General features: G+C 62.9%; 46 protein-coding genes (1 of these 46 running past the window's edge). 15 read left to right on the top strand and 31 right to left on the bottom strand.

The annotated features are described in order from the left end of the window. The 9 genes from VSR34_RS21390 to VSR34_RS21350 form a co-directional block, all read right to left on the bottom strand. On the bottom strand, positions 1 to 446 hold the 5' portion of the coding sequence (locus VSR34_RS21390; RefSeq protein ID WP_028213530.1) for a GntR family transcriptional regulator. Its footprint begins 262 nt before the window's first position; the window shows 446 of its 708 coding nt (coding positions 1–446); the start codon lies at positions 444 to 446; its stop codon lies off the left edge, out of view. A gap of 11 nt (positions 447 to 457) precedes the next feature. Then, entirely contained in the window at positions 458 to 1,555 is a 1,098-nt protein-coding gene (locus VSR34_RS21385; protein ID WP_342963410.1) for an ABC transporter ATP-binding protein, read from the bottom strand. A 12-nt stretch (positions 1,556 to 1,567) separates the two neighbouring features. Further along, a complete protein-coding gene (locus VSR34_RS21380) occupies positions 1,568 to 2,368 on the bottom strand; it encodes an ABC transporter permease (RefSeq protein WP_342963409.1) in 801 nt (266 codons plus the stop codon). A 1-nt stretch (position 2,369) separates the two neighbouring features. Further along, positions 2,370 to 3,254, bottom strand: coding sequence for an ABC transporter permease (locus VSR34_RS21375; protein ID WP_028232132.1), 885 nt, complete (start codon positions 3,252 to 3,254; stop codon positions 2,370 to 2,372). Positions 3,255 to 3,295: 41 nt separating this feature from the next. Further along, positions 3,296 to 4,327, bottom strand: coding sequence for an ABC transporter substrate-binding protein (locus VSR34_RS21370; RefSeq protein WP_028232133.1), 1,032 nt, complete (start codon positions 4,325 to 4,327; stop codon positions 3,296 to 3,298). A gap of 103 nt (positions 4,328 to 4,430) precedes the next feature. After that, entirely contained in the window at positions 4,431 to 5,387 is a 957-nt protein-coding gene (locus VSR34_RS21365) for a flavin reductase family protein (protein ID WP_028232134.1), read from the bottom strand. A gap of 4 nt (positions 5,388 to 5,391) precedes the next feature. Then, positions 5,392 to 6,285: an alpha/beta fold hydrolase gene (locus tag VSR34_RS21360; RefSeq protein ID WP_342963408.1), complete on the bottom strand. Its 894-nt coding sequence runs from the start codon at positions 6,283 to 6,285 to the stop codon at positions 5,392 to 5,394. 209 nt (positions 6,286 to 6,494) lie between these two features. Further along, the gene (locus VSR34_RS21355; protein WP_342963407.1) at positions 6,495 to 7,181 is read right to left on the bottom strand and encodes a GntR family transcriptional regulator; all 687 of its coding nucleotides are present in this window, start codon (positions 7,179 to 7,181) and stop codon (positions 6,495 to 6,497) included. A gap of 126 nt (positions 7,182 to 7,307) precedes the next feature. Further along, complete coding sequence (locus tag VSR34_RS21350; RefSeq protein WP_028232136.1) at positions 7,308 to 7,598, bottom strand: DUF1330 domain-containing protein; 291 nt, start codon at positions 7,596 to 7,598, stop codon at positions 7,308 to 7,310. Between the two features lie 146 nt (positions 7,599 to 7,744). Between VSR34_RS21350 and VSR34_RS21345 the strand changes: the two genes are divergently transcribed. The 6 genes from VSR34_RS21345 (at position 7,745) to VSR34_RS21320 (ending at position 13,198) form a co-directional block, all read left to right on the top strand. Continuing rightward, complete coding sequence (locus tag VSR34_RS21345) at positions 7,745 to 8,347, top strand: amino acid synthesis family protein (RefSeq protein WP_342963406.1); 603 nt, start codon at positions 7,745 to 7,747, stop codon at positions 8,345 to 8,347. Continuing rightward, positions 8,316 to 9,137, top strand: a complete 822-nt coding sequence (locus tag VSR34_RS21340) for an alpha/beta hydrolase (RefSeq protein WP_342963405.1) — start codon at positions 8,316 to 8,318, stop codon at positions 9,135 to 9,137. The genes VSR34_RS21345 and VSR34_RS21340 overlap by 32 nt, the downstream gene beginning before the upstream one ends. Continuing rightward, on the top strand, positions 9,134 to 10,117 hold the full coding sequence (locus VSR34_RS21335; protein ID WP_342963404.1) for a flavin reductase: 984 nt from the start codon (positions 9,134 to 9,136) through the stop codon (positions 10,115 to 10,117). Before VSR34_RS21340 ends, VSR34_RS21335 begins: the two co-directional genes overlap by 4 nt. An 11-nt stretch (positions 10,118 to 10,128) precedes the next feature. Beyond that, positions 10,129 to 11,166: an LLM class flavin-dependent oxidoreductase gene (locus VSR34_RS21330; protein ID WP_028213519.1), complete on the top strand. Its 1,038-nt coding sequence runs from the start codon at positions 10,129 to 10,131 to the stop codon at positions 11,164 to 11,166. A gap of 14 nt (positions 11,167 to 11,180) precedes the next feature. Continuing rightward, positions 11,181 to 12,650: an aldehyde dehydrogenase gene (locus VSR34_RS21325; protein ID WP_342963403.1), complete on the top strand. Its 1,470-nt coding sequence runs from the start codon at positions 11,181 to 11,183 to the stop codon at positions 12,648 to 12,650. A gap of 158 nt (positions 12,651 to 12,808) precedes the next feature. Further along, positions 12,809 to 13,198, top strand: coding sequence for a carboxymuconolactone decarboxylase family protein (locus VSR34_RS21320; RefSeq protein WP_342963402.1), 390 nt, complete (start codon positions 12,809 to 12,811; stop codon positions 13,196 to 13,198). Between the two features lie 327 nt (positions 13,199 to 13,525). Here VSR34_RS21320 and VSR34_RS21315 read toward each other — a convergent pair whose 3' ends face one another. Next, complete coding sequence (locus VSR34_RS21315; protein ID WP_028213516.1) at positions 13,526 to 13,801, bottom strand: hypothetical protein; 276 nt, start codon at positions 13,799 to 13,801, stop codon at positions 13,526 to 13,528. 645 nt (positions 13,802 to 14,446) lie between these two features. Between VSR34_RS21315 and VSR34_RS21310 the strand changes: the two genes are divergently transcribed. From VSR34_RS21310 to VSR34_RS21300, 3 genes are all read left to right on the top strand, one after another. Next, positions 14,447 to 14,998 carry a phasin family protein gene (locus VSR34_RS21310; RefSeq protein WP_342963401.1) on the top strand — a complete coding sequence of 184 codons (552 nt, stop codon included), beginning with the start codon at positions 14,447 to 14,449 and terminating at the stop codon, positions 14,996 to 14,998. An 810-nt stretch (positions 14,999 to 15,808) separates the two neighbouring features. Further along, positions 15,809 to 16,126 carry a hypothetical protein gene (locus VSR34_RS21305; protein WP_042291351.1) on the top strand — a complete coding sequence of 106 codons (318 nt, stop codon included), beginning with the start codon at positions 15,809 to 15,811 and terminating at the stop codon, positions 16,124 to 16,126. A 122-nt stretch (positions 16,127 to 16,248) separates the two neighbouring features. Then, complete coding sequence (locus tag VSR34_RS21300) at positions 16,249 to 18,942, top strand: LuxR C-terminal-related transcriptional regulator (RefSeq protein WP_342963400.1); 2,694 nt, start codon at positions 16,249 to 16,251, stop codon at positions 18,940 to 18,942. A 16-nt stretch (positions 18,943 to 18,958) separates the two neighbouring features. Here the strand turns inward: VSR34_RS21300 and VSR34_RS21295 are convergent, their stop codons facing one another. The 8 genes from VSR34_RS21295 to VSR34_RS21260 form a co-directional block, all read right to left on the bottom strand. Then, the gene (locus VSR34_RS21295) at positions 18,959 to 20,161 is read right to left on the bottom strand and encodes a DUF445 domain-containing protein (protein ID WP_342963399.1); all 1,203 of its coding nucleotides are present in this window, start codon (positions 20,159 to 20,161) and stop codon (positions 18,959 to 18,961) included. A 90-nt stretch (positions 20,162 to 20,251) separates the two neighbouring features. Continuing rightward, positions 20,252 to 21,097 (bottom strand): poly(3-hydroxyalkanoate) depolymerase, encoded by an 846-nt coding sequence (phaZ, locus tag VSR34_RS21290; RefSeq protein ID WP_342963480.1) that lies wholly within the window; start codon positions 21,095 to 21,097, stop codon positions 20,252 to 20,254. Between the two features lie 88 nt (positions 21,098 to 21,185). Continuing rightward, entirely contained in the window at positions 21,186 to 21,608 is a 423-nt protein-coding gene (locus VSR34_RS21285; protein ID WP_342963398.1) for a phasin family protein, read from the bottom strand. 64 nt (positions 21,609 to 21,672) lie between these two features. After that, positions 21,673 to 23,307, bottom strand: a complete 1,635-nt coding sequence (locus VSR34_RS21280) for an alpha/beta fold hydrolase (RefSeq protein WP_342963479.1) — start codon at positions 23,305 to 23,307, stop codon at positions 21,673 to 21,675. 141 nt (positions 23,308 to 23,448) lie between these two features. Beyond that, a complete protein-coding gene (locus VSR34_RS21275) occupies positions 23,449 to 23,913 on the bottom strand; it encodes a MaoC family dehydratase (RefSeq protein ID WP_028232285.1) in 465 nt (154 codons plus the stop codon). A 26-nt stretch (positions 23,914 to 23,939) separates the two neighbouring features. Further along, positions 23,940 to 25,583 (bottom strand): fatty acid--CoA ligase, encoded by a 1,644-nt coding sequence (locus tag VSR34_RS21270; protein WP_342963397.1) that lies wholly within the window; start codon positions 25,581 to 25,583, stop codon positions 23,940 to 23,942. Positions 25,584 to 26,054: 471 nt separating this feature from the next. Further along, entirely contained in the window at positions 26,055 to 26,222 is a 168-nt protein-coding gene (locus VSR34_RS21265; RefSeq protein WP_154671381.1) for a hypothetical protein, read from the bottom strand. Between the two features lie 23 nt (positions 26,223 to 26,245). Continuing rightward, on the bottom strand, positions 26,246 to 27,046 hold the full coding sequence (locus VSR34_RS21260; protein WP_028213507.1) for a cyclase family protein: 801 nt from the start codon (positions 27,044 to 27,046) through the stop codon (positions 26,246 to 26,248). 241 nt (positions 27,047 to 27,287) lie between these two features. On the opposite strand from VSR34_RS21260, the gene VSR34_RS21255 reads away from it, so the two are divergent. Next, the gene (locus VSR34_RS21255) at positions 27,288 to 27,737 is read left to right on the top strand and encodes a MarR family transcriptional regulator (RefSeq protein ID WP_028232287.1); all 450 of its coding nucleotides are present in this window, start codon (positions 27,288 to 27,290) and stop codon (positions 27,735 to 27,737) included. A 16-nt stretch (positions 27,738 to 27,753) separates the two neighbouring features. On the opposite strand, the gene VSR34_RS21250 is transcribed toward VSR34_RS21255, so the two are convergent. From VSR34_RS21250 to VSR34_RS21230, 5 genes are all read right to left on the bottom strand, one after another. Then, positions 27,754 to 28,185 carry a thioesterase family protein gene (locus VSR34_RS21250; protein ID WP_028232288.1) on the bottom strand — a complete coding sequence of 144 codons (432 nt, stop codon included), beginning with the start codon at positions 28,183 to 28,185 and terminating at the stop codon, positions 27,754 to 27,756. Between the two features lie 31 nt (positions 28,186 to 28,216). Then, positions 28,217 to 29,707: an indolepyruvate oxidoreductase subunit beta family protein gene (locus tag VSR34_RS21245; protein WP_342963396.1), complete on the bottom strand. Its 1,491-nt coding sequence runs from the start codon at positions 29,705 to 29,707 to the stop codon at positions 28,217 to 28,219. Between the two features lie 15 nt (positions 29,708 to 29,722). Continuing rightward, positions 29,723 to 31,912: an indolepyruvate ferredoxin oxidoreductase subunit alpha gene (locus VSR34_RS21240; RefSeq protein WP_342963395.1), complete on the bottom strand. Its 2,190-nt coding sequence runs from the start codon at positions 31,910 to 31,912 to the stop codon at positions 29,723 to 29,725. A 183-nt stretch (positions 31,913 to 32,095) separates the two neighbouring features. Continuing rightward, positions 32,096 to 32,632, bottom strand: a complete 537-nt coding sequence (locus tag VSR34_RS21235; protein ID WP_342963394.1) for a flavin reductase family protein — start codon at positions 32,630 to 32,632, stop codon at positions 32,096 to 32,098. Further along, positions 32,622 to 33,737, bottom strand: a complete 1,116-nt coding sequence (locus tag VSR34_RS21230) for an LLM class flavin-dependent oxidoreductase (RefSeq protein WP_028213501.1) — start codon at positions 33,735 to 33,737, stop codon at positions 32,622 to 32,624. Before VSR34_RS21230 ends, VSR34_RS21235 begins: the two co-directional genes overlap by 11 nt. A 44-nt stretch (positions 33,738 to 33,781) precedes the next feature. On the opposite strand from VSR34_RS21230, the gene VSR34_RS21225 reads away from it, so the two are divergent. Then, positions 33,782 to 34,393 carry a winged helix DNA-binding protein gene (locus tag VSR34_RS21225; RefSeq protein ID WP_238327984.1) on the top strand — a complete coding sequence of 204 codons (612 nt, stop codon included), beginning with the start codon at positions 33,782 to 33,784 and terminating at the stop codon, positions 34,391 to 34,393. 232 nt (positions 34,394 to 34,625) lie between these two features. On the opposite strand, the gene VSR34_RS21220 is transcribed toward VSR34_RS21225, so the two are convergent. The 7 genes from VSR34_RS21220 to VSR34_RS21190 form a co-directional block, all read right to left on the bottom strand. Then, complete coding sequence (locus VSR34_RS21220; protein WP_342963393.1) at positions 34,626 to 36,785, bottom strand: response regulator; 2,160 nt, start codon at positions 36,783 to 36,785, stop codon at positions 34,626 to 34,628. A gap of 8 nt (positions 36,786 to 36,793) precedes the next feature. Then, positions 36,794 to 42,844, bottom strand: coding sequence for a HAMP domain-containing protein (locus VSR34_RS21215; RefSeq protein WP_342963392.1), 6,051 nt, complete (start codon positions 42,842 to 42,844; stop codon positions 36,794 to 36,796). Positions 42,845 to 43,340: 496 nt separating this feature from the next. After that, entirely contained in the window at positions 43,341 to 44,798 is a 1,458-nt protein-coding gene (gene hydA / locus VSR34_RS21210) for a dihydropyrimidinase (protein WP_342963391.1), read from the bottom strand. 43 nt (positions 44,799 to 44,841) lie between these two features. Then, positions 44,842 to 46,344, bottom strand: coding sequence for an NCS1 family nucleobase:cation symporter-1 (locus VSR34_RS21205; RefSeq protein ID WP_342963390.1), 1,503 nt, complete (start codon positions 46,342 to 46,344; stop codon positions 44,842 to 44,844). 54 nt (positions 46,345 to 46,398) lie between these two features. Then, positions 46,399 to 47,676, bottom strand: coding sequence for an NAD-dependent dihydropyrimidine dehydrogenase subunit PreA (gene preA / locus VSR34_RS21200; RefSeq protein WP_028232294.1), 1,278 nt, complete (start codon positions 47,674 to 47,676; stop codon positions 46,399 to 46,401). Between the two features lie 61 nt (positions 47,677 to 47,737). Further along, positions 47,738 to 49,132, bottom strand: coding sequence for an NAD(P)-dependent oxidoreductase (locus VSR34_RS21195; RefSeq protein ID WP_342963389.1), 1,395 nt, complete (start codon positions 49,130 to 49,132; stop codon positions 47,738 to 47,740). A gap of 135 nt (positions 49,133 to 49,267) precedes the next feature. Next, positions 49,268 to 50,533, bottom strand: coding sequence for a Zn-dependent hydrolase (locus VSR34_RS21190; RefSeq protein ID WP_342963388.1), 1,266 nt, complete (start codon positions 50,531 to 50,533; stop codon positions 49,268 to 49,270). A gap of 399 nt (positions 50,534 to 50,932) precedes the next feature. On the opposite strand from VSR34_RS21190, the gene VSR34_RS21185 reads away from it, so the two are divergent. After that, the gene (locus tag VSR34_RS21185) at positions 50,933 to 51,610 is read left to right on the top strand and encodes a TetR/AcrR family transcriptional regulator (protein WP_342963478.1); all 678 of its coding nucleotides are present in this window, start codon (positions 50,933 to 50,935) and stop codon (positions 51,608 to 51,610) included. A gap of 96 nt (positions 51,611 to 51,706) precedes the next feature. Here the strand turns inward: VSR34_RS21185 and VSR34_RS21180 are convergent, their stop codons facing one another. Next, positions 51,707 to 53,302: an APC family permease gene (locus tag VSR34_RS21180; RefSeq protein WP_342963387.1), complete on the bottom strand. Its 1,596-nt coding sequence runs from the start codon at positions 53,300 to 53,302 to the stop codon at positions 51,707 to 51,709. Between the two features lie 679 nt (positions 53,303 to 53,981). Here VSR34_RS21180 and VSR34_RS21175 point away from each other — a divergent pair. The 3 genes from VSR34_RS21175 to VSR34_RS21165 all read left to right on the top strand — a co-directional run bounded on the left by VSR34_RS21175 (position 53,982) and on the right by VSR34_RS21165 (position 57,389). After that, complete coding sequence (locus VSR34_RS21175; RefSeq protein WP_342963386.1) at positions 53,982 to 56,327, top strand: EAL domain-containing protein; 2,346 nt, start codon at positions 53,982 to 53,984, stop codon at positions 56,325 to 56,327. Positions 56,328 to 56,427: 100 nt separating this feature from the next. After that, complete coding sequence (locus tag VSR34_RS21170; protein ID WP_028214539.1) at positions 56,428 to 56,736, top strand: hypothetical protein; 309 nt, start codon at positions 56,428 to 56,430, stop codon at positions 56,734 to 56,736. A gap of 185 nt (positions 56,737 to 56,921) precedes the next feature. After that, the gene (locus VSR34_RS21165; protein WP_342963385.1) at positions 56,922 to 57,389 is read left to right on the top strand and encodes an AraC family transcriptional regulator ligand-binding domain-containing protein; all 468 of its coding nucleotides are present in this window, start codon (positions 56,922 to 56,924) and stop codon (positions 57,387 to 57,389) included. Positions 57,390 to 57,671: the final 282 nt, after the last annotated feature.

The raw sequence follows: 57,671 nt of genomic DNA, 5'->3' as shown, positions 1-57,671 counted from the left end.
ATGAACATGCGCTCGTAGAAAGCGGACGTGAGCGCTCTCACGGCCTGATGGTCCTGTGTCGCAAAGGCCTGCTGGATCTGATCGATCACGCCTGCGAGATCGGCAATGACAGACTCGTCGGCATGCTGCGCGCAGGCCATGGCCGCCTCCCCTTCGAACAGCGCGCGTATTTCGTAGATCTCTGCCGCCGTTTCGGAGTCGAGCACGGCGACAATCGGCCCCTGGTTCGGTATCGAATCGACGAGGCCTTCCGTTTCCAGGTGCCGCAGAACCTCGCGCACGACAGTGCGGCTCACGCCGAGAATTTCGCACAGCGAGCGCTCGACCAGTCGCTCGCCAGGATGAAAATGCGCTTCGAGAATCGCCGTGCGCATTTTCTCGAGGGCGAGTTCCCGCAGGGTGGCGGTCGGGCGCTGGACCTTCAGCGATGGGAGTGCGTCGCTCATGGCAGTCATGCTCACGCTTGCGCAAAGAGGCGCACGTCCCGCGCATCCCAGTCGACGAACGCCTGCGCGCCGATCGTGATCCCGCTGTCGTGGCGATGCGCCGCCGGCATGCGAATCGAAATCTCCTGCTGCCAGGGTGTGGCCACGGCGTAGTGCATCGCGTCGCCGAGATACGTGATATCGCGCACCGTCACGGGCAAACCGCTCGCCGCCCTCGCACCGCTCGCGCCTTGCAGCGCGCTGATGCGCATCTGTTCGGGGCGGATCATGAGCGTGCCCTCGTCGCCGGCGGCGAGTGTCGGCGTGAAGGCGTCCGAGGCGATCTCGTGGCCGTTGGGAAACACGCCGTTCATTTGGCCGCCGCCGTTCTTCGTCACCTTCACCGGCAGGAAATTCGAATTGCCGATGAAGCTCGCGACGAAACGCGACGCCGGATTCCCATAGAGTTCCTCGCCGGTGCCGACCTGCTCGATGCGGCCTTTGTTGAACACGGCGATGCGGTCCGAGAGGCGCAGCGCTTCTTCCTGGTCGTGCGTCACGTACAGGATCGTCACGCCGGTCTCCTGGTGAATGCGGCGCAGTTCGAGCTGGATTTCCTCGCGCAGCTTCTTGTCGAGCGCGGAAAGCGGCTCGTCCATCAGCAGCACGGGCGGATCGTAGGCGAGCGCGCGTGCAATGGCGACACGCTGCTGCTGGCCGCCCGAGAGCTGCGCGGGCATGCGGTCGCGGCACTCTGAAAGATGCACGAGCTTCAGCATTTTCTCCACTTTCGCCTTGATCTCCGCGTCGTGGCGGCGGCGCACGCGCAACGGGAACGCCACGTTCTCGCCCACCGTGAGATGCGGGAACAGCGTATAGCGCTGAAACACCATGCCGATGTTCCGCTTGTTGGGTGCCACCGAAAGCAGCGGCTTGCCGTCGAGCAGCACGCGCCCCTCGGTCGGCTCCTGGAAGCCCGCGACGATATACAGCGTCGTGCTCTTGCCCGAGCCGGACGGCCCGAGGAACGTCATGAATTCGCCTTTGCGCACGTCGAGCGAAACATGGTCGATCGCGACGACATCGTCATAGGTCTTGCGCAGACGCTGGATTTGCAGAAATGCAGTCATGGCTTGTTTACCTCAATTAGCACGCGCGCGGCGCAGCAGAGCGCCGGCAAGCATCAATACGGTCGTGAGTCCGACGAGCAGCGAAGACGCCGCCGCGACGACGGGCGTCAGGTCCTGGCGCAGCGTCGACCAGATCCGCACGGGCAGCGTCTGCAGGGTCGGGCTGGACATGAAGATGGACACGACCACCTCGTCCCACGAAGCGAGAAACGCAAAGATCGCGGCGGCGAACAGGCCCAGCCGGATCGCCGGCAGCGTGACGCGCAGCTTCACCGTGAGCGGCGACGCGCCGCAAATGAGGGCCGCGTCCTCCAGCGCCGTGTCGAAGCTCACGAGCGAATTGCTGATCGAGATGATCGAGAACGGCAAGGCGATGATCAGATGCCCGATCACGAAGCCGGTCATCGTGCCGTTCAGGCCAACGCGCAGGAAGAACGCATAGAGCGCGACGGCCAGCACGACCACGGGCAGCACCATCGGCGTGAGGAAAAAGCCCTGCACCGCTTTGCGTCCGCGAAATTTGCCGCGTACGAGCGCAAGCGATGCGAGAAACCCGATCGCCACCGAGAGCACCGTGACGATCACCGCCAGCTTCGCGCTCGTGAAGAGCGAGTCGATCCAGCCCGGATCGGTGAAAAGCTGCCGGTACCACTCGAGCGTCCAGCCCGGCGGCGGGAAAATGAGCCACTGCGAATCGCCGAACGACAGCGCGACGATGAAGACGACAGGCAGCAGGAGAAAAAGCGCGACGGCCGCGCCCACGGCCACCAGGATCCAGCGCAGCCCGCCGAGACGATCGAAATCGAGCAGCATGTCAGCGCCCTCCCATACTTGCGTTCGCACGGCCCGTGAAGCGCAGTTGCAACGCATAGAGCGCAAGCGTCACGGCGAGCAGCACGAAGGCTGCGGCGCCCGCGAGGCCCCAGTTGAGCAGTTCCTGCACGAGCTGCGCGATCAGTTCCGCCAGCATCATGTACGAGGGACCGCCGAGCAGCGCGGGCGTGACGAAGTATCCCAGCGCCATCACGAACACCATGAGCGCGCCGGAGGCGACGCCGGGCATGGCGAGCGGCACGAGAATGCGCCAGAACGCCTGCCAGCGGCTCGCACCGCAAACCGCCGCGGCGCGCAGCGTCGACGGGTCGATGCTGCGCAGCGTGGCGTGCAGCGGCATCACGAGAAACGGCAGCATGATGTAAGTCATGCCGATGGTCACGCCGGTGAGGTTGTTCACGAGTGACAGCGGCTCGTGGATCACGCCGATCGCCATCAGCATGCGGTTGATCGGCCCGGTCTGCTGCAGCAGCACCATCCACGCGAAGGTCCGCGCGAGCAGGTTGGTCCACATCGAGAGCAGCAGGATTGCGAACAGCACGGAACTGAGCTTGCGCGGCGCGATGGCGAGCAGCCACGCCATCGGAAAGCCCACGAGCAGCGTGACCAGCGTCACGACCGTCGCCACGAGGAACGTATTGCCGAACACGCGCAGATACGTGGTCGAGCCGAGCAACTGCTCGTAGTTGTGCAGGCCCGGCGTCGGTTCCAGCACACTGCGCAACAGCAGCGAGAGCACCGGCAGCAGGAAGAAGATCACGAGCAGCAGCATGGCCGGCGCCAGCAGCCGCATGCTACGCCAGTCGCGCCGCTTGCGCGCGGCCGTCGCGGGCGGGTGCGCGACGGTACTCAATACGTTGGGCATGATGTTTCCTTTCGAACCGGTTCGCGACGTCGGACTGGCTTTTACTTCGATTGCCACGCGTACCAGCGCCTGGCGATCGCGTCGCGGTTCTCGGCCCAGTACTTCATGTCGAGATTGATCTGCGAGTCCTTGTATTGATCGGGCAGCGTCTTCGCGATACCCGCTGGCATCAGCGCGGCCGATTTGACGTTGACCGGGGCGTAGCCCGTGTCGGCTGCGAATTTCGCCTGCGCCTGCGGACTCGTTGCGGCCGCGAGATACTTCATCGCTGCGTCGCGATGCTTCGCGCCCTTCGGGATCACGAGCATGTCGGCGGCGGTGAGGTTCTGGTTCCACGAGATCCCGACGGGCACGCCGGTTTGCGCGAGCGCGTGCAGACGACCGTTCCAGAACATGCCGATCGGCGCCTCGCCCGAAGCGAGCAGCTGCTGCGACTGCGCACCGCCGCTCCACCAGACGATGTCGCTCTTGATCGTGTCGAGCTTCTTGAACGCGCGGTCGAGGTCGAGCGGATAGAGCTTGCTGGGCGGCACGCCGTCGGCGAGCAGCGCGATTTCGAGCACGCCGGGCGCCGACCACTTGTAGAACGTGCGCTTGCCGGGGAAGCGCTTGGTATCGAAGAGATCCGCCCAGGTTTGTGGCTGCGCGCCAGTGAATTTCGCCTTGTTGTAGCCGAGTACGAACGAGTAATAAAAGCTCCCCACAGCGGCCGGCGTCGCGAAGCGCGGGTCGAGTTCGTCCTTCTTCACCACCGAATAGTCGATCGGCTCGATCAGCCCGGCCTTTTGCGCGGCATAGGCAAAGTCGCCCTCCACGTCCACGACGTCCCAGCTCACGTTGCCGCTGTCGACCATCGCCTTGAGCTTGCCGTAGTCGGTCGGGCCGTCCATGAGCACACTGATGCCGCTTGACTGCGTGAACGGCTGCGCCCAGTCCTTCTGCTGCGACGATTGCGTCGTGCCGCCCCAGCTCGTGAAGACGATCGGGTCGGCGGCCAGTGCGGACGCTGCCGCGAGCGTCGTTGCGCACGCAACGAACATCGGCGCGATAAACGAGGTGCTTCTGCTGCTCATGGCTCTCTCCGGTGATACGGTTGGTTGTCGCTTCGTCAGGCCGGCTGCGAGAAAACGCGCCGGAATCGGGGTTGGGGTAGCTGGGTCTTGCATCGCCGCGGCTTCAATGCGTCAGCGCGAGCGGCTGCACGGTGCCGGCTTCGTTGTCGCCGACATAAATGCCGAACGCGTCCTGCCTGCGTTCGCGCACATAGCGTTCGAGCATCGAGCGCACGGCGTCGTCGCGCAGTTCGTCCCAGGGAATCTGCGAAAGCGGCACGATGCGGATGCTGCTGTCGAGCCAGGGCGAGCCGTTTTGCATCACGCGGCCGCGATAATAAATTTGCACGCCGGGCGCTTTGCCGCCGGCGTCCTCGAACACGGCGAACAGAAAGTCGAGATGCGCACGCAAGCCGAGCTTCGCGAGCACGCCCCGCAGGCTGGCGGGGTCGCTCGCCGGTTCGAGCCTGATGCCTGTGGGCAGCGTCACGCCTTTGGCCGTGTCGACGAGCACGAGCCCGTCGCGATGTTCGAGAATCGCGCCCACCGTCGCACGCGCACCGGCCGCGGCCAGCGCGTCCTGCGAGAGGCTGAAGTTCACGTACGCGCCACGGCAGTAGCCAAGCGGCGAGGCACTCGTTTGAACGAAATCGACCACGCGGCCGATCAGGATGATGTGATCGCCCGCGTCCACGACGTCGTGCGTCGTGCAGTCGAAGCTCGCCGCAGCGCCGTCCATGACCGGCGCGCCCGTTTTGCGTGTGCTCCAGGGCACTTGTGCGAACTTGTCGGCGGCCTTCGAGGCGAACACGCCCGAAACCTGCTGCTGGTCTTCGGCAAGCACGCTGACGGCGAAGCGGCGCGTTTGCGAGAACACGGCATGGCTCGACGCCGTCTTCGCGATGCACACCAGAATGAGCGGCGGGTCGAGCGACACCGAGGTGAACGAGTTGGCCGTGAAGCCGCGCGGCGAACCATCGGGCTGGATCGTCGTGACGACGGTCACGCCCGTCACGAACGCGCCGAGCGCGCGGCGAAATTCGGCGGCATCGAAAGTCGGTTGCGCGAGGTGGTCAGTCATCGGCTCAGCCATGGCGTTCTCCTGTGTTTGCAACGCTATTCGCGGCATGCGTCGACGCCGAAGCTTCGGACAGGAACGCGAGCAGGCTTGCGTTGACGCGCTCCGGGTCGGTGACGTTCATCATGTGGCGCGCGTTCGCGATGACTTCCGCGCGGCCGCGCGGCGCGACCGCCGCCATCGCATGCGACATCTGCGCGCTCGAATTCGGATCGCACTCGCCGGTGAGGAAGAGCGCGGGCACAGCGAGCGCCGCGAGACGCCCTACGTGGGCATCGTCAGCGGACGCAAAAAGACGGTAGGCACGCGCGTAGCCCACGGGATCGACGGCAAGCAGCAGCGCTCGCACTGCCTGCGCCGCCTGGGTCAAATGACCGGGAACCGGATCGCCGAACCAGCGCGAGAGCGTCGCGTCCACACCGCTCGCGGCGGGCGCGTCGCCGAGACTAGCCGCGCGCGTCATCACCGCTTCGCGCTGTGCCGGCGTACGGTCGTACACCGCGTTCATCGCGACCACGCTCAACGTGCGCGGCGCATTGAGCAGCGCGAATTCGAGCGCGACGAGCGCGCCCATCGAATGCCCCACCACGTGCGCGCGCTCCACGTGGATGGTGTCGAGCAGCGCTTCGAGCTGCGCAGCGTATTCGTCGAGCGTGGGCTCGGCGCTGGGAAGCGCGCTCTCGCCGTGACCGAGCATGTCGTAGGCGACGACACGAAACGATTCGGACAACGCCGCGATCTGCGGCGCCCACACGCTCTGGTTCATGCCCACGCCGTGGATCAGCACTACGGTTTCGCAGTCGGCATCCGGCTGCGGCGCGTACACGCTGTAGCAAGTGCCAGCGATGCTTGCGCGCTGGCCACGCGAGACAGCATGTTCGGAGACGAAATCAGGCTTCATGGTTCAAGCTCGTGTTCGATGAGATTATGGTATTCCATCTTATGGCCCACAACAATGCGCGATGTATTATGGAATACCATGAGATTGTCCGCGCCTCGCTATGGCGTGCGCAGGCATCCAAAACCGACGCGCGAATTGAGCAGACAAAAGAAAAAGGCCGCCGGCGTCTGCCGGCGGCCGTTGTCAGACGGCCAGGTAGCCGGGGCGCGTCAGGCCTCCCCGGGCTCTTCGTTTTGCGCGGCGAGCGCCGAAAGCGCAAGCTCGGAAACCCGCTTGATGTGCGCGAACGACGCCGCGGCCGCCGCCTCGCCGTCGCGCCGCTCTATCGCATCGAGCAGCAGGTTCATCTCCCGGTTGGAGTCGCTGCCTCGCCCCGGCGTGGCGATGGTCAACGCGCGCAGGCGGTTGATGCGCGCATTAAGCGTCTTGACGAGCGTGAGCGATACCTGCTTGTTGGCGGCCTGGAACAGCGTTTCATAGAAACGCTCGGTGTACTCCACCACGCGCGGCAAGTCGTTTTTTTCGAACGCGTCTTCGATCTCCGTGCGAATCTCGCGCAACTGCTTCACGACTTCCGGCGTGGCGCTCTCTGCGCAGGCCCGGGCGGCGTTGGCTTCGAGCAGCCCGCGCAGTTCGTAGATCTCGCCCACGTGGGCGGGGTCGAGCCGCGCCACGATCGGCCCTTGCCGCGCGACGCTCTCGACCAACCCTTCGGTCTCGAGATGGCGGAGCACCTCGCGCACCACCGTGCGGCTCACGCCAAGCTCGTCGCATAGCGTGCGTTCGACGAGGCGCGTGCCCGGCCGAAAATATCCCTGGACTATCGCGCCGCGCAGTTTGTCGAGCGTTAGCTCACGCAGGGTCTTGGCGTTGCGGTCGATTTTGAGGTCTTGCATAGGCGGCGATGAGGCGTTGGTCAGGAGATGAACGAAAAGCCGCGCACCAGGGCGTGGATATGGAATGCCATATTATGACGCAACCGACGTTCAGCTTTCCCTCCGCCAGCCGCAGCAGGTGAGTGATCACCCCACCAGTCCCTCGACGATCGTGATCTGCGCCACGCAGTGTCCATCGCGTTTCGCCTTGGCAGCCTGATACTCCGGCGACCGATAACAGTCGAGCGCCGCTTGCATGTCGGGGAACTGAATCACGACGTGCCGCGCGAACGACTCCCCTTCCAGCACCTGCGCCGCGCCGCCGCGTGCGAGAAACACGGCACCGAACTTCTTGAACGCCAGCGGCGCAGCGTCCGTGTAGTCCTTGTACTTCTCGGGATCCAGCACGGTGACATGGGCAATCCAGTAAGCAGTCATCTCTCCTCCTGTCCATCTTCAAGCATCAAAAGTCCGCAAACCCTTGCCAGACGGGCGTCACGGCATCTATCGGGTTAACACTCATGGCATGCCGTAACATGGTATACCAAAATGCCTCATACGATCAATGTACCGAGGAAGTCGCCATGAGCCTGATCCGCAAGTCCGTCCTGCACGTCGAAAACATCTTCGTAGATGGCGAAAAGCCCGCTGCAAAACCGCTGAAGCTGATCGGCGCGGTCGCTGTCATCAAGAACCCGTGGGCGGGCCGCGGTTATGTGGAAGACCTCTCGCCCGAGATTCGCGCCCTGGCGCCTCAATTGAGCGAACACCTGACGAAGCTCATCATCGACGAAGCCGGTTCGGGCGAAGCCGTCGAAGCCTTCGGAAAGAGCGCCATCGTCGGTCTTTCCGGCGAGCTGGAGCATGCGTCCGCGCTCATTCACACGCTGCACTTCGGCAACACCTACCGCTCGGCCGTGGGGGCGAAGTCGTATCTCGCGTTCAACAACACGCGCGGCCCGGCCAATGCGCCGCTGCTGATTCCGATGATGGACAAGAACGACGAAGGCCGCCGCTCGCATTACCTCACGCTGCAGTTCTCGATTGCGGATGCGCCGGCCGCCGACGAACTCGTCATCGCCATTGGCGCCGCAACGGGCGGCCGTCCGCATCACCGCATTGGCGATCGCTACAAAGACCTCGCGGAACTCGGAAATGACGTCAAGAACCCTGCCGCTGTCAAATAAGCGCGTCGCGCACTATCTGGAGCAGGGCGCGGGCGAACCGCTCGTCCTGATTCACGGCGTGGGCATGCAGGCAACCGCGTGGCATCCGCAGATCGAAGACTTGTCATCTGAATTCCGGGTGATCTCGGTCGATATGCCGGGCCACGGACAAAGCGATGGGCTCGAAGCGGGCGCCGCCTTGCCGCAGTTCGTTGAGTGGGCAACGGATTTCATCGAGGCGCTCAACGCAGGCCCCGTCAACCTGGCCGGACACTCGATGGGTTCGTTGATCGCGGCTGGCGTCGCCGTCACGCGGCCGGATCTGGTGAAACGCGTAGCCGTGCTGAACGGCGTGTACCGCCACACGGAGCAGGCGCGCGAAGCGGTGCTGCGGCGCGCCGCCGAATTGCGTTCGGGCATGACCGACGTGGAGACCCCGTTGCGGCGCTGGTTCAACGCGGACGAAGCGCAACAGGTCGCCGCGCAAAAAGTCGAGTCGTGGCTAAAAACGGTGAACCTCGCGGGCTACGCCACGGCGTATACGGCCTTTGCGAGCGGCGACGAAGTCTACGCCGACGGCTGGAACACGATTGCCTGCCTGGCTCTAGTGCTCACGGGCGCCGACGATCCGAATTCGACGCCGGAGATGGCAAGGCAGATGGCGCGAGCCGCTCGAAACGGCCGGGCCGTCGTGATCGAAAACGAGCGTCACGTGGTGAATCTGACCGCGCCCAACGAAGTCAATCGCGCGCTGCGTGCCTTTGCAAACGGCGCCGCAAGCCGAAAACCACGAAGTGGAAGTGTGAAATGAGCCAGGAGACGAGTCAGGCAATGGGACGGAATGCGGGTCAAGCGATATCGAAGATCAACACACGCGAACTGCGCGACGCGTTCGGCGCCTTCATGACTGGCGTGACGATCGTGACCACCGCCAGTGACGGCGGCAAGCCGCTCGGCTTCACCGCCAATTCGTTTTCGTCCGTTTCGCTCGATCCCGCCTTGCTGCTCGTGAGCATTGCGAAGACGTCGAGCAATTACCAGGCGTTTTCCACGGCGGGCCACTTCGCCATCAACATTCTCGCGGAAGGGCAGAAGGATTTGTCCAACACGTTCGCGCGGCCGAGCGACGATCGCTTCGCCAACGTGAGCTGGCAGTTGAGCGCCAACCGCAACCCGCTCATCGACGACGTCAGCGCCTGGTTCGACTGCACGACGCACGCCGTGATCGACGCGGGCGACCACGCGCTCATCATCGGCCGGGTCGGGGCGTTTCATTCCGCGGGATTTGCGGGCCTTGGCTACTATCGTGGTGGCTACTTCACGCCGGCCAGGGTGTCGGCGGAAGTCATCGCGGGACCGAAGGTCATCGTGAATGCGATCATCGCGCGCGAAGATAAAGTGCTGCTCGTGAAGACAGCCGGCAACAAATGGGGACTGCCTTCGAAAGCGATCGGCAAGGAAGGCGCGGACAAGGCGCTTGCCGAGATCTTCGCGAAGTACCAGCCCGATGCTTCGGCAAGTTTCATTTATTCGGTCTACAACAATACCGAAACCCATTACCAGTACATCTCGTTCCTGTGCAGCGCGCCCGATGAACTCGCCTCTGTGGGCCACGTTTCGGGCGACGCTTCGGGGCAATTCGTCAGCCTCGACGACATCGAGACCGAAGCGTTCCAGGACAATGCATTGGCCAGCATGCTTCAACGCTACCGTAAGGAAAACGAATTGAAGAGCTACGGCTTGTACTTCGGCGACCATAGCAACGGCACAGTCCGTCCGCTTCATTCCTGAAAGGTTACATCATGCGATTCTCGCTATTCGTTCATATGGAGCGCGTCTCCGACCAGACGAGTCAAAAGCAGTTGTACGACGAAATGATCGAGCTGTGCCAGATCGCCGATCGCGGCGGCATGCACGCCGTCTGGACCGGCGAGCACCACGGCATGGACTTCACGATCGCGCCGAACCCGTTCCTCAATATCGCTGACCTCGCCAACAAGACGAAGCACGTGCGCCTCGGTACGGGCACGGTCATTGCCCCCTTCTGGCATCCGATCAAGCTCGCCGGCGAAGCCGCGATGACCGACATCATCACGAACGGCCGCCTCGATCTGGGCATCGCGCGAGGCGCATACTCGTTCGAATACGAACGCCTGATGCCGGGCCTCGATGCATGGGGCGCGGGGCAGCGCATGCGCGAACTCATTCCGGCCGTGAAAAAGCTCTGGGAAGGCGATTACGCGCACGAAGGCGAGTTCTGGAAATTCCCTTCGACCACCTCGTCGCCTCTGCCGCTGCAGCGCCCGCATCCGCCGATCTGGGTGGCCGCGCGCGACCCGAACAGCCACGAATTCGCGGTGTCCAACGGTTGCAACGTACAGGTCACGCCGCTGCATCTGGGCGACGAAGAAGTCGAGAAGCTGGTTGGCCACTTCAATGCCGCGTGCGAGAAGTTCCGCGACGTGCCGCGCCCGCAGATCATGCTGCTGCGCCACACCTATGTGGCGAGCAGCGAAGACGACGCGCAACTCGCCGCCGACGAAGTCAACACGTTCTACAACTACTTCGGCGCGTGGTTCAGGAACGAGCGGCCGGTGAGCCGTGGCATGATCAAGCCGCTCACGAAGGAGGAGATCGCCGCCCATCCGTTCTACACGCCCGAAGCGATGCGCAGGAACAACGTGATCGGCACGCCCGGGGAAGTGATCTCGCGCCTGCGGGCCTATGAGAAACTCGGTTTCGACGAGTACTCGTTCTGGATCGATACGGGCATGAGCTTCGCGCGCAAGAAGGCATCGCTCGAGCGCATGATCAACGACGTCATGCCGGCGTTCAGGTAAGGGGGGGCGATCCCATGGACATTCATTTTCAGCTGTATATCGACGGCCAGTTCGAGCCCGGCGCCGCCACGTTCGGCAGCGTCAACCCGGCCACGGGCCACGTGTGGGCGCAAATGCCCGAAGCGCGCACGCAGGAGGTCGACCGCGCCGTCGAGGCAGCCAATCGCGCGCTGAGCGATCCCGCATGGGCCGGACTCACGGCTTCGGCGCGCGGCAAGCTGCTGCACAAGCTGGCCGGGCTCGTGGAAAAGGCCGCACCGCGACTCGCTGAAATTGAAACGAACGACACAGGCAAGATCATTCGCGAAACGTCGAGCCAGATTGCTTACGTCGCCGAGTACTACCGTTACTACGCGGGCATTGCCGACAAGATCGAAGGCAGCCATATTCCCGTCGACAAGCCGGACATGCAGGTCTGGCTCGAACGGCAACCCGTTGGGGTAGTCGCCGCGATCGTCCCCTGGAACAGCCAGCTGTTCCTTTCCGCGGTCAAGCTCGGGCCCGCGCTCGCCGCGGGATGCACAGTAGTCCTGAAGGCTTCCGAGGAAGCGGCCGGTCCCCTGCTCGAATTCGCGAAGCTCGTTCACGAAGCGGGTTTCCCCCCGGGCGTCGTCAATGTGATCACGGGCTTCGGGCCGGAATGCGGCGCCGTGCTGAGCGGCCATCCGAAGGTCGACAAGGTCGCCTTCACCGGTGGCCCCGAAACCGCACGGCATATCGTCTCGAACACATCCAGGAATCTCGCGAAGGTGTCGCTGGAACTGGGCGGCAAATCGCCCTTCATCGTATTCGCCGACGCCGATATCCAGAGTGCCGTGAACGCACAGGTCGCGGCCATTTTCGCCGCAAGCGGCCAAAGCTGCGTGGCGGGCTCGCGGCTCCTGATCGAGGCCTCCGTCAAGGAGCGGTTCCTCGAACTGCTCGTGGAGCGGGTCTCGCGCATTCGCGTGGGCTCACCCAACGAGATGACGACGGAATACGGGCCGCTGTGCACTGAACGGCAACTGCGCAACATCGAGAAGATTGTCGAGCGCTCCGTGAGCCAGGGCGCGAAGGTGCTTGCCGGCGGCAAGGCACTGGAGCGCAACGGCTATTACTACGCGCCTACAATTCTGGACTGCACGGGCGTGAGCAACGCGGACAGCGCCACGACCGAACTATTCGGCCCGGTGCTTTCAGTGGATACGTTCTCTTCCGAGCACGAGGCGATCGAGAAGGCGAACAGTACCGCTTACGGACTTGCCGCGGGCATCTTCACGACCAATCTCACGCGCGCGCATCGAGTTTCGCGCCGCGTGCGCTCGGGCATCGTCTGGATCAACACGTACCGCGCAGTTTCGCCGCTCGTGCCGTTCGGCGGGTTCGGGCTTTCCGGGCACGGCCGCGAGGGTGGCATGGCCGCCGCGCTCGAATACACGACGACGAAGTCCGTGTGGCTTCGCACCTCGGACGAGCCGATCAGCGATCCGTTCGTGATGCGCTGATTCGTTGCGGCTTGTCGTCGACATCTGCCTTTCTCCGCCGCGCTGCTCGTATGCCGTTCATTGCGCGAAGCGTGGCTTTTTCTGCGCGCTGAAGGCAATTCGTTGTCGGTTTCCCCTGAAGGCATCTGCCGGTAGCATTGAAACTTGGGAGTTCGATCATGCAAGAAGATGATGCACTGTTCCGCAAAGGATTGCCGATTCGGCGGGAAGTTCTCGGCGTGGCGTATGTCGATGCGTCGATGGAAAAAGCCGATGCCTTCATGATGGCATTCCAGCGCGCGACCACGGCGTGGGCATGGGGGTGGGCATGGGGCGACGAGACCCTCGATCGCAAGACGCGCAGCTTGCTTAATCTCGCGATGTTGACTGCCGCGGGACACACCAACGAACTCAAGCTGCACGTGAAGGGCGCGCTCAACAACGGCGTGAGTGTTGACGAAATCAAAGCGACGCTTCTGCACGCTACCGCTTACTCGGGCATCCCACACGGCCTCAGCGCGTTCAAGGCAGCGCACGAAGTGCTGATGGCTGAAGGGGCGTTGAAGTAAGCGCCGATGATCGAGCCATGTTGCACCGGGTTGGCAACATAGGCTCGATGTAACGTCTCGCGCGGGAAAGCCTCCGCCGACACGTGCTCGATGCGCTGCCAGTCCGTCTGATACAGCCGGTGTACGGCTGCACGTGGACGGCCACAGCCCCTTGCGGGGCACCGTCATCGAAAACCCACCCACGTCACGAGGCGCTGATCACCGCAACGTCCGGCACAGTTCCGCGCATCGCGCAGTGAACGGCGCAATATGCGGAGCCGGCACGGGCACCCAGGCAGCCGGGACCGGCCGCTAAACCGCGGTCGCTGAGCCGCCTGAAACGGCCGGCTACTGAGAAGTAGTGAGCTTCAGGTTCGGTCGCAAATCGTGCGGCATCGTTTCACGTTGCCTATTATGTCGGTCCGATACCTGTTCGATGCCGGCCTTCACGACTTCTTCGCAAAACGAAATTCGCGTGCGGTAGTAGTCGGCCTGCAATTGGGCATCCATGACCCGCTGTTCAGCCTGGAACAGTGCCATGCGCAATTCACCCAGCGCGCGTTCAGCCTGCTTCTCCGGCGTTGGGGCATTGTGTGCAATCAGGTTTGAAAGCCAGCGCAGCATGAATGAGCCCTCCTGTCTTCGATTCCGCAATCGCACACATCGAGGGCCCTTGCAGGCCGCGCGCGGTGGTTGCGAAAAGACTATCAGAGTGCAAAGAACGCCGTGTGTGCCCGAACGAACATGTTGTAGAAATGACGCAACAGCATGCGACTGTATGACTTCGCAGTGAATCCATTTGCCGCAGTCAACGCGCTTGATCGTTTCTGAAAATGGCGATCGTCTATTCATTGGTAATACTATAAAAGAGACTCTAGATTCTCTCGTCGTGAAGAAGAACAGGTTCTGGCGCGCCATGCCCGCTTGGCCTGGCAGGATTTCGCAGTGTCCGAAGCGGGCAAAAAGGCAGATTGCAACGTGATATTGCTGCATTGCAAACGTCTGCTGAAATAATCCATCGGCTTGCGACAAACGCCCATTCCCTATGCGGGTATGTCCTGGTTATTGCCTGCAGACCCAAGCCTGTCGCGGCTTTGCCGATTTGCTCCCGCGCCGGGAAGCGGCTTGCTCCAACAAACCATTGACATACGCCAACCCGCACCTAGAATGGACATTGCTGCATCGCACCACTGACTCTGTCTTGTGTCTTGTTGCCCGTGAGCCGTTTTCGTGGACATCCGGGCACTTCCCCCTTTCATGGAGCCATTGATGAGCGGTCTCACAACGGAACAGCATGTCGCAACGCAGAAAGCCAGTGTCGACACATCGTTTGCTCTCCTGAACAAAGCGTTTGAAGGCATTGACAGATTGGCCGAACTGAATGTGCAAGCGGTCAAATCGGTCCTCGCTGAAAATCAGGAATTCGTCATCAAGGTTCTTTCGGCCAAAGATCCTCAGGAAACGTTTTCACAACAGTCCATCGTGGCCCAACCTGGCGCTGAGAAGGTGCAGTCGTACTGGCGCGACGTCTACGAAATTCTTTCAAAAACCCAAGCCGAATTTTCTGCGCTCGCCCAAGCGCAGTTGCGCTCCTTCATCGACGGACTCACGAAAAATGCGCCGCCGGGAAGCGAAGCCGCAGTGACGGCATGGACGACATTCGTCACGAGCGCGACCGATACGGCCAATTCGATGTACGAGACTGCGGCGAAAGCGGCAAGGCAAGCAGTGGAGACGGCGGAAAGCAATCTCAACGCCGCGTCTACTGGCAAACCGAGCCAACAGACGCTCAAACCCGTCGCACCGATTGATAAAGAATAGACCGTTGGAAGTCAATAGGTAGCGCCAGAACGGGAACGCAAATGCCTGGCGACTGTTTTGCGTACGATCTGGGGCTGAACGGCACGATATCGGGCAGCGGCGTGGGGACCTGGCCATCGAGCAGCTAGGAAGCCCTGGTGCACGCTGTCCGCATTTGCCGCCAACCAAGGGTTTTCCCCGGGGCGACTTAGCCGTTTCATTCAAGGCTTTGCGCACGACCTGCCACACAATCGGTTAACACGGCCAGCGCCCCGCTTCTGTCCGGCGCATTGAGCAGCAGCTGTCGTATCGAATTGACGACGGAACGTGGTGCCAGGAATGCTTCTAGTGTGCCTTGAAATTGATGCGGCGAAGCACGTCGCGCTGTGCCCACGCGGGCATCTGCTGCGCCCGGGCGAATCGGCCTGAATTTCCGGCGTTCGCCAGCATGGCCGGATTCATTTTTTCGCTCTGATAGCTGGAGTGGAACAGTCCCCCGACGGCACCTCTGAAGGTGGCGTTGTGTGTCTTGGCCGGCGCCACTACGGGCCGGATTTTTTTGACACCGCGGGCGAGCCCTGGCCGAACGGTGAATGGGGAATCCTAATAGACAATGTGTTTTGGGTCGATCCTTTCAGTTGGCCGGTGCCGGGCGACAAAAGCCGATCCGGAACGCCGATTCTTCCGCAAGCCGGCTCTCGAACGGTGGCTTGTCATGTGCAACGCGCGTTGCCTGCCGCACGGACACTGCGAACAAAGGATCATTGAATGGCAAACACGCAACGCGCGTAGACACCATCGAAAGTACAACCAGACGCAGGGGGACCGAACATGTGGCGACTGCTTGCAAGCCTGATTGCCCATCAGGCTCCGACTCCCGAGAAGCAGGCTGAACGCGAAGTGAAGGACTTGCGCATGGACCTGTTTCAGGCCGAGCAACAAGTCATGCATGCGCAGATCCGCGTGGACTACTACCGGGCCCGCCTGGCCTTCATCGAGGATGTGGCGCGCAACGGCATCGAGCAGGTATCCGACCAGCGCAAGGGATGCCGCGAAGAACGCGAATATGCCGTCCGGCCCGGGTTCAAGCTTCAAACGGCGCAGTCGAACTTATTCGAGAGGATCATCGGCGCCGGGCAGAAAGGATGACAAGCGCGTTCTGCCGTGTGCCTGTCTGATCAATGCGCGCGGACCTCAATTTATTCTCGGAGCAGCCGATGCACGAGACTGATTCACCGGATGCCGGAACGCCGCGAGCGAGGCCGCCTCTTGTGCTCGCTACGAAGATCGTTCCGCCGCGGCTTCCCACTGGCCTGATCGAACGTCCGCGCCTCGTCCGGTTCGCCGCGGGCGCGGAGAACAAACGGCTCACGGTGATCAAGGCGCCGGCCGGGTTCGGCAAGACGTCCCTCGCGCTGACGTGGCTCCAGCCGCTACGTGCACGGGGCGTGTCGGTCGCATGGCTGTCGATCGACGCCGGGGACGACGAGCCCGTGCGCTTCGTCTATCAGCTCGCTCAGGCGCTTCGGCACGCCTGCGGCAACGTCGGCGAATCGGCAATCGGACTCGCAGCGGCGGCCTCCCTCGCGCCAGCCCGATCGATCATATCGGCGCTCATCAACGAGTTGGCAGCGCTCGACGAAGAGGTCTGCATTTTCCTCGACGACTACCACCTCATCAGCCTCCCGGCCGTCCACGACGCACTCTGGTTTCTCATCGAAAACATGCCGTCGCACGTGCATGTGGTGCTCTGCACGCGCATGGCCCCCCCGCTGCCGCTCGCCCGCTTGCGTGCCGGCAACGGCTTGCTCGAACTCGATGTGTCGATGCTGCGCTTCGACCTCGAGGAAACGCGCCGCTTCGTCGAACATGAACATCCGGGCGAACTGCAACCCGCCAGCGTCAAGTCGCTCTTCGCACACACGGAAGGGTGGGCGGCGGCGCTGCGCATTGCCGCATCGGTACTCTCGCGCGAATCGGGCAAGCCACACACGGAGCTCGCGCCACCCTCCGGCGCGTCATATCCGTTCGCCGCCTACCTGCAGGACATGGTCGATCGCCTGCCTTCCCCCATGGTCGAATTCATGCTGCGCACGTCGATACTCGATCGGCTCACGGCACCGCTGTGCGAGGCGATCACCGGCGTGAAGTCGAGCGAGGCGATGCTGGAGTCGATCGCCGCACGGCACTTGCTGCTCGAACCGATGGACACGGACGGCAAGTGGTTCCGCTTTCATCACCTGATGAGCGAGTTCCTGCGACAGCGCCTGCAAACGCAGCACGCCGGCGAAGTCGCCGACCTGCACCGCCGGGCGTGCCAGTGGTACTCGAAACAAGCGCTTTGGATCGATGCGGTGAAGCATGCGATCTCCGCTGGCGACACCGAAGATGCCGTCTCGCTGATCGGCCACTGCGCGATGACATTGGTCGCGAAAGGCGACCTGCTCACGCTTCTCGGCTGGCAACGGCAGTTTCCGGCACGGCTGATGCGCTCGCAGGTCAAGGTCACCCTGGCGATAGCATGGGGGATGGCGCTCGCCATGCGCTTTGACGAAGCGCTACCCCTGCTCGATGCGATCGAGCGCGAGGCGTCCAGCACGAGTGCCGATCCCGACAGCATCCATTCGGAATGCCTGGCAATCCGGGCGGTCGTGGCTGCCTTCCAGGACGATGCGTACCGCGCGCTCGCGCTTGCCGAACGGTGCCTCGAAAGACCCTCGACCAATATCTGGACCACCAATGTGGCTTCCTATGTGGCGCGTTTCGGGCACTGGAAGGCGGGCAATCTCGAAGCGCTCTATGCGGTGCCGTGGATCCCGTATTCGAGCGAGGAGAACCCGCGCAACGTCTTTGCATCCGTCTATCGGCTGTGCATGCTTGGCCACGTGGAAATGCAGCAATTGCATTTCCCGCTCGCGGAACGCTACTTTCTGGAATCGATGCGGCTTGCCGAACATCACGCCGGCCCGAAGTCGATTGCCGTTGCCCTGGTGGCGCCGATGATCGGGCAGCTCCGCTACGAGCAAGGGCGGCTCGACGAGGCCGAGGCCCTTGCCGCCGACCTGATGTCGGTGGTCGACGCCGCCGTGTTTCTGGACAGCGCACTGATTGCTTACTGGTTGCTCGTGCGCATCGCCGTTGCACGCTCCGACATCGTGCAAGCCCACGCGTTGCTCGATCGTGCCCAGAAGCTGAGCTATGCGCGCCAATGGGATCGGATGAACGCCGCCGTCCTCATGGAGCGCACGCGGCTATGTCTCGTCGAGGGGCGCGTCGCGGAGGCCACCGCCGGCGTCGCGCAACTCGACCGGCTCGCGGCTTCGGCGCAAGCGGCCGGAAGTTCCGCGGCGCCGGATATCGCCACCTACTGGGGCTTGGCAGCGGCCTATCTGGCGATGGCACAGGGGCGCGCGCAGGACGGCGCCGACGCCTTGAACGCCGCGCTGCAGACCCTCGAACGCCAGCGCGCCAGCTACTTCGCGTTGCGACTTCGCGTCGTGCTTGCGATAGTGTGGATGACGGCGGATGAGCGTGCGCTGGCCGTCGAGGCATTCATGGAAGTCCTGAAGGCGGGTGCACAGGTGGGTCTGTACCAGACCATCGTCGAGAAAGGTCCGGTTATCGTCCCGTTGCTGCAAGCGGTTCGCGACGAGATGCGCGTCACGCAACAATCGAAGGAACTCGTCGCTTATGTCGATCATCTGCTCGACAGCAGCCGCGCGTTATACGAACCCGTCGAAAAGGCCGATCGCAACGCCGAGCGCGACCCGCTCAGCATGAGGGAACGCGATATTGTCCAGTTGATCGCACGCGGGCAGTCGAACAAGGAGATCGCGCGTACGCTGGGCATCGCGCCCGAAACGGTCAAGTCTCATGTCAAGAGCGTGTTTGTGAAGCTCGCCGTGGAAAAGCGCGCACAGGCGGTGGCGCGGGCACAGTCGCTCGGGCTCGTGGAAAGCGTCTAGCGCGCGTCGATGCGCTTCACGTCGCGACGACAAGTATGAGCGCATGCAGCAGCACGCCAACGGTGCCCCCGACCAGCGTGCCGTTCACGCGCACGAACTGCAGATCGCGCCCGATCTCCACTTCGATCTTGCGGCTCACCTCTTCGGCTTTCCAGCTCTTCACGACATCGGTGATGAGAGTGGAAAGCTGATGGCGATAGCGCACCACCAGATCGCGCGCCACTTCGAGCCACCATGCGTTCAGCTTGTGCTGGATTGCGCGATCCTCGCCGATGCTCTTGCCTAGCGCCGTCAGCACGGCCGCCACCATACCTCTAACTACGGATTCCTTACCATTGATATCGGCATTCACGCGCTCACGCGCCGCGACCAGCAGGCGATACGCGTAACCCTCGCGCTGGAAATACCGGATGCACTCGCGCGTCAGTCTGTGGCCGAAACGGCGATAGACCGCCGATGTCCGCAGCTGGAGGGCCAGGTCCTGCACAGCCTTGTCGAACTGGTATCTGAGCTCGTGGTCCGGTCTCGCCGCCACTTCGTGCAGCAATGCGACTATGCCGTCAACGAATTTCCTGACGATCCACGCGTCGAACGGTGCAGGCGTGTATTTCGAGGCCTCGCTGAACTTCGCCTTGATCAGGTCCACGTTGGTCGACAGCCACGCTTCGAAGCCAGCGAGCCCCCGCTCCAGCAGCGGCTGATGATGATCGCCCTCGGTCAGCACCTTGAGAATCTCGCTAGCCGCGCGGGACACGTCGAGCGTTCGCAGCTGCGGCGCCGCCACGTGCTCGAAGAAGCGTGCGGCGTCTGCCTCGTCGATTCCATCGAACAATCGAGGCAGCGAATCGGCCACCACATCGCCGACCGCGCGGCTGTTCACCGGCTCGGCGAGCCACATGCCCAATGCCCCTGCGGCGTTATGCTCGACCAGCCTGCCGATGATGAGCTCTGGCGTGAGGAAGTTGGTCTCGACGAAGCTGCCCAGGCTTTCGGCAATGCGCGCCTGGTTCTCGGCAATGATCGCCGTGTGCGCGATGGGCAAACCGAACGGCCGCCGGAACAGCGCGACCACCGCATACCAGTCGGCCACTGCGCCCACCGTGCCGGCCTCCGCAAACGCCCGCACCCAGCCAAGCCACGGATGCTGCACCTGCCATGCAACGCATGCGAGGAGCACCGCGACCATGACTGCGAGCAGGCAGGTCGCGATACGCTGCATCTGTTTGAGCCGTTGTATCTTGCGTGCATCCGATGCCGCTTGCGACACGCTCAGTAGGTCATTCTCGCCTTCACTCATGGTTCATGGCGTTCAGGCTACATCCTGCCGCAGGAAACGGCGCACGACGGGCGCCACCTCTTTCGCGCGCGCGACGAGGAACAAATGGCCGTCGTCGATCACGTAAAGCGTCGCATTGCGAATGCGAGCCGCCAGAATCTTCGCGTTCGCCAGCGGCACAATGGGGTCGTCGTTTCCGTGCATCACGAGCGTCGGCTGACGCAAAGAGCGGAGCCACGGCAGGCTCGTCCAGCCGTAGGCGGCGAGCAGTTGATAGAGATAGCCGCGACCGCGCGGCGCCTGAATATGTCGGCTATGTGCGTCGAGCAATTCGGGGTCACGGCGGTACACTCCGCCGTAGATCTCCGCACCCACTCGCTTCAGGTAGTCCCGATCGGTATAGCGGCGCGCACCGATCAGCTTCGAGAGCACCGAGAGCCGCGCCGGCACCATGATCATACCGGGCGAGGTCGCCGCGAGAATCAGCCTGCGGCAACGCTGCGGGTACAGGTGGGCGAATTGCTGCGCGAGCGCGCCGCCCCACGAAACGCCCAGTACGTCGACGCTCGCGTCGTGCCCCAGCCGCCTGAGTAGCTTCTCCGCCAGCACGCAGAGCGTCGAAAAGCGGTAAGGCATGAGCGGCGCGGGCGAGCCGCCGACGCCGGGGACATCGAAGATGACGACGCCGACGTCGCCGAGCGCCTCGACGAACGGCTCCACGAGTTCGAGGTTTGCACCGATGCCGTTGAAAATGAGCAGCGGCGGCGAAGCGTCGCTGCCGTGCCGCACGCCGACGCGCAATACCTGGCCATCCAGATCGACGGTCCGTAGCTGCATGCCGCTGACCGAATCGCTGCTTGACTCCGGAGTGCCAGGCATTGCTTTCATCTTGTCGACCTCTCGACAGGACGCCTCACCACGCGATGCGTAGCTGGAAACATCGGCGTTTTTCATTGCCGCTTCCTTTCTATTTCTTCGACTGCACGAGCGCCTTCAGCTCCTCGACGTGCTCGGCCACGCGCTTCGTGACGACCGCAACGCTGTCCGATTGTGCCCGGTAAGCGGTATCGACGAGGTCCTGAATATCCGCGAGCGACTTCTTCACGGCCTGCTGGACCACTTCGCCGGTATTTGCGGCCGGCGCCGCATCTTGCGCCGCTGGCTTGGTGATGAGCGATTGCAGCCCGGAGATCGCCGATTGCAGAATCGCAACCTGCTTTTGCGCGATCGCCTGCACGCCGCTCAACGCGGCGCTGCTGGCGAGGCCAAGCGCTTCGATATCCTTGCGGCCCGACTCGAGAATGGCGGCCAGATCGATGCCGGGCAGTTTGAAGCGCGTGATTGCCTTCGTGTATTCAGCGAGAACATTTGCCGGTTGGGTCGTTTCCATGTTTAAGACTCCAGAGTGACAAACTACGTTGATGAAGTGACGCTAAAAAAAGTAGCGGAAATTGTCACGCTTCCGAGACGTAGGTTCCGGGCGCATCGGCGAGCGGCGCGTGCCGACGGTTGCCGAGCGATGCGGGTGCCGCTTTGCGCTCCCCGGAACGGCTCGCGATCCACTCTCGCCAGTCGTTCCACCACGAATCCTTTTCGGCCTGCGCCTTGTTGAGCCATTCGTCCGGATCGGCGGGCAGTTCCGGGTTCAGGTAGAACTTCGCCTTTGGATTGCCCGGCGGATTGATGAGGCTCTGGATGTGTCCGCTGGAACTGAGCACGAAGCGCGTATCGCCGCCGAACGTACGCGCCGTGTTGTACACACCCTTCCACGGCGTGATGTGATCGGTGACGCCCGCCACCACGTACTTGTCGCATGTCACCTCGGACAGATCGATCGGTGTGCCGAGAACCGTGAACGCATGCCGCTTGCCGAGGAGGTTGCCCGTGAAAATGTCGAGTAGCTGGCCATGAAAACGCGCAGGCAGGCGCGTGGTGTCGTTGTTCCAGTAAAGCACGTCGAACGCGGGAGGCGCCTTGCCCAGCAAATAATTATTGACCCAATAGTTCCATACGAGGTCGTTAGGGCGCAGCCAGGCGAACACGCGCCCCATCTCCTCGCCGGCAAGGACGCCACGCGCCAGGCTAGCCTGTTTCGCTGCCGCAATCGCTTCCGGTGTGGCGAACAGCCCGAGCTGCGAATCGGCGGTATTGTCAAGCAACGCCACCATCAGCGTGATGGCATTGACCGTCTCTTTGCCGCGGGCCTTGAGGTGCCCGAGCAGCGCCGCGATCGTCATCGCGCCGGAGCATGCGCCGTGCAGGTTGACGTCCTCGCTGCCGGTGATTTCCCGAATTGCCTTGATGGCTTCGAGGAGCGCCGCGACATAGGTGTCCATGTCCCAGTCGGCTTGTGCAGCCGTCGGATTGCGCCAGCTGACGGCAAACACCTGGAACTCGCTCTTCACGAGGTGGTTGATGATGCTCTTGCCTTCGGCAAGATCGAACACATAGTACTTATTGATCTGCGGTGGCACGATCAGTTGCGGGCGGCCGTAGACCTGCTCCGTTGCCGGCGCATACTGGATGAGTTCGAGCACTTCGTTGCGAAACACCACCGATCCCGGCGACGTCGCCAGATTCTTTCCCACCTGGAACGCGTTCTTGTCGACCTGTGCCGGCATGCCATGATTCTTCAGGATATCGAACAGTGCGTTCTTCAGACCACCCACCAGACTCAAACCGCCGGAATCGACGACATGCTTCAGCGCTGCCGGGTTGCCGAGCAGCATGTTCGTGGGCGAGAGCGCGTCCGTGAAGAGCGAGAGCACGAATTGCGCGCGATCCTTGCTTTTCGCGTCCAACGCCGAGCGATCGACGAAGCCGGCCAGGGCGTTGCGCCACGCTAGATAGCCCTGAAGCGTCTTGCGGTACAACGAATTGTCCTGCCACGCCGGATCCGCGAAGCGCTTGTCGCCGGGCGGCGGCGCGCTTGGCGCATTGCCCGCGAGCGTGGCTATCAGTTCGCGCACGAGCGCCGCTTCCTGCTCCAGCACGAGCGCGGGCTGCCGCAGAGCCTGCGCACCGAGCCGCTGCGCCGTGGCCAGAATGTCCCATGGACGCAACCCCATCAATGGAGTCAGGCCGCACATGCCCTTCACCACAGACGGCACGAGGTCTTCCGAGTCGTCCTTTTTCACCACGCTTTCATTAGCTACCGTCATGCTGCCGCTCCTCCATCGACGTCGTTGTGTATCATTTCGCGCTTTCCCTATGCCGTCGTTTTGGCCGCGTCAGGCCACGAGCATCGCGAGCGTATCCGCTACCAGAGCCGGCTTTTCCTCGCCCTCGATCTGCAGTTCGTTCATCGTCTTGAGGATCACGCGACCGCCGCCCTTCTTCTCCACCGAAACCAGCGTCACGCGGTTGCGTACGCGCGCGCCAGCCTTCACGGGCGTCATGAAGCGCACCTTGTCCAGCCCGTAATTCAGACCGGCAGACGCGCCCTCCGGAATCAGCCCGATTTCCATTGCAAGCGGCGCGAGCAGCGAAAGCGTCAGATAGCCATGCGCGATCGTGCCGCCGAATGGGCTCTCGCGTTTTGCGCGCTCGGTGTCCACGTGAATCCACTGCAAATCGCCCGTGCAGCGCGCGAACGCGTCGATGCGCGCCTGGTCCACGACGACCCAATCCGAAACGCCCAGCTCGCGGCCGATGAATTCTTCTATCGTGGCGAGGCGATAATTCTCGATGCTCATGTCATTTGCTCCACGGGTAAGGCGACTCAGGCGAACTGCTCGCGCAACCACTTCTTGTTGATCTTGCCGACGCTCGTCTTCTGGAGCGCATCGACGAACTTGACGGTTTGCGGCACGGCATATTTCGAAATACGGCCAGATTGACTGAAGGTCATCAGGTGCTGCTGAATGTCCCCGGCATTGACGGCGGCGCCGGCCTTGAGCACGACGAGCGCTACCGGGCGCTCACCCCACTTTTCATCCTTGATGCCAATGACCGCCACTTCGTCGACGCCCGGATAGAGCGAAACGAGGCTCTCGATTTCCAGCGACGAAACCCACTCGCCGCCCGACTTGATCACGTCCTTCATGCGATCCGTGATCTGCAGATTGCCGGTCGGGTCGATATTGGCGATGTCCTGGGTATGCAGATAGCCGCCGGCCCAAAGCTGCGCCGAGGCATCGGGATTGTTCAGGTATCCTTGAGTCAGCCAGGGTGCGCGCGCAACGATCTCGCCGGTGGCGCAGCCGTCACGCGGCAGATCTTCCATTGCATCGTCGACAATGCGCAAATCGACGAGTGGAACCGGGAAGCCGGTCTTGCAGCGCAAGCGCACCTGCTCATCGAGTTCGAGCGTTTCGGCGCCCACGGGTAGTTGGGCGAGGCTCAGCACGGGGCACGTTTCCGACATGCCGTAACCGGCGAAAATATCGATGCCGCGCGCGAGGGCGTGGCGTGCGAGGCCGTGCGGCAGTGCTCCGCCGCCGATCACGACCTTCCACTTGCTGAAGTCCGCCGAGTCCGCTTGCGCGCAATTGAGCAGCATATGGAGAATCGTGCCCACGCAATGCGAAAACGTAACGCCCTCGTCCTGTACCAACTTCACCAGTTGATCCGGTTGATAGCGGCCCGGATAGACTTGCTTGACGCCAAGCACCGTCGCGATATAGGGCATGCCCCACGCATGGACATGGAACATCGGTGTGAGCGGCATATAGACGTCGCCACGGTGAAAGCGCTGGCCCGACACGGGGCTCGTCAGCGCTGCCATGACCGTGAGCGTGTGCAGCACGAGTTGACGATGCGAGAAGTAGACGCCCTTTGGCAGGCCCGTGGTGCCCGTCGTGTAGAACGTCGTGGCGCGGGTGTTCTCGTCGAAGTCGGGAAATGCGTAGTGCGCGGCGTGCTCCGCCAGCATCGCTTCGTACTCTGTGGCAAATGCGATCGAATGTGCAGCGGCATCGCTGCCCGGCTCGTCGATGTAGACGAACGTGCGCACGGTTTCGAGCTTCTCTTTGATGGAGTCGACGACGGGCAGAAAATCGGCGTGCACGAGCAGGACTTCCGCGCCAGCGTGATTGATCGTGTAGGCGATCTCGTCCGGCGAGAGACGCACGTTGACCGTCTGCAAGACGGCACCCATCATCGGGATAGCGAAATAACATTCCAGGTAGCGATGACTGTCCCAATCCATCACCGCGACCGTGTTGCCGTGCCGTACACCGAGTTTCTCCAGGCCGTTGGCGAGGCGTGCGATGCGTTCACGAAGCGTGGAATACGTCATTCGCAGTTGCCCGCGATAAACGATTTCCTGATCCGGCGCCTGAACGAACGGGGTATGCAATAGTTGCTTGACCAGCAGCGGGTAAGCGTAGGCCGGAGTTGCCGCTTCCTGCACGTCTTCCTGCATCGGAGTCTCCTCGTGTCCCGGTATGGATCGCGGGCTTGCACAGGTCAGACAGCGCAGTGACCGTGGCATCGCGATGAGTCCATCTTCGGTACGACCAGGGGTCCGAGCCATCCCCCGAACGGGGGAGCGCGGCGGGCGGGCCGGCAGTGGCTCCCACAAGTTACGGGGGTGGCCGCCCTGTCCCTACATTCATGCGGGATGGCGTGGTTGACGAGAAAACCTGCACGAGGAGCAAAGGCGCAGCGTGGCCGCGGCGCTTTGGCGCTCCAGGCATCGCGTACGTACACGACGCGTCATTCGGCACTCTGGTCCCGATTAACTGCCTGTCGATCGCATTCGGGCCTGGGATGCCGCAATCTGCTGATGACCTGCAGAGACGATCGAAACGCGGGCCAATACCTTGGACCTGCACGCAGCAATCGCCTCGTCGCACTGCCGTTGCATCGACCCCACGCCGAGGCCGCTGACCGATCAGAATTTCGTCTGGATGCCGACGCGCCCTACAAACTGATGATTGCTGCTCGACGGACCGAACGTGCCGCAGATGGCGGCATTCGCTCCCTCGTTCGCGATCTGCCTGGAGGTTTCCGCGTAGACCATCGTGCGTTTGGAGCGGCTGTACTGCGCCACGGCATTCATCTGGTGTGCGCCCCGTCGTCACGTCACGGAGCGAACACCGCCGCCTGGTCCTGCACGAGCGCGAGAACACGCAATGGGCTGCCAGATCCGCCCTTGATTTTCAGCGGCGCGGCCACGATGACCGCCCCCGTGGCCGGCAACTGGTCCAGATTCTTCAGACACTGCAAGCCATAGCGGTTGGAGCCGTGCATCAACGTATGGCACGGATACGGCACGGGCCAGGCGTAGGACTGGCCCGCGTCGGTATTGATCGTCTCCACGCCGAAACCGTGCACGCTGCGCTCGTGTATGAGCCACTCCACCGCTTCCTGCGTCGGACCCGGCGTGTGTGCGCCGTCCTCTTGCAGGTTGAGGAACGCAGCGGGATCGTTGCGCTTCGACCAGTCCGAACGAAGCAGCACCCATGCCCCAGCCGGGATGCGGCCGTGCTTCGTTTCCCACGCCTCGAGAAATGCGACAGTCAGAAGCCAATCAGGATTCGCAGAGACTTCCGCGCTGGCGTCGATCACGACAGCCGGCGCAACGAAGTTCTTCACGTCGATGGTGTCCACGGCGTTCTGCGCATGGTCTTTGCCGGTCACCCAGTGCACGGGCGCATCGAAGTGAGTGCCCGTATGTTCGCCGCACGAAAAATTGTTCCAGTACCAGCCCGGACCACGTTCGTCGTACTGACTGATCCTCTCCATCTTGAACGCCCAGACCTGGCCGAACTGCGGCGGCAATTGCAGGGCCGGGAATTCCGGCGACAGGGTTTGCGTCAGGTCCACAACGCGCACGCGACCGCTCGCCATATCGATCACCAGTTGTTCCAGACTGCTCGTCATGTTGTGCTCCGTTTTTCGTTCAATCGTCAATGAATGCGCCGTGTTTCGGCGTAGCCCGTGTCGCCGGCTGTCCGGTTGTCGTTTGCGTCTAATTATGTTTAGGCATAAACCAATTCATAATCATGGTTAACCCCTTTTTACCTGTGCCTTTGAAGGAGCGCATAGATGCGCGTGGTATGTTTGCGTTTCAACGGCCGCAGCCCTGATTGCAGCCCTTATCGATTGCAGGCGTTTTCCACGTATGAGTCATTCTCCCGCTAGCGGTTTTGTCGATAACTACACGCCTGCGCTGCTCGCGCAGGTCAGTCAACTGATCTCCGGCGAGTTTCACGTGATCGTCCAGGCAGCCGGCTTCGAGGTGTCCGACTGGCGTGTGCTATCCACACTTTCGGAAGGCAAGGCGATCAGCATTGGCCAACTCGCACAGATCTCCGTGACCAAGCAGCCCACCGTCACGCGCCTGCTCGACCGCATGGAAGCGCAGGGCTACGTGAAGCGCATCCCGCACGAAACGGACCGCCGCGTCACGCTCGTACGCATCACGCCACAAGGTCAGAAGCTCGTTTCCGGACTCATCAAGGAGGCGCGAGCGCACGAAGAGCGCGTGCTCGCGCCACTCGGCAAGGCGAAAGCGGAAGAACTCAAGACCACTTTGCGTCTGCTGCTCGATCTGCATCGGCCGCCGGCCTGATCCGGACACCGCGCGTTCACCTTCGGGCGGCTGCCACCGCGCCCTCGATCACCGTGCGCAGGTCCTCTGGAATCGCGATCGATTGGTGCGCATCGAGCGAAGTCGTTACGATGGTCTGGCGTGCTGCCATGCGCACCACGCCGTCCTCACCCGTGCACGCCCACGCGAGCGTGAGCGACTTCTGCCCAAGACGCTCGACGTCGAGCGAAAGCCGTACCGCTTCGCCCATTTTGCTGATTGCCTTGAAATCCACCTCCAGATGCACGGTCGGCATGCCCACCCGGCGTGCGCCGATCAGCCCGTGATAGCCTTCAGGCAAGAGCGCGTCGATCCAGGATTCGATCAGATCGTTGAAAAGCACGAAATACTGCGGATAAAACACGATTCCGGCGGGATCACACTCCGAAAAATGAATCTTGTGTTCGCGCTCGAATGTATGTTGGGTCATGTCTTTTGCTCGGTCCATGCTCGCAGCCCGCTCAAACCAGCGCGTGACGCATGAGCGCCGCGTTCAACTTGTGACCGTGTTCGTCGGCTAGCGCCGCATCGCGCAGCTCGCGCAATGTGGCGGGCGCGAGCCGAGCGCCGGCCTGGCGCACCGCCGCCATCAGCGTCTGGTAGTTCTTCAGGCCGCGCGCGTGCGTATCGCTATAGCCCTTCACGAGCCGCTGGCACCGCGCGACTTCGGTGGCGAGCGCGGGATTGTGTTTTGCGGACTCGACGATTTGGGCCAACCACGCTTCCACGCGCGCATTCTCCATCGCATAGCGCAGTGTGCGGCGGCGCATGGGGCGCAGGCTTGCGACGGCATACAGCATCAGGTAGCCGCGCAGCGAGCTGGTCTTGACGACGCGTCCCGACTGCGTGCACCGGCGCACGAGACGATGAACCCAATGCGGCCGTGCGAGCCAGCGGCCGAGACCGGCAGGCAGCGTCTCGCAGATTTCCTCGACACGCGGATGCATGAACTCGTTGATCGCCAGTAACTGGTTGGTCTGCGCCTGCACTTCGCTGCGCACGCGCTCGAAGCGCGTGCCGCGCGTTTTCAGGTCAGCGACGCGTATCGTGTCTTCGTACGACATCCAGAGCGCGAGGTGGCGCGCGCATTCGCGCAACAGCGTGTCGTCTGCGGCAGGCAGTGCCGCGCGCAGCCCTGAAAGCCGGTCCAGATACTGGCTCGCGTAAGCGAGGTCCTGATAGTCGATCAGGCGGCGCACGCCGTCGAGCACGATCGCCTGAACGTCGATCGGAAATTCCTCGCGCACGCGCTCGACGAGCCGCCTCACCGCAGCATCGCGCGGTGCGGGTTGCAGGTCGTTCGCCGCGCTCGTCGCTTCGGGCAGGGCTTCGTCGCCTGCGCGATCGAATGCAACGTCAAACGCGCGCAGGCTCGGCTTGACGCCCACGCCGCCGCGCGCGATCGTCTCCTCGAACTGGCTGCGGCTGAACGGCAGCACGCCCGTGCCGGCGAGGGCACCGAACAGCACCGCGCTGATCACGCTGCCGCTCGCGTACGCGGCCTCGGCCATGTCGAAGCGCACGTAGCGCTTCGCGGCAGCGCTGGCGTGCGCGATGAGCGCCTCGCTGTCCACGCGGCCGTCGCCCAGTGCCGTTTTTTCGGCGATCGAATAGATGCGATGCGTGGACGAGATGAGCGTCGTGCGCTCCGGCGTCACGAGACCGCGCTGCACCGCGCGCCCCGCTTCCATCAACTCGGAGGCGAGCACCACATCCACGTCGCCCGGCAACGGCATCAGTGCAAGCACGGGGGCACGGTCTTCGCCTGAATCGCGAGGAAACAGTTCGACGTAGTAAATCGTCGCCCCGGTGCGCTGCGCCACGCCCGGAACCGAGGTGGTCTGGGCGTGGTAGCCGTTATGTTCGCCAAGGTCGACGATCCAGTCGGCCAGTACGCCGCCCCCCTCGCCGCCCATGGCGAGGATCGCGATCTTGATCGGTTGAGACTTCATCGTGTATTTCCCGGTTCAGAATGCGTAGCGCGCGCGGCGCTGTGCCCCGCGGCGCTGAAGCCAGCCGATTACCGTGTCGCGCACGCGCTGGCGCAGCTTGTCCATTCTTGAAGGATTACTGATGATCTGCGCACGATAGAACGACGGACACAGCACCGCCGCGTGCGAGACTTCGCCGCACAAGCCACAGCCCACACAGCTGTCGAGCACGGTCGCCACGGGGTCGGTGCGCAGCGGGTCGGGGTTGGCCTTGATGGATAGCGACGGGCAACCCGAGAGCCGAATGCACGAATGGTCGCCCGTGCAGGTATCCGAATCGACGCCGAAGCGCTCGCGCACCACCCGCTCGCCGGCCGCGATCGCCTTGCGCTGCTTCGGCTTCTCGCGCCGCTGTTTGTTCAGCATGCATTCGCTCTGCGCGATCAGCACCTTTGGACCTTTCGTCGCTGTCGTCAGCGCCTCCTTGAGCGTGGCCTTCATGGCTTTCAGGTCGTAGGTGCGCCGCACTGTCCTGACCCACTTCACGCCAACGCCACGCACGGCCTCTTCGATCTCGTGGCCCGTGCTGCGCGTCGGATTGAGTGCCGTCGAGGAAAGGATGTCCTGACCGCCGGTCGCCGACGTGTAGCTGTTGTCGACCACCACCGTGAGATTGTCGCTCTTGTTGAACACGGCATTGGCGATGCCGCTCGTGAGACCGTTGTGCCAGAATCCGCCGTCGCCCATGACCGAAATCGCGCGCCTGGCCGCGGGTGCGTTCAGTGCCGCCGCGCTCGCGCTGCCGAGGCCGTAGCCCATCGTCGTCGCGCCGAGGTTGAACGGCGGCAGGATCGAGAACAGATGACAGCCGATGTCGGCGCTCACGTGATGCGGCCCGATCTCTCGCTCCAGCAACTTCATCGCCGTGAAGATCGGCCGCTCGGGACAGCCGGTGCAAAACCCGGGCGGCCGCGCGTGCACGTTTTCATCGAGCGCGGGCAAGGCATCCGCGGATGGCTGCGCTGCTTCGGGCGTGCCTGGCGATGCTGGCAATGCCAGCACGGGAATCACCTTGCGAGGCGCGGGTTGTCGTTCGAGTACACCGTATTGCTCGAAGAATGCACGCAGGCCCTTCATCACGGTCGCAGTGCTGTACTCGCCCGCGAGCGGCAGCACATCCTTGCCGTGCAGCGCGACCGCCACGCCGCGCTGGCGAAGAATGGCGCCTGCGTTCTGTTCGACGAAATTCGGCTGACCTTCTTCGATCACGAGCACCGCGCGTTTGTCCGCGCAAAAGCGCTCCCATTCGGAATCGATGAGCGGGTACGCCACGTTCATGACGTAGAGCGGAATCTTCGATTCGCCGTAGACGTCGGCAAGACCCAGGCGTTCGAGTGCACGCATCACGGTGTTGTAGCTTCCGCCCTGCACGGCAATGCCGATGTCGTGTGTCTCGCCGGCGAAGCATTCATTGAGCCCGCGCGACTCGATGAATTCGACGGCCGCCGGCCACCGCTGGTGAATCTTTTCGCGCTCGTGCAGAAAGCTCGCGGGCGGCAGTACGATGCGGTTGACGTCGCGTGCCGGATTTTCGAGTGCGTCCTTGATCGTGAACGCAGCCCGTTTGTTATCCGAAGCAATGAACTGGCCGTGAACGTGACAGGCGCGAATGCGCAGTTGCAGCATGACCGGCGTGTTGCTCGCTTCGGACAGGTCGAAGCCGTCTTTCACGGCCTTCACGATGCACGGCAGATTGGGGCGCGGGTCGAGCAACCAGATCTGCGACTTCATGGCGAAGGCGTGACTGCGCTCCTGCATGATCGACGAGCCTTCGCCATAGTCCTCGCCCACGATGATCAGCGCGCCGCCCATGACGCCGCCGGAAGCGAGATTGGCCAGCGCGTCCGATGCGACGTTGGTGCCCACCGTCGCCTTGAACGTGACCGCGCCGCGCAGCGGATAGTTGACCGACGCAGCCAGCGAAGCCGCTGCCGTCGCTTCGCTCGCGCTGTTCTCGAAGCGGATGCCGTGGTCGCCGAGGATGTCCTGGGCGTCGGCGAGCACGTCCATGAGGTGCGAGATCGGCGCGCCCTGATAGCCGGCCACATAGGCCACGCCCGACTCCAGCAGCGCCTTCGTCACGGCGAGTATGCCCTCGCCGCTGAATACCTCGCCTGCGCCGAGGCGCAACTTCTTTACTTCCTCGACAAACGACCGTTCAGCCATGACCGTCCCCTATGTAGCCTTTCTATGGCGCACGACGCGTCGTCGTCATGCGCAAGACTAGTTTAGTTGAATCGTCAATATTTCCATAATCATAGTTAACCCTGCAGCGCAGGCCAACATGATCAGCCCACGCACGGCAACGCGGGACGTGCAACGACAGCGTTGCCGTTGCTGCCCCAATCCTCAGCGTGCTGCTGCCAGCGGCCCCGCAAGCGCCGTGTACTGCCCTTGCCAGTAGACGAGCGGGCGTGGCGCCGACTCGTCGCGCGCGAGCGCACGCACGCGGCCGATGATGAGGATATGCCCGTGGCGCACGAGTAGTTCCTCGACCTCGCAGTCCATGGCGACGACGCTGTCGGCGAGGAGCGGCGCACCGTCGGGCGTCATCCGCACCCATTCGTCGTCGCCGTAACGCGCGCCACCCTGCTCGCCGCGAAAACCCGTGAATCGCTCAGCGATCGCGCGATGCTCGACGCGCAGCAGGTTGACGCCGAAACGTCGCGTACGCGCCAGCAATCCCGCCGACGAACTCGTCGCCTTGAGCGACGCGACCACCATGGGCGGCTCGGCCGAAAACGAAGAGACCGAGGTCGCCGTGAAGCCGCTACGCTCGTCGCCGTCCGCGACCGTCACGACGCAAACCGCGCCGGCAAACCCGCGCATCGCCTGCACGAAGCGCCCGGAGAGCGGCGCGGTGGCGTCCACGCGTTCAGGCTGCACGACGCGTCTCACGCGGGCTGCGCAGCCCGTGTGCCTCCAGAATGGGCAGCACCGTGTCGCGGAAGTACGGGAACTCCTTCACGTAGTCCACGAACGACAGCGTCGTGCCTTTGAATCCGGCTTCCGCGAGCGAGATCAGTCCCGCTGCGACCTGTTGGGGCGTCCCGACGAGCGGGAAGCCGCCGTGCCCGGCCGCCATGCGGTCGCGGATCAGCGCGAGCAGGTCATGCGGGAACGAGTGCGCATTCGCAAACTGCAGCGCGACGAGGTTGTCGACGGCGCCCCAGTCTGCGTTGTCCTGGGCGAAGTACTGGAGATACTGGCGCGCCTGCTCTTCGGTCGGGCGGCAGACCACGTGCGAGAACGTCAGCACGTTCACCGTCTTGTTCGCGGCGACGGCTTTCTGCTTGAGCTCGGCGACCTCCTTGCGCGAACGCTCGAGGTCGATCGCCGGCGTAAACAAGAAGTTCGCATTGCCGATCGCGAAGTCGCGTCCTTCGCCCGAGCCCGCCGCGTTCAGAATCGGAGGACGTTCGCCGTTCCACGGACGCGGCAGGCCATAGATGTTCTTCAGCTGGAAATTCTCGCCTTCCCAGTTGAACGGACCTTCGTGGGTCCAGATCTCCTGCACGACGTCGAACCACTCCTGTGCATAGGCATAGCGCTTGTCGTGGCCCGCCGCGAGCGGCAGCCCGAGCGCCTCGTATTCGGGGCGGTTCCAGCCCGCCACGATATTCAGGCCGGCGCGGCCCGCGCCGATCTGGTCCAGCGTGGCGATCTGCTTGGCCACGACCACCGGATGGTTGGCCGCCGTGTGGATGGTCGCGAAGACCGTGAGGTTGCGCGTCTTGGCGAGCAGGCCGGCCGCCCACGTCATCGTTTCCAGCACCGAGCCGTGGAAGTCCGTCTCGCCGCCGTAGCCGATCCAGCGCGCGATGGGCAGCATGAAATCGATGCCGGCTTCGTCGAGCATTACCGCGAGCTTTTCGTTGTTCTCCCAGGAGTTATCCCAGCGCTCACCGATCTTCGTCACCGACATCCCGCCCGAGCAATTGGTCGCGAATGTGCCGAGAATGAAATCCCTGGTGTTCAGAATTCGTCTCATATCGATCCTGTCGCAGTAAAATTATCTATACGGTGGGCTGCCTCGTGGCGGCCCTGCCTTCCCAACCCAGTCGACGGCACCGGCCGCAACCGCGCGATTCCGCAATGACCGAAAAATCACGCAGAACCCCTAAAAAAACCGCTACTGCCGAACATCGCTGGCACCTTGCGATGGACGACTTCAGTGTCGAGATCACCGACCTCGAATACGCCGTCATGCGGGTCGATCAGTCGTTTTCGCGCTGGCAGTCCGAATGCCTGGCCGCTGTCACGGGTGCCGCGCTGAGCGGGCAGGAAAACGCGCTGATGCACGTCATCTACATGCATGAACGGCCCAAGACCATTCGCGATCTGCTCCACCTGACCAACCGGCAAGACGTCGCTAATATGCAGTACGAACTACGCAAGCTGATCAAGGCGGGCCTCGTCGAAAAAACCGGCACGGCACGCACTGGTGTGTACTACTCAGCAACGCCGGAAGGTGCGCGTGTGTGCGAAGACTACGCTGCGCTACGCCGCACCGTGCTGCTCAAGATGGCCGAGGCGACAGCGGGCATCCAGTCCGCGGCCGCTGCCGCCACGGCCTGCCTCGAACAGATGGAGCGCGTATACGAGAGCGCCACCCGTGAGGTCGCAACCTTCCATCGGCGGCGCTGATCTTGCGCCTTCATTGCGATCACGGTTAAAGCGCGTCGGACCTGCTCCTCCTGACCCAGGACTTTGAATAGAGTTTTACATTGAATATCTATTTGATCGGATCGTAGTGCAGCCGAATTTCCACCGCAACCGTTTTCGGCTAGGGGAAAACACCATCCGGTGAAACGCGAGGCACGTCAGGACGCCGGCGCGAAGCCGCAGACGGCAGTCGTGCGCCAGGCGCCGCAACGATTCAGGCAGCAGCGCCGTCGCCCGGTGCCCTCGCCCTCTCGTAGTCGTCCACGATGCCCAGCAGCGTATCGAGATCAGCTGGTTTTACGAGGTAATGATCGATTCCGGAGTCGGATGCGCGGTGCCGGTGTTCCTGCTGGCTATAGCCACTGATCGCAATGATGAGGCTTCGCGGCAACGACTCGTCCGTGCGCAGCCGGTGCGCCACATCGAAGCCCGTCATGCCTGGCAAACCGATGTCGAGCAGAACGACATCCGGCAGGAAAGTCTTCGCCAGGACGAGAGCCGCAGGACCATCCGACGCGCGCTGGACCTGATGCCCGTGAATGCGCAGAATGGCTTCGAGGCTTTCCGCCGTGGCCGCCATGTCGTCGACCACGAGGATGCGCAGACCCTGGCTGCGTCGAATCGGCACCACGTTCAGCCGCTTGTCAGGCGAATCTTCGACTGCGCGCGCCGGCAGCCGCACCGTGAACCGGCTACCTTTTCCCAGCCCGTCGCTCTTGCACTGCACGCTCCCGCCGTGCATCTCCGTCAAGTGGCGCACGAGTGTGAGCCCGATACCCAAGCCACCCTGGGCCCGATCCAGGGAGGTCTTCCCCTGGGCGAAAAGCTCGAACACATGGGGCAAAAACGCCGGATCGATGCCCTCGCCCTCATCGGACACGACGATCGTGGCCGTCGTTCCGTCATGCTCGGCCGAAATGCGCACGCGGCCACCCGGCGGCGTAAATTTCGATGCGTTGTTGAGCAGGTTGGCGAACACCTGGGACAGCCGCACGATGTCACCGTCGATGACAACGTCCGTCCCTGACGTTTCACGCGTCAGCGATTGCGATCGCGCGGCATAGTTAGGTCTGCTTGTCTCTATTGCCCGATCGATCACCGCCGAAAGCAGGACGGGCTCTGTGCGCAGCGTGATGACGCCGCGTGCGATCCGCGAAACGTCGAGCAGATCGTCAACGATTCGCACCAGATGTTCCGCCTGGGTTCCGATCAGGTTGCTGGCCCAGCTCAACACCTGCGCGTCAGTCGGTCTTGCGCTTCGCATGACGGCCACTGCGTTGACGATGGGCGCGAGCGGGTTGCGCAGTTCATGGGCGAGCATCGCCAGAAATTCGTTCTTGCGCCGGTCTCCATCGCGGATTGCGGAAAAAAGCGAGGCGTTTTCCAACGCGATCGCCGCGCGGCTGACGAATTCATGCGTGACCGACGCATCGTCGAGCCGTTCGCTCGACCGGCGAATACCGAGCACGATGACCGACGGCTGGGCCGCGTCGGTCAGCAACGGATACGCCGTCATCTCGTCCAGGTCGAGCAATACCTCGCAACAGGTGTTGTCGTCCTGGATGAATGCCAGGACTGGCCGCCCTTCGACCTGGAGGTGAGCCGGCTGCCCTGTTGACAGCGTCTCGCGCACGAGTTTGTCCAGATCCGGCAAAGGCAGAACCCGGTATTGCCGCATGCCGGCACTGCCGCTGCGGGGGTCCGCATAGGCCGAATTCGCGATGCACGCGACGGTTCGCGGCGCGTGCCCCTCTCCCGCCGACAAAACGAGTACCGCCGCGTCGGCCAGCGCGGGCACGGGCAACTCGACGATATTCGCGACGGTATCGTCGACTTCCAGCGAGCGGGTCAGCGCCTGGCTCGCGCGCGCGAGGAAATCCGCCCTGAGCCGTGCCTGTTCTGCCGCGGCGCGCTGAAACTCCGCCGTCGCCAGTGCTTCGCGTTCCGCGGCACGCGCGATCAACTGATTGCGCATGCGGTACATATCGACGAATACGCGCACCTTCGCCCGCAGGATCTCGGGCACGACAGGCGAAGAGATGTAATCGACGGCGCCGAGCGAATAGCCTCGCGACATTTCGCTCTCGTCGACGTATGCGGTGATGAAGATGATCGGCGTGCGCGCCGTTCGCCGATACGAACGCATCATCGAGGCGGTTTCCAGGCCGTCCATGTCCGGCATGTTGACGTCGAGCAGGATCACTGCGAAATCCTGCTCGAGAACCGCCGCGAGGGCAGCACGCCCCGATGAAACCGTCACGATGTTTTCGCCGAGCTCTTCGAGCACGCTGCGCAGGACGAAATGCTGCGCCGGGACGTCGTCGACGACGAGGATATTGACCTGGTCGCCGTCCTCCCGGGAATGCGTTTGCATGGTCGCTCCTATGCGTGCAGCCACGCGTGCAGAACAGCGAGCAGATCACCGCGGTCGACGGGCTTTGACAGGTAGTCCCATGCCCCGGCCTCGATACAGCGTTCGCGGTCGCCCTTCATCGCCTTCGCGGTGACTGCAACGATCGGCAGGGAGCGCCCGGCCGGCAGCTTGCGCAGTTCGCGTATCGTCATGAGGCCGTCCATCTCGGGCATCATGATGTCCATCAGCACCGCATCGATCGCGGGGTCGGTCGCGACAAGACGGATCGCATCGTGTCCGTTGTCCGCCCATACATGGCGCATTCCGTAGTCTTCGACAACGGTCGCAAGCGCGAAGATATTGCGCATGTCGTCGTCGACGATCAGCACTTTCTTGCCATGCAGCGCAAGCTCCGTTTCGCGCAGGCTTTCGAGTTCCTCCTGCGCTTCCTTGCCGAGCCTGGCCGATTCGACATGGAGTGCGGCGACTGTCGTGTCGAGCAGCCGGTCGGCACTCGACACGGGAATGACGACATATCGCTCGGCGGCTTGCAGCCACTGATGCTCCCGCAGCGCTTCGCGCTCCCCGATCGCCACGATAGGCAGGGGTGCGAACGATGCGCGCGCGGCCAATGCATCGTGAAGCGGCTGTTGCGACATCCCGATCAGTCCGGCGCCGTCCACGACCAGCGCATCGATGTCGCCCGAAACCAGGCGACCCAATACATCGCGCTCCGTATCGGCGAATTCGACCACTATTCGCTCGCTCGACAGACGCTCGACAAGCGTTTCGCGCTGCGGTGTCGGCACAAGCGCGACAAGTACGCGGCGCGCCTCTACGGTCACGTATTTCATCAGACGGGTCAATGCATCGTCGAGTTGTTCGCGCGACTGGATGGGCTTTGGCAAAAAGCCAAACGCTCCGGAACCGAACGCGCGCTCGCGCGATTCGTCCGTGGAGATGACGCAAATGGGCATGTGACGTGTCGTGAAGTCGTGCTTCAGTCGCGAGAGAACGCGCCACCCTTCCATATCCGGCAGGAAGAGATCCAGCGTGACGGCATCGGGCTTGAACTGATCCGCCAGCGTCAGCGCGACGGAGCCCAAAGGCGTGACCAACCCCTTGAAGCCTTTTTCACGCGCCGCGTCGAGCAGAAAGTCGGCGAACGCCCGGTCGTTCTCGACGATCATCAGCACGCGATCGCCCACGGTAATGTTGTTCCGGTCGTCCTGTGCATCGTCGCCCGGCTTTCCGGCCTCCTGGACCGCCGCTGTCACGAGTTCGCGCACGGCCGCATCGGTGCTTGCCTGCAGGCGTGCAGCGGGATCCGAAGCGGTGACCGCACGATGCGATTCGTCATGTGCGGCCGGCCTGCGCCCGGCTTTGCCCGGGTCGCTGCCTGCGGGCAGGTACAACGTGAACGTGCTTCCCTTGTTGGGCGAGCTGACCAGCCTGATCTCCCCGCCCAGCAGTTTGGAAAGTTCGCGACTGATGGCTAGCCCCAGCCCCGTTCCGCCGTATTTGCGGCTCGTGCTGCCGTCGGCCTGCTGGAACGCCTCGAAAATAATCTGCTGTTTCTCCGCGGAGATGCCGATACCCGTATCCGACACCGAAAACGCGATGACCTGATGCGCGCGATTCAGGCTTTCGTGGTCCGGGCTCCAGCCATCGACGGCCTCTTCGATCGACAACGTGACGTGCCCTTCGTGTGTAAATTTGAACGCGTTCGACAGCAGGTTCTTGAGGATCTGTTGCAGCCGTTTCGGGTCGGTAAAGAGAGACGCGGGCAGTTGTGCGCCCGTGTGGATCATGAAGTCGACCTTGCGCGCTTCAGCAACGTGACGGAACGTGCGCTCGACATAGACGGTGAGATCTTCGATCCGATGCTCCGCGATATCCACGACCACCGTACCCGACTCGATCTTCGAAAGATCAAGGATGTCATTGATGAGCATGAGCAGGTCGTTCCCGGACGAATGAATCGTTTTTGCGAAATCGACCTGTTTCTGCGACAGGTTGCCGTCGGCATTCCTGCACAGGTTGTCGGAAAGGATCAGGAGACTATTGAGCGGCGTGCGCAATTCATGCGACATGTTGGCGAGAAACTCGGACTTGTATTTCGAGGTCAGCGCCAGCTGCCGTGCCTTCTCTTCGAGTGCCTGCCGTGCCTGCTCGACTTCGGTATTCTTGCGCTCGACTTCTTCGTTCTGGTGGGCGAGAAGGTGCGCCTTTTCCTGCAACTGCTGATTGGTCTGCTGAAGCTCTTCCTGCCGGCTCTGCAGCTCGTTCGCGAGCGTCTGGGATTGCCTGAGCAGATCTTCCGTACGGGTGTTGGCCTCGATCGTGTTGATCACGATGCCGATACTCTCCGTCAGCTGATCAAGGAAAGCCTGATGCGTCGGGTTGAGCCGCTCGACCGACGCCAGTTCGATGACCCCCTTGAGCTTCGCCTCGAAGACGACAGGCAGCACCAGGACGTTATGCGGCTTCACGCTGAGGAGGCCAGACACGATGCGGAACGGATCCGTCGCGGGTGGCTCGAGCAGGATCTTGCGTCTTTCGACCGCGCACTGCCCGACCAGTCCTTCGCCAAGGTGGACCTGCTTGCCGTGCGTGACGTGGCCGCCGGACGCATAGCTCGCCGTGAGGCGAAGCGACGGGGGAACGCATGTGCCATCGAGCACGTAGAACTCGGCCCGATGCACGCCCACCACGGGCGCGAGTTCGGAAAGGATCAATTCGCCGACCGCCACGAGATCCTTTTGTCCTTGCAGCATCCGGCTGAATTTCGCGAGGTTGGTCTTGAGCCAGTCCTGCTCCGTATTGACCTGCGTGGTGTCCTTCAGGTTACGGATCATCTCGTTGATCGTGTCCTTGAGCGCCGCCACCTCGCCCCGGGCCTCCACGGTAATCGATCGTGTCAAATCGCCCTGGGTCACCGCAGTCGCGACTTCGGCAATCGCGCGCACCTGGGTCGTCAGGTTCGCGGCGAGCTGGTTGACGTTCTCGGTCAGGCCTTTCCACGTGCCCGAGGCGCCCGGCACCTTCGCCTGGCCACCCAGCTTGCCTTCCACACCCACTTCGCGCGCGACCGTGGTCACCTGGTCCGCGAAGGTCGCGAGCGTGTCGGTCATGCTGTTGATCGTGTCCGCAAGCGCGGCAATTTCGCCCTTTGCTTCGACCGTCAGCTTGCGATTGAGATCGCCGTTGGCCACGGCCGTCACGACGCGAGCAATGCCGCGCACCTGGCTCGTCAGGTTGCCTGCCATGAAGTTCACGTTGTCGGTCAGATCCTTCCAGGTCCCCGCAACGCCCTGCACGTCCGCCTGGCCGCCAAGCTTGCCTTCCGTGCCGACCTCGCGGGCGACGCGTGTCACCTCCGACGCAAACGAGCGCAACTGGTCCACCATCGTGTTGATGGTGTTTTTCAGTTCGAGGATTTCGCCCTTGACGTCGACCGTGATTTTCTTGGAAAGGTCGCCCGCCGCCACGGCCTTGGTCACATCGGCAATATTGCGCACCTGGCTCGTGAGATTGCCTGCCATGAAATTCACGTTGTCGGTCAGATCCTTCCAGGTCCCCGCCACGCCCTGCACATCGGCCTGGCCACCGAGTTTGCCGAGCGTTCCCACTTCGCGCGCCACCCGGGTCACCTCCGAGGCGAAGGAGCCGAGCTGATCGACCATCGTGTTGATCGTATTCTTCAGTTCGAGAATTTCGCCCTTGACGTCCACGGTGATTTTCTTCGACAGGTCGCCGGCCGCCACCGCCTTGGTCACGTCCGCGATGTTGCGCACCTGGCTCGTGAGATTGCCCGCCATGAAATTCACGTTGTCGGTCAGATCCTTCCACGTACCGGCGACGCCCTGCACATCGGCTTGACCGCCGAGCTTGCCTTCCGTACCGACCTCACGGGCGACGCGTGTGACCTCGGAGGCGAAAGAGCGCAGCTGGTCCACCATCGTGTTGATCGTATTTTTCAGTTCGAGAATTTCGCCCTTCACGTCAACGGTGATCTTTCTCGACAGATCACCGGCCGCCACAGCCGTCGTCACGTCCGCGATGTTGCGCACCTGCGCCGTGAGATTGCTGCCCATCGAATTTACGGAGTCAGTCAAGTCTTTCCATGTGCCGGCTACACCCTGGACATTGGCCTGGCCGCCGAGCTTGCCGTCCGTGCCGACTTCGCGCGCCACGCGCGTGACTTCGGAAGCGAATGAGCCGAGCTGATCCACCATCGTATTGATGGTGTTTTTCAGCTCGAGGATTTCGCCCTTCACGTCGACCGTAATTTTCTTCGAAAGGTCGCCGGCGGCAACCGCCGTGGTCACTTCCGCAATGTTGCGGACCTGCGCGGTCAGATTGCTGCCCATCGAGTTGACCGAGTCGGTCAAGTCTTTCCATGTCCCGGCCACGCCCTGCACGTCCGCCTGGCCGCCGAGCTTGCCTTCCGTACCGACCTCGCGCGCGACGCGCGTCACTTCCGATGCAAACGAGCGGAGCTGATCGACCATGGTGTTAATGGTGTTCTTCAGTTCCAGGATTTCGCCTTTCACATCCACCGTGATCTTTTTGGAGAGGTCGCCGGCCGCGACGGCCGTCGTCACATCGGCAATGTTGCGGACCTGCGCGGTGAGGTTGCTGCCCATCGAGTTGACCGAGTCCGTCAAGTCTTTCCATGTCCCGGCCACGCCCTGCACGTCCGCCTGCCCGCCGAGCTTGCCTTCCGTGCCGACTTCGCGCGCGACGCGCGTCACTTCCGATGCAAACGAGCGGAGCTGATCGACCATGGTGTTGATGGTGTTCTTCAACTCGAGGATTTCGCCCTTCACATCGACCGTGATTTTCTTGGAGAGGTCGCCCGCCGCGACCGCCTTCGTGACTTCGGCGATGTTTCGAACCTGGCTGGTAAGGTTGCCCGCCATGAAGTTCACGTTGTCGGTCAGGTCTTTCCAGGTGCCGGCCACACCCTGGACATCGGCCTGCCCGCCGAGCCTGCCCTCGGTGCCGACTTCGCGTGCGACACGCGTCACTTCCGACGCAAAGGAGCGAAGCTGATCGACCATGGTGTTGATCGTGTTCTTCAGTTCGAGAATCTCGCCCTTGACGTCGACCGTGATTTTCTTGGAAAGATCGCCTGCGGCCACCGCCATGGTGACTTCGGCGATATTGCGCACCTGGCTCGTCAGGTTGCCCGCCATGAAGTTGACCGAGTCGGTCAGATCCTTCCACGTTCCCGCGACACCCTGGACGTCCGCCTGCCCGCCGAGCTTGCCCTCGGTGCCCACCTCCCGCGCGACGCGCGTCACTTCTGCCGCGAACGTACCCAGCTGATCCACCATCGTATTGATCGTTCGTGCCGTGCGGAGGAATTCCCCCTGCAAGGCGCGGCCATCGGCTTCGAGCGCCATGCTCTTCGAGAGGTCGCCCTGGGCCACGGCACCGATCACGCGCGCGACTTCGCTGGTGGGGTGAACGAGATCACCGATCAGCGAGTTGACCGCATCGACCGAATCGCGCCAGAAGCCGCGGGCCACGGGCAATGCGGCACGTTCATTGAGTCGCCCTTCCTTGCCGACGACGCGGCTCAGACGGCTGAGTTCTTCCGACATGCGCACGTTCTGGTCGACGAGCTCGTTGAACACCTGGGCGAGCCGGCCGTGAACGCCCTGCCAGTCGGCCGGCAACCCGGCACGTTCACCGTCTTTCAGTGCATTCAGCGCATGGAGGATGGTTCGTGCGCACTGCGCCGCGGGTTCGCTGCGCTGGATGATGGCGTTGACATTCGCCGCATGGTCGAACCAGAAGCCGCCGAGGCCGTCGACCGCGAGGCGCTGGCCGACATGGTCCGGGGAGGCGTAGGACGCCAGGTCACTGGAAGCGTCGCGAAGCTGGAGGGACATCCGACCGCATTGCGCGGCCAGCAGGTTGAATTCTGCGGCAGCGTCACGTGCCGGGCCTTCCCAGTCGTCGGGAAGCCGCATGGATGCATCGCCACGTCGGAACGCAGCCAATGCGCTGGAGATTCGCTCGAGGTTCGATGCGTCCGCCGCTTTCGTAGGAACCGTCAGAACGTCCATTTCTTCACCTCCTGGCCGGGGAAGGCCTGGCAAAGCCTTGGGGCGCACGAGTGCGCGTCGGGTGTCGAACCGATTGATGCTACCGCAACGCTAACCGAATTGCGGCGGACAAGGTGTAACCCGAGCGTTGCGCAATTGCCGTGCCCGAGGCTTTCGTTTTGGCAAATTCAGCGGCTGGCCTATGCGTGATTCCATCAGCGGAATGGCGCGCCCGAGCTTGGGAAGCATGGATGGGTCTTGGACTTCAGTCCCGGAATGCGGCGCGTCAGGTTTGCGCACCGTCCACGAGCAGGACGGTCAGGGCTTTTGCGGACGATCGTGCGACTATGCACCTGTGATGCTCGTATTTGCGCAGGGCGCCTGGCCTTGCAGGCAGCCTGAATGGCGTAGCCCGGTTTGACACCGGCACGCAGCGGTGAACCCGGCGCCTGATACCGGCCGTACACCGCTGCGTAGCAGCTATTCGTCGATCTGACGAGCAGTGCAGGAAAAACGGCTAGTTCGACGCGTCTCCCTCCCGATGCACGGGCTGCGTCTCCTTGAGGCTTTTCGCAAGCCGGGACGCCTGCAGGTAGCCAGGATTCGCGGGCCGCTCGAGGTAACGCCCGGCGCCGCGCCGCGCACGCAGGTCGCCGTCGGCCCAGACGAGTTCGCCCTGCGAGACCGTGTGCGTGGGCACGCCGCGCACCGTCATGCCTTCGAAGACGTTGAAGTCGACGTTCTGGTGGTGCGTCTTCACCGAGATCGTACGCGTGGCCTGCGGATCCCATACGACGAGGTCGGCGTCGGCGCCCGCCGCTACGGTGCCCTTGCGCGGATACAGATTGAAGATCTGCGCGGCATTGGTCGACGTGACCCGCACGAACTCGTTCGGCGTGAGGCGGCCCGTGTTCACACCTTGATCCCATAGCACCGCCATGCGATCCTCCACACCACCGCAACCGTTCGGAATCCTTGTGAAATCGTTGCGGCCCATCGCCTTCTGCGAAGCGCAGAACACGCAGTGGTCGGTTGCCGTCGTGTGGAGCAAGCCGCCTTGAAGCCCGCGCCAGAGCGCGTCGCGATGCTCCTTGGTGCGGAACGGCGGGCTCATGACATGGGCTGCGGCGCGCGTCCAGTCCGGATCGCGATAGACCGACTCGTCGATCACCAGATGCCCCGCGAGCACCTCGCCGAACACGCGCTGGCCTTCGCTGCGCGCACGGGCGATGGCTTCCAGCGCATCTTTCGCCGAGACGTGCACGATATAGACCGGCACGCCCAGCACCTGTGCGATGCGAATGGCGCGATTCGCCGCCTCGCCCTCGACTTCGGGCGGCCGTGAAAGCGGATGCGCCTCGGGCCCCGTGAAACCGCGCGCAAGCAGTTGACGTTGCAGCTGGAACACGAGTTCGCCGTTTTCCGCATGCACGGTAGGCAACGCGCCCAGTTCGAGCGAGCGCGCGAAGCTGTTCACGAGAACTTCGTCGTCGGCCATGATGGCGTTCTTGTACGCCATGAAGTGCTTGAAGCTCGACACGCCGTGTTCATTCACGAGCAGGCCCATGTCGCGATGCACCGTTTCGTCCCACCACGTCACCGCTACGTGAAAACCATAGTCGGCGGCGGCCTTTTCCGCCCAGCCGCGCCACTCGCGAAACGCGTCCATGAGCGGCTGCTTCGGATTCGGAATCACGAAGTCGATGATCGACGTCGTGCCGCCCGCCAGGCCCGCCGCCGTGCCCGTGTAGAAGTCGTCGCTCGCCGTCGTGCCCATGAACGGCAGTTCCATGTGCGTGTGCGGGTCGATGCCGCCCGGCATCACGTACTGGCCGCCCGCGTCGACCACGGTCGCGCCTGCGGGCGCGTCGAGGTTCTCGCCTACGGCCACGATCACGCCGTTTTCGCAGAGCACGTCCGCGCGCCAGCTCTTGTCCGCATTGACGACGGTGCCGCCTCGAATCAGGATCGCCATGATGCCAAGTCTCCTTCAGTTAGACGAATTCACGTGCCACGGCTCACGCGCTCGCGACGCTCGGTCGCCGGCTCTTGCTGAGCTTCATCATCACGCCGTACACGAGCGCCGCAATGGCGAGCCCGACGAACCACGCATAGGTGTAAATGCTTTTGAACGCGTCGGGCACGGACGGAAATACATTCGGGAACGCGGTGTTGAGAAAACCCGGCAGGTTGGGCAGCACGCCTGCGAGCAGCGCGATCACCGCAGCCGGATTCCAGCCGTTCGAGTAGGCGTATTCGCCGTTCTCATCGAAGAGCTGCGCCGTATCGAGACGCGTGCCGCGAACGAGGAAATAATCGACGATGAGAATGCCGGCCACGGGACCGAGCAGCGCCGAATAGCCGACGAGCCAGGTGAAGATATAGCCCTGCGTGGTGGCGAGAATCTTCCACGGCATCATCACGATGGCAATGCCCGCGGTGATGAGGCCGCCCGTCTTGTATGAAATCGCCTTGGGCCAGAGGCTCGAAAAATCATAGGCCGGGCCGACGAGATTCGCGGCGAGATTGCAGCACATCGTGTCCAGCGTGAGGATGACGAGCGCGATGCCCACGCCCACGCCTTCCATGCGGCTGGTGAGATCGATGGGATCCCAGATGGCCTTGCCATAGATCACCACGGTTGCCGAAGTCACGACCACGGAAACCACCGAGAGTAGCGCCATCGGAATGGGCAGACCGATGGCCTGGCCCACGAACTGGTCCTTTTGTGTCTTCGCGAAACGCGTGAAGTCGGGAATGTTGAGCGCCAGCGTGGCCCAGAAGCCCACCATGGCCGTGAGGCTCGGCCAGAACGTCGCCCAGAAGAGGCCCGCCTTCTTGCCGCCCGCTGCGAACTGAGATGGTTGCGACAGCATCGAACCCACGCCGCCCGCCTTCGAGCAGGCCCACCAAACCAGCACTGCGCACATCACGACCTTGATCGGCGCAGACCAGCTTTCGAGCCAGCGGATCGAGTCGGTGCCGTGCAGGATGAAATAGAGCTGGAGCACCCAGAACACCAGGAAGCACGCGCCCTGACCGATCGAGATGCCGAGAAACGGCAGCGCGTCGCCTACGAGCGCGTTGTGCGTGAGGATGTTGGCGAGCGTATAGATGGCGCTGCCGCCGAGCCATGACTGAATGCCATACCAGCCGCATGCCACGATGGCGCGCAGCATGGCGGGCAGCTTCGCGCCCTGGGTGCCGAACGAGGAACGCACCAGCACCGCGTACGGAATCCCGTACTTCGTCCCTGCGTGCCCGATCAGCAACATCGGCACGAGCACGATGAGATTGCCGAGCAAGACGGTCAACACGGACTGCCACGGCGACATGCCCTGCTCGGTCAGCCCCGCCGCGAGCATGTACGAGGCGATGTTCATTACCATGCCCACCCACAGCGCCGCGAAGTGATACCAGCGCCACGTGCGCTGCGCAGTGCCCGTCGGCGCCAGGTCGTCGTTGTATAACTCGCTCTCCGTGCGCCGCGCGGCGGCTTCGACTGCCAATGGCTGACTCATGGTTGGGGTTCTCCGTGACTTGTCGTTGATGTGGTTCGGTTCGGCTCTAATGCGTCAGGCGGCTTCTGGATCGGCCACGCGCGCCGGGTTATTCGGATGCGTGGTCCAGTTCGCGTATCGGCCGGAGTCGACGCGCTCCATCGTGATGCATTGATCGACCGGGCACACATGCATGCATAAATTGCACCCGACGCAATTCGCATCGACCACCTCGAAGTGGCGCTCGCCGTCGCGCGTGGCGGTAATCGCCTGATGCGAGGTGTCCTCGCAGGCGATATGGCACAGGCCGCACTGGATGCAGCGGTCCTGATCGATGCGCGCCTTGATGTCGTAGTTGAGGTTCAGGTATTGCCAGTCGGTGACGTTGGGCACGGCGCGGCCGCGTATCGCGTCCAGATTGGCGTAGCCTTTGTCATCCATCCAGTTCGACAATCCATCGATCATGTCGTTGACGATCCGGAATCCATAGTGCATCGCCGCGGTGCAGACCTGCACGCTTCCCGCACCCAGCACGATGAATTCGGCGGCGTCGCGCCAATCGGAAATGCCGCCGATGCCGGAAATGGGCAAACCTTGCGTCTGCGGGTCGCGTGCGATCTCGGCAACCATGTGCAGCGCGATGGGCTTCGCGGCGGGACCGCAATAGCCGCCATGCGTGCCTTTGCCGTCCACGGTGGGCAGCGGCGCCATCACGTCGAGATCGACGCCCACGATCGAATTGATCGTATTGATGAGCGAAACGCCATCCGCTCCGCCCTTCATCGCCGCGCGCGCGCCGTGGCGAATGTCGGTGACGTTAGGCGTGAGTTTCACGAGGCAAGGCAGGCGCGTGCCCTCCTTCACCCAGCGCGTGACCATTTCGATGTACTCCGGCACCTGGCCCACGGCCGCGCCCATGCCGCGCTCGCTCATGCCATGCGGGCAGCCGAAGTTGAGCTCCACCGCATCGGCGCCGGTGTCTTCGACCTGCGGCAGAATCCATTTCCAGTCCTGCTCGGTGCACGGCACCATCAGCGAGACGATGAGCGCCCGGTCGGGCCAGTCGCGCTTGACCTGAGCGATTTCCTTGAGGTTCACGTCGAGCGGCCGATCGGTGATGAGCTCGATGTTGTTGAGACCCGCGATGCGCTGGCCGCGCCACGTCGTGGCGCCATAGCGCGAGCTCACGTTCACCACGTGCGGGTCGAGCCCCAGCGTCTTCCAGACCACGCCGCCCCAGCCGGCCTCGAAGGCGCGGTTCACGTTGTATGCCTTGTCGGTGGGCGGCGCCGAGGCGAGCCAGAACGGGTTGGGCGATTCGATGCCGGCAATCGTGCAGCGCAGGTCGGCCATGATGCGACTCCTTCGTATGGTCTGGATTCGGTGAGTGCTTCGCGCGGTTCGAACGGCGCGTTCATGCGGCTCTGGCAGATTGACTCGCGAGGTAGCGGTCGATCGCATGCGCCGCGAGCTTGCCGTCCTGCACGGCCTGCACGGTGAGGTCCGTTGCGCCGTGGCCTGCGCAGTCGCCGCCGGCGAATACGCCTTCGATCGACGTCGCGCCATTCGCATCCACCGCGATGCGCGCACCGCCCGCGGTGAGCTGCAGCGCATCGAGGCCAGCCAGGCCCTCGGGCAAGAGCTTTTGGCCAATGGCTTTCAACACCATATCGGCTTCCACACGCACGATTTCGCCGGTGCCGTGCAACGCTCCGCCCGCATCGAGTGCGGTACGCTCGAACTCAACGGCTTGCACATGGCGCTCGCCCGTGATGCGCAGCGGCTTCATCCATTCGACCAGCACCACGCCCTGTGCGCGTGCGAATTCCTGCTCGACCCACGTGGCGCTCATCTGCGCCGCGCCGCGGCGATACGCGAGCGTCACCTGCTCCGCGCCCAGTTTGCGGCTTTGCACGGCAGCGTCGATCGCCGTATTGCCGCCGCCGATCACCACCACCTTGCGCCCCACGCCCAATGTCGAAAGATCGTCGGCTTCGCGCAGGCGTGCGATGAATTCGACAGCGTCGAGCACGCCATCCAGCGTTTCGCCTTCAATGGAGAGCGCATGCGTGCCGCCGAGGCCCACGCCGATGAACACCGCGTCATACGCGGCTCGCAGTTCCGTAAGCGTGACATCGCGGCCGAGCCGTTGACCCTGACGCAACTCGATCCCGCCAATGGAGAGGAGCCACTGCACCTCCCGTTGCGCAAAGTCGTCGACGACCTTGTACGCCGCGATGCCATATTCGTTAAGGCCGCCCGGTTTTTCGCGCGCATCGAACACGCTCACGCGATGCCCGGCAAGCGCAAGCGTGTGGGCGCAGGCAAGACCCGCCGGGCCAGCGCCGACCACGGCGACGCGCCGGCCCGTCTCGCTGGCGCGTTTGAAGAGTGCGGGCGCGCCGGTGGCTTCGCGCGCCATCTGGAAGTCGGTGGCGTGGCGCTGAAGCGCGCCGATCTGCACTGGTTCGCCATCCTGATGATTTCTCACGCACGCGCCTTCGCAAAGAATCTCCGTCGGGCACACGCGTGAGCACGTGCCGCCCAGCGGGTTCGCGCTGAGGATGTCTCGCGCCGCACCCTTGAGATTGCCGTTGCCGATCTTGCGGATAAAGCCCGGAATGTCGATGCCGGTCGGGCAGGCCGCGACGCACGGCGCATCGTAGCAGTAGTGGCAGCGATCGGCGGCTATCACAGCCGCGTTGGCCGACAGCGGTGGCGCGACGTCGGCAAAATTGCAGCCTAGCTGCTCGGCGGTGAGGCGGCCTGGGGCGATGCCGTCGGCGGCATTCGAGGTGGGCTGGGACATCCGGATGCTCCTTGCGAGACGAAACACGGGTCCGCCGGCTGCGCGTGAGGCGCGCAACCGGTACGTGGGGAGAACTGGAGAGACAGCGCGGCTCCTGGACCGCTTGCTTTTGCGACTATGTCTGCGTCAATGGCGTCAGCCGGGTTCGCTCGCGCGTTCGAGCATCGCGTGCAGCAGCACGTTCGCACCCGCCTCGATCCACTCGCTCGTCGCGTCCTCGATTTCGTTGTGACTGATCCCGTCTATGCACGGCACGAACACCATCGAGGTCGGCGCGACCGTCGCGAGATAGCAGGCATCGTGGCCCGCGCCCGAAACGATATCGCGGTTCGAGTAGCCAAAGCGCTCCGCCGCCGCGCGCACGGAATTCACGCAGGCCTTGTCGAACGGCACGGGTGCGTAATAGAAAATTTGCTCGAGCTGGGTTTCGAGCTTGCCTTGCTCGGCAATCCTCGCGATGCCTTCGCGCAATTCGGCGTCCATCTGCGCGAGCACGTCGTCCTGCGGATGACGAAAATCGACGGTGAAGAACACGCGGCCCGGAATCACGTTGCGCGAATTCGGATGCACCTGCATCATCCCGACCGTCGCGCAGGCAAGCGGCGCGTGGCGCAAACCAATTTCGTTCACGAGCTGCACGACACGCGAGGCGCCCAGCAGCGCATCGCGGCGGCGCGGCATGGGCGTGGGCCCCGCGTGCGCTTCCTGGCCGGTGAGCACGACTTCGTACCAGCGCTGGCCCTGCGCGTCCGTCACGACGCCGATGGTCTTGTTCTCGGCTTCGAGTATCGGCCCCTGCTCGATATGCAACTCGAACGCCGCATGAATCTTGCGTCCGCCACACGGCAGTTCGCCCGCATAGCCGATGCGCTGCAATTCCTCGCCGATCGTCTTGCCTTCGATATCCTTGCGCGAAAGCCCATAGTCGAGCGTGAAGACGCCCGCAAACACGCCGGATGCGACCATGGCCGGCGCGAAGCGCGAGCCTTCCTCGTTTGTCCAGATCACGGTTTCCACGGGGCGCTCGGTCTGGATGCCGTGATCGTTGAGCGAGCGGATTACCTCGAGCCCGCCCAGCACGCCGTAGATGCCGTCGAAGCGACCGCCCGTGGGCTGCGAATCCGCGTGCGAACCGGTGATCACGGGCGGCAGGTCGTTGTTGCGCCCCGCGCGGCGCATGAACACGTTACCCATCTGATCGACGCTCACCGTGCAGCCCGCCTCCTTCGCCCATTGCACGATGAGATCGCGCCCCGCTTTGTCGAGGTCGGTGAGCGCGAGGCGGCACACGCCGCCCTTCGGTGTGGCACCGATCTTCGCCATTTCCATCAGGCTGTCCCACAAACGCTGGCCGTTCACATGGATCGCGGTCGTCAGCGCGGCTTCGCTTACTGCGTTCATGCGTGTTCTCCTGTCCGTGTTCGTCAAACGTGCATTCATGCCGCCCTATGCCACCGGATTGGGCGTGAAGCGCCACAACGGTGCGCGCTTCGATGGCGCTGTGCGGTTCGCGAAACCCCGCTCTTCGAATCCTGTCCGATTGGACAGGTTGTAGACGATAATTTTCGCGAATTCAATGCGGTGTTACGAGCGAGAAGCGTGCCATCGATGTTGCAGTGCGCGATGCGCACACCGCTTGCCCACGCGTTTTCCCCGAGGCTGGCGAATGCACGTGGCGCTTACATCGTGACTACAATGAAGCCGGCATGGGCGCAAATGCTGCGCGCAGCCGCTTTCCTTCTGAACGGACCGACCATGATGCGCGACGACGATCCCAATTCGCGATCCGCCACCCACGCGATGCGCGGCCCGGCGCACGAGCAGGGACCCTCTGACGCGACGCACAAGCCGCGCCGCCGTAAAGCCGCCATTCGCGAATCGAACGAGTCGCATCTGCTCGCCTGCGCGGAGGCCGTGTTCGCCGAACGCGGATTCGAAGGTGCGAGCACGGCGCTGATCGCCGATCGCGCGGGCTTGCCGAAAGCCAATCTGCATTACTACTTTCCAACCAAGCTCGCGCTCTATTGGCGTGTGCTCGACGACGTGTTCGAGGAATGGAACGCGGCCGCCAACACCTTCGACGCGAGCGACGATCCGGTCGTGGCGATCGGCGGTTACGTGCGCGCGAAAATGGCGCTCTCGCGGCGCAGGCCGCTCGGCTCGAAGGTATGGGCGAACGAGATCATCGGCGGCGCGACGCATATGCAGGACATCCTGCTCGAGCGCGTGAAGCCGTGGATGGAAACGCGCGTGAAGCTGATCGAGCACTGGATTGCCGAAGGATTGCTCGCGCCCGTCGATCCGAAAACGCTGCTCTTCATGATCTGGGCGACCACGCAGCACTATGCCGATTTCGAGGCGCAAATTCGCGCGCTCTCGGGCAAGCGCGCGCTTTCCGCGGCGGGTTTCGAGGCAAGCACCGAGGAGGTGGTGAAACTGCTTTTGCGTGCGAGCGGCGCGCGCTCGCCTGGGCAATAAACCGCCGCGCGCCGTTGCGCGGAGCCAAAACCAAAAAAGCCCGCCTGAATCGCTTCAGGCGGGCTTTCAGTTTTGCGCGGCGCGCTGGACAGACGCTCAATGCACGGCCATACCTTCGAGCACTTCGTCGTGCTCCTGGCGTTCCGCGAGGTACGGCGAGCGGTAGCCCGAATTCACGCCCCAGTAATAGAACACGAGCGAGAAGAGCGCGACGACCAGCATGTCCCAGCCGTACGGCAGCAGCCCGCTGCCGCCGAACTGCTTGCTGCCGATCAGCGAGAGCAGCGCCATGATCGGCAGGTACGCGCACAGCCACCACGCGGCCTTCAGATCCTGGCCCCAGCCTTCATAGCCCTGCTTGCCCTGGAAATAGAAGTACACCGGCAGCGCCACGACCATCAGCAGAATGATCTCGCCCGTGAGCGGCCACTTCGCCCAGTACAGGATCATCGACGCGCAGACGAACGCGAACGGCGCGATCACGTTCATGAACGGCACGGAGAGCGGCCGCTCGATGTCCGAGGCGGCACGCTTGAGCGCCATCAGGCTGATCGGGCCCGTGAGGTACGAGATCACCGTCGCCACCGAGATCACCGCCGCGAGCGAGCTCCAGCCGCGGAAGAAGAACATGAAGATGAACGAGACGAGCAGGTTGAACCACATCGCGTTGCGCGGCACGCCGTAGAACGGGTGCACGTTGCCGAACATCTTCGGCATCGTGTTGTTGCGCTCCATCGCGTAGATCATGCGCGAGGTCGTCGCCATGTAGGTCGTGCCGGTGCCGCTCGGGCTCACGAACGCGTCGACGTAGAGCAGGATCGCGAGCCAGTTCAGGTTCAGCGCGATCGCGAGTTCCGCGAACGGCGACTTGAAGTCGAACGTGCTCCAGCCCTTCGCGACGTCAGCGGGGTTGACCGCGCCGATATAGGCGACCTGCAGCAGCACGTAGATCACGAGGGCGCACAGGATCGAGCCGATCACCGCGAACGGCACGCTCTTTGCCGGATTGCGCGCTTCGCCCGCGAGGTTGATCGGGCTCTGGAAGCCGTTGAACGCGAACACGATGCCGCTCGTGGCCACCGCCGTGAACACCGCCGACCAGCCGTACGGCGCGAACGTGGTCGTCTCGCCGAAGTTCTCGTGGTGGAAGCTGCCCGCCATGAGGCCGGCGATCGTCAGGCCCGGGATGATGAACTTGAAGATCGTGATGGCGCTGTTGGCCCGCGCGAACAGCTTCACACCCCAGTAGTTGAGCATGAAGTAGATGATCACGAGGATCGCCGAGAGCCCGAGGCCTGAATGCGTCAACGATCCGTCGACGAACAGCGCATGCGCCCACTCATAGGGCCAGGTGCTCATGTACTGGATCGACGCTTCGGCTTCGATGGGAATCACCGAGACGATGGCGATCCAGTTCGCCCACGCGCTGATGAAGCCCACCAGGGCGCCGTGCGAGTAGCGCGCGTAACGGACCATGCCGCCCGACTCCGGGAACATCGCGCCGAGTTCGGCATAGGTGAGCGCGATGGCCAGAATGACCACGGCGCCGATGATCCAGGCGCAAATGGCCGCCGGACCTGCGATTTTCGCCGCTTTCCACGCGCCGAACAGCCAGCCCGAACCGATGATCGACCCGAGGCCGGTGAACATCAGCGCGAACGGGCCGATGTTCCGTTGTATCGATTGACTCACATTGTCTCCTACGATATGGACAGCGCGCGCCAGCCAGGCGAGAACGAAGCGTGTGCGTTGCGCCGGGCCCGTCTTCGCGGGCCGCGGGGGCGCCGGACGCGCGTCCTTGTTGTGATGCCCTGTTGCTGCAGGGACGCAGGGGCAACCGCAGTTGCAGCGGAGACGCGATGATGAAGTGGCGTACTGCGATCGTCTAATGCTGTATCCGCATGAGGTTATGCATATTCTGCATAAAAGACAGTCAAGCTCGTTTGAAGGCGAGAGGCCGCCAAACACGGTCAGGGGATGCGCGCGCCGGAATCCGAGCCAGGACGGCTACCGAAAAAACAACGGGATAAGTCAACGCGAAGCGCAACGTAATCGTAAGGACCGTTAACTTTCCTCACACAAACAAGTCAGGGTGCATCCAGACGCCAATATTTCAACTGAAATTCAGCGTGTACTTCATTCATGTGCGCGCCGAACCCGGCCCGAGCCGCCCACTTTGGCACTTTCCTGCCCCAGGCAACGCGAGCGCCACCTGCTGCGAACTACAGAAAATCCGTCCGTTGCCGTTAAAAGCGGTGAGCCGATCACGGTTCTGGTTCGACCGCGATGCGATGCGATGCGATGCGGAGGCGGTGCCCAATTGACCGCTGACTGGCCTCCTGCGGAATCTTTCTGAATACCTATTTGGGTCATGAATCAGCATTCCACTGCTTCAGTTGCCTGTGGCCCCGGCGACGCGAAAACGACTCAGCCGCCAGGCGCTCCTTGCGCCGTCGCTGGAGACGGCCCATGCGCATCCTTGCAGCGCGCAAGCCGATGCACGATCGAGGCCGAGCACAATCTGCTCACGCTCGCAGCCAACGAAACGGATACCGCCATCGTCGTCACCGATCCCGACGGCACGACGATCTACGTAAACGATGGTTTTACGCGCATGCTCGGCTACACCCAGGACGACATGCAGGGCAACGTGCCGAGCGCAATAGTCGCCGGACGGTATACGGATGAAGAGACGCTGGCCTATGTTCGAGACCGGGTGATCGCGCGCGAAAGCTTTCGGGTCGAAATTCTCGTCTACGACCGCTGGGGCAAACCGCTCTGGGTTTCCGCAGTCATCAATGCTGTCAAAAACGACCATGGCGAGTGCACGAGCATGGTCGGCGTGTGGACGGACATCACGCACACCAAGATGCAAGAAGTGCTTCAGCACAAAGTCCTGCATGCAATGGCTCGCGAAGCGCCCATCACCAACGTGATGCTGCTCATTTGCCTCGAAGTCGAACGGATCGCACCCGAAGTGATGGTATCGATCCGATGTATCGACAAGGAACAAAAGCTGCGTACGCTCGCTGCGCCGAGCTTGCCCGTGCACTACGTGAAGGCCATCGACGAGACGAATCCCGGCCACGGCACGGAAAGTTCCGAGGTGTCCGGCCTTGAAGGCCAACTGGTGGACTTTGCGGAACAACCGGCCAATTCGCTTTGGGGCACGCAAAAGGAGCTGGCGCTATCTTCAGGTATCCAAAGCTTCTGGTGGCACACGATCAGATCGAGCGACGGACGTCCGCTCGGCACGCTGGCGTTCTACTACCGTGAGCCACGCAACCCCGACAATCTGCACCGACGCCTGGCAAACGTCGGCCTGGACCTTTGCTCGCTCGCGCTGGAGCGCGAGGCAAGCAAGGAAAATATCCGTCGCCTCGCCTGGTACGACAGCCTCACCGGCTTGCCGAATCGCAGTGCGCTGATCACGCTCGCGCAATCGTCGCTCGCCGGCGCAACGCGCGAGGGCCAGACTTTGGCCGTGCTGTTTCTCGATCTCGATCGTTTCAAGCAGGTCAACGATTCGTTCGGCCATTCCGCCGGCGACACACTCTTGTGCGAGGTTGCACGACGCATCGCAGGATGCATGCTTGAAACCGACCTTGCGGGCCGGTTGGCGGGTGACGAGTTCGTGATCGTGTTGACGCCGTGTGATGCCGAAGAAGCCACTGTGCGATGTGAATCGATCATGGCGAAACTGAACGAACCGGTCATGATCGGCTCGTTGTCCGTCACACCGACAGCAAGTGTGGGCATCGCGCTCTTCCCCCAGCATGGCAATGACGTGCACACACTGCTCCTGCGCGCGGACAGGGCCATGTACCAGGCGAAGTCGACAGGCCGACATCGATATTCGCTGTTCGACCCCGAACTGAACAGGATCGCGGAGGAAAACCTCAAGCTCGACCAGGCACTACGACAAGCATTACGAAATGATCAGCTGGATCTCCACTACCAACCTCAGGTGAGACTCGAGGACGGAAGTATTCACGGCGTGGAAGCACTGGCGCGCTGGTTTCATCCAGACTTTGGAACGATATCGCCCGAGCGGTTCATCGCTCTCGCGGAAGAAAGCGGCATGATCGCCACGCTCGATCGATGGGTACTCGGGAAAGCGTGCAGACAACTGAGCGACTGGCGTTGCCTGGGTCTCGGGATTCCGCACGTTTCTGTGAACGTCTCTCCGACCACCTTTTGCGACTGCGCGTTTCCCGACCGGATTGCCCAGCTGCTTGCCGAGCATGGTCTCTGCCCAAACGACCTGACGCTCGAAGTGACCGAAGGTGTCTTGCTCGACAAGGTACCCGGTGCCCTCGCCAACTTGAGCGCAGTCCACGCACTGGGCGTCAGATTGTCGATCGATGACTTTGGCACGGGCTATTCGAGTCTGAGCTATCTCTACCGGATGCCCGTCGACGAACTCAAGCTGGATCGGAGCTTCGTTAGCGAACTCGAAACCAATCAGAGTGCAAGGACGCTGGCGGCGGCTGTCATGGGCATAGGCTCGAACTTGCTTCTGGACATCATTGCCGAAGGCGTGGAGTCCGATGCGCAAAGGCGTACGCTGCACGCTCAAGGCTGCAAAGTGGCGCAAGGCTACCTGTTCGCGCGGCCCATGACGGCGGATATGCTGGTCAAGTGGGTACACGGTAGCGAGCCGCGTGAAAACGTGGCAATTAAGATTTCGCATAAACCTGAAATCACCCCTTTCTAGCTCGTGCCAGCCGCCACGCGAGGCTCGCGCGGCGAAATCCGGCACTTCCACCCTCGGACCGTTCGGACTACCATTGCAAAGTGGATCGGAGGTGATCGCTATGGCTACGTATGGGATAAACGGCGTACGGATCAGCCCTTCAACGGACCGCGTAACCCACGTGCGCTGGGCGCTGATCGACCCTCAAACACACGACTGGCTATCCGAACCGGCCGTCGTCGATGTCGCGGCCGTGACGAGCGACATCGCCTCGGGGACAGTGGTGTATTCCGTCTTCACGCTCGGCGGAATGCGGTTTTTGGGTCCCAAGTTCAAGCCGGTACCCCATCCCAACGGGGTCGATGGAATCGACCTCGAAGTTCCCGACGGGAATGTCGAGAAGTCCATCGACGACCTACCCCGCATCTAGCTTCGCACTGCGCGTTTCGTAGTTTCGTAAGCGGTCCGCGAACAGGGCTCGCCCATCCGCCGGCGGCGGGGGGCGCGCAGCGCGTCTCCAATTCGAACCGTACCCCGAGGGCTTTCGGCGCCAGGCTCCGCCGGACGCACCGCAAACTCGTCGAAGCGGCAGCGCCAAAATGGTAGGATCCCCGGATGTTTGGAGACCTCAAGACCGCACAAATACCTGTCACCCACGGCGCAAGCCTGGCCGGCTATTCCGAGCTTGCCCAAAGCGTCGGCCTGGACGCCAAAGCCATGTTGCGGCGCGCTGGGCTCGGGCGCCACGCCCTGGACGATCCTGAGGCCCCAGTCAGCCTCGAGGCTGCCTGCGAGCTGCTCTCGGCCAGTGCCGACGCGAGCGGCGTCGAAGACTTCGGGCTGCGGCTCGCAGCGCTGCGCGATCTGTCCAATCTGGGTCCCATTGGTCTCGTGGCAAGAGAAGAAACGACGGCCATGCTGGCGCTCGACACGGTCTGCCGGTATCTGTGTTTGATTAGCGCTTCATTGATGGTGCGCATCGAACATCAGCGCGATCTGGTTGCCATTCGGACTGATATGATTTTCCGTGTCAAGCGGCTCAGTGGTTTTCGGTTTTCGCATAGGGTACGTCCAGTTTCCTGAGGGCGGCGCAGCAGTAACATCGACGGTGTATCACGCTGATATGCGCGGGTTGGATACCGCATTACAGTGGACCGCCTCATGAGCCTGCCGCTACCTTACCGCGCAAATCGGCGAATGCCGTTGCGAAACCCGAGCGCGGATGACTCGAATGCCGGGCTGCGCCGCCCCCAGGAAACTGCGCTGAAGTTGATGGGCGTGGTGCTTGTCGTCAGGTGTTTGCGTATGTCCGTGGGAGAGCCAATGACATGGCAAGGTGGCCGATGTCCCAGATGAAGCCCGCAA

This window comes from Paraburkholderia sp. JHI2823 (assembly GCF_038900695.1).
In the GTDB taxonomy this organism is placed as follows: Bacteria; Pseudomonadota; Gammaproteobacteria; order Burkholderiales; family Burkholderiaceae; genus Paraburkholderia; species Paraburkholderia mimosarum.
Note: the sequence above shows the minus strand (reverse complement) of the source record. Positions and strands in the feature narration are given on the sequence as shown.

Coding starts and splice junctions, on each gene's coding strand:
- VSR34_RS21205 (WP_342963390.1), bottom strand. CDS start 46,344: ATGAGTCAGCCATTGGCAGTCGAAGCCGCCGCGCGGCGCACGGAGAGC.
- VSR34_RS21195 (WP_342963389.1), bottom strand. CDS start 49,132: ATGTCCCAGCCCACCTCGAATGCCGCCGACGGCATCGCCCCAGGCCGC.
- VSR34_RS21330 (WP_028213519.1), top strand. CDS start 10,129: ATGCGATTCTCGCTATTCGTTCATATGGAGCGCGTCTCCGACCAGACG.
- VSR34_RS21375 (WP_028232132.1), bottom strand. CDS start 3,254: ATGCCCAACGTATTGAGTACCGTCGCGCACCCGCCCGCGACGGCCGCG.
- VSR34_RS21295 (WP_342963399.1), bottom strand. CDS start 20,161: ATGCAGCGTATCGCGACCTGCCTGCTCGCAGTCATGGTCGCGGTGCTC.
- VSR34_RS21325 (WP_342963403.1), top strand. CDS start 11,181: ATGGACATTCATTTTCAGCTGTATATCGACGGCCAGTTCGAGCCCGGC.
- VSR34_RS21175 (WP_342963386.1), top strand. CDS start 53,982: ATGAATCAGCATTCCACTGCTTCAGTTGCCTGTGGCCCCGGCGACGCG.
- VSR34_RS21270 (WP_342963397.1), bottom strand. CDS start 25,583: ATGCAGGAAGACGTGCAGGAAGCGGCAACTCCGGCCTACGCTTACCCG.
- VSR34_RS21215 (WP_342963392.1), bottom strand. CDS start 42,844: ATGGACGTTCTGACGGTTCCTACGAAAGCGGCGGACGCATCGAACCTC.
- VSR34_RS21190 (WP_342963388.1), bottom strand. CDS start 50,533: ATGAACGCAGTAAGCGAAGCCGCGCTGACGACCGCGATCCATGTGAAC.
- preA (WP_028232294.1), bottom strand. CDS start 47,676: ATGGCCGACCTGCGCTGCACGATTGCCGGCATCGAATCGCCCAACCCG.
- VSR34_RS21265 (WP_154671381.1), bottom strand. CDS start 26,222: ATGAATGCCGTGGCGCAGTACAGCCGCTCCAAACGCACGATGGTCTAC.
- VSR34_RS21255 (WP_028232287.1), top strand. CDS start 27,288: ATGAGTCATTCTCCCGCTAGCGGTTTTGTCGATAACTACACGCCTGCG.
- VSR34_RS21310 (WP_342963401.1), top strand. CDS start 14,447: ATGAGCGGTCTCACAACGGAACAGCATGTCGCAACGCAGAAAGCCAGT.
- VSR34_RS21280 (WP_342963479.1), bottom strand. CDS start 23,307: ATGTGCGGCCTGACTCCATTGATGGGGTTGCGTCCATGGGACATTCTG.
- VSR34_RS21340 (WP_342963405.1), top strand. CDS start 8,316: ATGACGTCAAGAACCCTGCCGCTGTCAAATAAGCGCGTCGCGCACTAT.
- VSR34_RS21170 (WP_028214539.1), top strand. CDS start 56,428: ATGGCTACGTATGGGATAAACGGCGTACGGATCAGCCCTTCAACGGAC.
- VSR34_RS21305 (WP_042291351.1), top strand. CDS start 15,809: ATGTGGCGACTGCTTGCAAGCCTGATTGCCCATCAGGCTCCGACTCCC.
- VSR34_RS21230 (WP_028213501.1), bottom strand. CDS start 33,737: ATGAGACGAATTCTGAACACCAGGGATTTCATTCTCGGCACATTCGCG.
- VSR34_RS21370 (WP_028232133.1), bottom strand. CDS start 4,327: ATGAGCAGCAGAAGCACCTCGTTTATCGCGCCGATGTTCGTTGCGTGC.
- VSR34_RS21165 (WP_342963385.1), top strand. CDS start 56,922: ATGTTTGGAGACCTCAAGACCGCACAAATACCTGTCACCCACGGCGCA.
- VSR34_RS21245 (WP_342963396.1), bottom strand. CDS start 29,707: ATGAAGTCTCAACCGATCAAGATCGCGATCCTCGCCATGGGCGGCGAG.
- VSR34_RS21240 (WP_342963395.1), bottom strand. CDS start 31,912: ATGGCTGAACGGTCGTTTGTCGAGGAAGTAAAGAAGTTGCGCCTCGGC.
- VSR34_RS21220 (WP_342963393.1), bottom strand. CDS start 36,785: ATGCAAACGCATTCCCGGGAGGACGGCGACCAGGTCAATATCCTCGTC.
- VSR34_RS21360 (WP_342963408.1), bottom strand. CDS start 6,285: ATGAAGCCTGATTTCGTCTCCGAACATGCTGTCTCGCGTGGCCAGCGC.
- VSR34_RS21315 (WP_028213516.1), bottom strand. CDS start 13,801: ATGCTGCGCTGGCTTTCAAACCTGATTGCACACAATGCCCCAACGCCG.
- VSR34_RS21355 (WP_342963407.1), bottom strand. CDS start 7,181: ATGCAAGACCTCAAAATCGACCGCAACGCCAAGACCCTGCGTGAGCTA.
- VSR34_RS21320 (WP_342963402.1), top strand. CDS start 12,809: ATGCAAGAAGATGATGCACTGTTCCGCAAAGGATTGCCGATTCGGCGG.
- VSR34_RS21250 (WP_028232288.1), bottom strand. CDS start 28,185: ATGACCCAACATACATTCGAGCGCGAACACAAGATTCATTTTTCGGAG.
- VSR34_RS21350 (WP_028232136.1), bottom strand. CDS start 7,598: ATGACTGCTTACTGGATTGCCCATGTCACCGTGCTGGATCCCGAGAAG.
- hydA (WP_342963391.1), bottom strand. CDS start 44,798: ATGGCGATCCTGATTCGAGGCGGCACCGTCGTCAATGCGGACAAGAGC.
- VSR34_RS21385 (WP_342963410.1), bottom strand. CDS start 1,555: ATGACTGCATTTCTGCAAATCCAGCGTCTGCGCAAGACCTATGACGAT.
- VSR34_RS21260 (WP_028213507.1), bottom strand. CDS start 27,046: ATGACGAGCAGTCTGGAACAACTGGTGATCGATATGGCGAGCGGTCGC.
- VSR34_RS21345 (WP_342963406.1), top strand. CDS start 7,745: ATGAGCCTGATCCGCAAGTCCGTCCTGCACGTCGAAAACATCTTCGTA.
- VSR34_RS21335 (WP_342963404.1), top strand. CDS start 9,134: ATGAGCCAGGAGACGAGTCAGGCAATGGGACGGAATGCGGGTCAAGCG.
- VSR34_RS21380 (WP_342963409.1), bottom strand. CDS start 2,368: ATGCTGCTCGATTTCGATCGTCTCGGCGGGCTGCGCTGGATCCTGGTG.
- VSR34_RS21275 (WP_028232285.1), bottom strand. CDS start 23,913: ATGAGCATCGAGAATTATCGCCTCGCCACGATAGAAGAATTCATCGGC.
- VSR34_RS21365 (WP_028232134.1), bottom strand. CDS start 5,387: ATGACTGACCACCTCGCGCAACCGACTTTCGATGCCGCCGAATTTCGC.
- VSR34_RS21185 (WP_342963478.1), top strand. CDS start 50,933: ATGCGCGGCCCGGCGCACGAGCAGGGACCCTCTGACGCGACGCACAAG.
- phaZ (WP_342963480.1), bottom strand. CDS start 21,097: ATGCCTGGCACTCCGGAGTCAAGCAGCGATTCGGTCAGCGGCATGCAG.
- VSR34_RS21285 (WP_342963398.1), bottom strand. CDS start 21,608: ATGGAAACGACCCAACCGGCAAATGTTCTCGCTGAATACACGAAGGCA.